General features: G+C 59.1%; 53 protein-coding genes and 3 pseudogenes (1 of these 56 only partly in view). 32 read left to right on the top strand and 24 right to left on the bottom strand.

Annotation, left to right across the window (positions count from 1 at the left end):
- Positions 1–77: 77 nt before the first annotated feature.
- The 3 genes from ALP40_RS20015 to ALP40_RS20025 all read right to left on the bottom strand — a co-directional run bounded on the left by ALP40_RS20015 (position 78) and on the right by ALP40_RS20025 (position 2,227).
- Positions 78–668 (bottom strand): HAD family hydrolase, encoded by a 591-nt coding sequence (locus ALP40_RS20015; RefSeq protein ID WP_122209923.1) that lies wholly within the window; start codon positions 666–668, stop codon positions 78–80.
- The gene (gene tesB, locus ALP40_RS20020) at positions 665–1,534 is read right to left on the bottom strand and encodes an acyl-CoA thioesterase II (protein WP_122209924.1); all 870 of its coding nucleotides are present in this window, start codon (positions 1,532–1,534) and stop codon (positions 665–667) included. The genes ALP40_RS20015 and tesB overlap by 4 nt, the downstream gene beginning before the upstream one ends.
- 123 nt (positions 1,535–1,657) lie before the next feature.
- Positions 1,658–2,227, bottom strand: a complete 570-nt coding sequence (locus ALP40_RS20025; RefSeq protein WP_122209925.1) for a GNAT family N-acetyltransferase — start codon at positions 2,225–2,227, stop codon at positions 1,658–1,660.
- A 127-nt stretch (positions 2,228–2,354) separates the two neighbouring features.
- Between ALP40_RS20025 and ALP40_RS20030 the strand changes: the two genes are divergently transcribed.
- Positions 2,355–3,272 (top strand): histone deacetylase, encoded by a 918-nt coding sequence (locus ALP40_RS20030; protein WP_122209926.1) that lies wholly within the window; start codon positions 2,355–2,357, stop codon positions 3,270–3,272.
- A 63-nt stretch (positions 3,273–3,335) separates the two neighbouring features.
- Entirely contained in the window at positions 3,336–4,580 is a 1,245-nt protein-coding gene (locus ALP40_RS20035; protein ID WP_259640739.1) for a TIGR03862 family flavoprotein, read from the top strand.
- A 292-nt stretch (positions 4,581–4,872) separates the two neighbouring features.
- Here the strand turns inward: ALP40_RS20035 and ALP40_RS20040 are convergent, their stop codons facing one another.
- Positions 4,873–6,201: a DEAD/DEAH box helicase gene (locus ALP40_RS20040; protein WP_122209928.1), complete on the bottom strand. Its 1,329-nt coding sequence runs from the start codon at positions 6,199–6,201 to the stop codon at positions 4,873–4,875.
- A 62-nt stretch (positions 6,202–6,263) separates the two neighbouring features.
- Entirely contained in the window at positions 6,264–7,178 is a 915-nt protein-coding gene (gene yedA / locus ALP40_RS20045) for a drug/metabolite exporter YedA (RefSeq protein WP_122209929.1), read from the bottom strand.
- 167 nt (positions 7,179–7,345) lie between these two features.
- Here yedA and ALP40_RS20050 point away from each other — a divergent pair, with 167 nt between their 5' ends.
- A complete protein-coding gene (locus tag ALP40_RS20050; RefSeq protein ID WP_122209930.1) occupies positions 7,346–7,828 on the top strand; it encodes an Lrp/AsnC family transcriptional regulator in 483 nt (160 codons plus the stop codon).
- Here ALP40_RS20050 and ALP40_RS20055 read toward each other — a convergent pair.
- The 3 genes from ALP40_RS20055 to ALP40_RS20065 all read right to left on the bottom strand — a co-directional run bounded on the left by ALP40_RS20055 (position 7,806) and on the right by ALP40_RS20065 (position 9,798).
- A complete protein-coding gene (locus ALP40_RS20055; RefSeq protein WP_181114045.1) occupies positions 7,806–8,417 on the bottom strand; it encodes a PolC-type DNA polymerase III in 612 nt (203 codons plus the stop codon). The genes ALP40_RS20050 and ALP40_RS20055 overlap by 23 nt on opposite strands.
- Positions 8,418–8,439: 22 nt before the next feature.
- On the bottom strand, positions 8,440–8,916 hold the full coding sequence (locus ALP40_RS20060) for an NYN domain-containing protein (RefSeq protein WP_004887906.1): 477 nt from the start codon (positions 8,914–8,916) through the stop codon (positions 8,440–8,442).
- 162 nt (positions 8,917–9,078) lie between these two features.
- Positions 9,079–9,798: a DUF2076 domain-containing protein gene (locus ALP40_RS20065; protein WP_122209932.1), complete on the bottom strand. Its 720-nt coding sequence runs from the start codon at positions 9,796–9,798 to the stop codon at positions 9,079–9,081.
- Positions 9,799–9,992: 194 nt separating this feature from the next.
- On the opposite strand from ALP40_RS20065, the gene ALP40_RS20070 reads away from it, so the two are divergent.
- From ALP40_RS20070 to ALP40_RS20085, 4 genes and pseudogenes are all read left to right on the top strand, one after another.
- On the top strand, positions 9,993–10,655 hold the full coding sequence (locus ALP40_RS20070) for a YciC family protein (protein WP_122209933.1): 663 nt from the start codon (positions 9,993–9,995) through the stop codon (positions 10,653–10,655).
- Positions 10,652–11,820: pseudogene (locus ALP40_RS20075) on the top strand (endonuclease/exonuclease/phosphatase family protein). Before ALP40_RS20070 ends, ALP40_RS20075 begins: the two are co-directional and overlap by 4 nt.
- Before the next feature lie 67 nt (positions 11,821–11,887).
- Positions 11,888–12,874, top strand: a complete 987-nt coding sequence (locus ALP40_RS20080) for a DUF6508 domain-containing protein (protein ID WP_183136070.1) — start codon at positions 11,888–11,890, stop codon at positions 12,872–12,874.
- 91 nt (positions 12,875–12,965) lie between these two features.
- Positions 12,966–13,397 carry a DUF2628 domain-containing protein gene (locus tag ALP40_RS20085; RefSeq protein WP_122209936.1) on the top strand — a complete coding sequence of 144 codons (432 nt, stop codon included), beginning with the start codon at positions 12,966–12,968 and terminating at the stop codon, positions 13,395–13,397.
- Positions 13,398–13,480: 83 nt separating this feature from the next.
- Here the strand turns inward: ALP40_RS20085 and ALP40_RS20090 are convergent, their stop codons facing one another.
- Positions 13,481–15,919 carry an alpha/beta fold hydrolase gene (locus tag ALP40_RS20090; RefSeq protein ID WP_122209937.1) on the bottom strand — a complete coding sequence of 813 codons (2,439 nt, stop codon included), beginning with the start codon at positions 15,917–15,919 and terminating at the stop codon, positions 13,481–13,483.
- Positions 15,912–16,382, bottom strand: coding sequence for a cell division protein (locus ALP40_RS20095; RefSeq protein ID WP_122209938.1), 471 nt, complete (start codon positions 16,380–16,382; stop codon positions 15,912–15,914). Before ALP40_RS20095 ends, ALP40_RS20090 begins: the two co-directional genes overlap by 8 nt.
- 157 nt (positions 16,383–16,539) lie before the next feature.
- On the opposite strand from ALP40_RS20095, the gene ALP40_RS20100 reads away from it, so the two are divergent.
- Positions 16,540–16,998, top strand: coding sequence for a GNAT family N-acetyltransferase (locus ALP40_RS20100; RefSeq protein ID WP_122209939.1), 459 nt, complete (start codon positions 16,540–16,542; stop codon positions 16,996–16,998).
- A 40-nt stretch (positions 16,999–17,038) separates the two neighbouring features.
- On the opposite strand, the gene ALP40_RS20105 is transcribed toward ALP40_RS20100, so the two are convergent.
- The 3 genes from ALP40_RS20105 to ALP40_RS20115 form a co-directional block, all read right to left on the bottom strand.
- Positions 17,039–17,200 (bottom strand): DUF2986 domain-containing protein, encoded by a 162-nt coding sequence (locus ALP40_RS20105; RefSeq protein ID WP_122209940.1) that lies wholly within the window; start codon positions 17,198–17,200, stop codon positions 17,039–17,041.
- 153 nt (positions 17,201–17,353) lie between these two features.
- Positions 17,354–17,806, bottom strand: a complete 453-nt coding sequence (locus ALP40_RS25450) for a hypothetical protein (RefSeq protein WP_147478346.1) — start codon at positions 17,804–17,806, stop codon at positions 17,354–17,356.
- Complete coding sequence (locus ALP40_RS20115; protein ID WP_122209942.1) at positions 17,793–18,071, bottom strand: hypothetical protein; 279 nt, start codon at positions 18,069–18,071, stop codon at positions 17,793–17,795. Before ALP40_RS20115 ends, ALP40_RS25450 begins: the two co-directional genes overlap by 14 nt.
- Before the next feature lie 426 nt (positions 18,072–18,497).
- On the opposite strand from ALP40_RS20115, the gene ALP40_RS20120 reads away from it, so the two are divergent.
- The 4 genes from ALP40_RS20120 to ALP40_RS20135 all read left to right on the top strand — a co-directional run bounded on the left by ALP40_RS20120 (position 18,498) and on the right by ALP40_RS20135 (position 23,377).
- Positions 18,498–18,746, top strand: coding sequence for a CsbD family protein (locus ALP40_RS20120; RefSeq protein WP_122209943.1), 249 nt, complete (start codon positions 18,498–18,500; stop codon positions 18,744–18,746).
- Positions 18,747–19,367: 621 nt separating this feature from the next.
- Entirely contained in the window at positions 19,368–20,888 is a 1,521-nt protein-coding gene (locus ALP40_RS20125) for an OmpA family protein (protein WP_221034599.1), read from the top strand.
- Positions 20,889–20,906: 18 nt separating this feature from the next.
- Positions 20,907–22,541 (top strand): hypothetical protein, encoded by a 1,635-nt coding sequence (locus tag ALP40_RS20130; protein WP_122209944.1) that lies wholly within the window; start codon positions 20,907–20,909, stop codon positions 22,539–22,541.
- The gene (locus ALP40_RS20135; RefSeq protein WP_122209945.1) at positions 22,541–23,377 is read left to right on the top strand and encodes a hypothetical protein; all 837 of its coding nucleotides are present in this window, start codon (positions 22,541–22,543) and stop codon (positions 23,375–23,377) included. The genes ALP40_RS20130 and ALP40_RS20135 overlap by 1 nt, the downstream gene beginning before the upstream one ends.
- Before the next feature lie 297 nt (positions 23,378–23,674).
- On the opposite strand, the gene hrpB is transcribed toward ALP40_RS20135, so the two are convergent.
- Positions 23,675–26,209, bottom strand: coding sequence for an ATP-dependent helicase HrpB (gene hrpB, locus ALP40_RS20140; RefSeq protein ID WP_122209946.1), 2,535 nt, complete (start codon positions 26,207–26,209; stop codon positions 23,675–23,677).
- Between the two features lie 503 nt (positions 26,210–26,712).
- Here hrpB and ALP40_RS20145 point away from each other — a divergent pair.
- The 3 genes from ALP40_RS20145 to ALP40_RS20155 all read left to right on the top strand — a co-directional run bounded on the left by ALP40_RS20145 (position 26,713) and on the right by ALP40_RS20155 (position 29,085).
- Positions 26,713–27,405, top strand: coding sequence for a DUF421 domain-containing protein (locus ALP40_RS20145; RefSeq protein ID WP_122209947.1), 693 nt, complete (start codon positions 26,713–26,715; stop codon positions 27,403–27,405).
- A 339-nt stretch (positions 27,406–27,744) separates the two neighbouring features.
- Entirely contained in the window at positions 27,745–28,164 is a 420-nt protein-coding gene (locus tag ALP40_RS20150; RefSeq protein WP_122209948.1) for a polyribonucleotide nucleotidyltransferase, read from the top strand.
- Positions 28,165–28,191: 27 nt separating this feature from the next.
- Positions 28,192–29,085: a cation diffusion facilitator family transporter gene (locus tag ALP40_RS20155; RefSeq protein ID WP_122209949.1), complete on the top strand. Its 894-nt coding sequence runs from the start codon at positions 28,192–28,194 to the stop codon at positions 29,083–29,085.
- Between the two features lie 6 nt (positions 29,086–29,091).
- Here the strand turns inward: ALP40_RS20155 and ALP40_RS25615 are convergent, their stop codons facing one another.
- Positions 29,092–29,808, bottom strand: coding sequence for a DUF6515 family protein (locus ALP40_RS25615; RefSeq protein ID WP_183136071.1), 717 nt, complete (start codon positions 29,806–29,808; stop codon positions 29,092–29,094).
- On the opposite strand from ALP40_RS25615, the pseudogene ALP40_RS25620 reads away from it, so the two are divergent.
- Positions 29,809–30,303: pseudogene (locus tag ALP40_RS25620) on the top strand (hypothetical protein); the annotation flags it as partial.
- A 350-nt stretch (positions 30,304–30,653) separates the two neighbouring features.
- Complete coding sequence (locus ALP40_RS20165; protein WP_004885037.1) at positions 30,654–31,133, top strand: Lrp/AsnC family transcriptional regulator; 480 nt, start codon at positions 30,654–30,656, stop codon at positions 31,131–31,133.
- 20 nt (positions 31,134–31,153) lie between these two features.
- Here ALP40_RS20165 and ALP40_RS20170 read toward each other — a convergent pair whose 3' ends face one another.
- The 4 genes from ALP40_RS20170 to ALP40_RS20185 form a co-directional block, all read right to left on the bottom strand.
- Positions 31,154–31,786, bottom strand: coding sequence for a pseudouridine synthase (locus ALP40_RS20170; RefSeq protein WP_122209951.1), 633 nt, complete (start codon positions 31,784–31,786; stop codon positions 31,154–31,156).
- A gap of 66 nt (positions 31,787–31,852) precedes the next feature.
- Positions 31,853–33,316 (bottom strand): AMP nucleosidase, encoded by a 1,464-nt coding sequence (gene amn, locus ALP40_RS20175; protein WP_122209952.1) that lies wholly within the window; start codon positions 33,314–33,316, stop codon positions 31,853–31,855.
- Positions 33,317–33,368: 52 nt separating this feature from the next.
- Positions 33,369–35,018: an acyl-CoA dehydrogenase family protein gene (locus tag ALP40_RS20180; RefSeq protein ID WP_122209953.1), complete on the bottom strand. Its 1,650-nt coding sequence runs from the start codon at positions 35,016–35,018 to the stop codon at positions 33,369–33,371.
- Between the two features lie 114 nt (positions 35,019–35,132).
- Entirely contained in the window at positions 35,133–37,127 is a 1,995-nt protein-coding gene (locus ALP40_RS20185; protein WP_122209954.1) for a sensor histidine kinase, read from the bottom strand.
- A 378-nt stretch (positions 37,128–37,505) separates the two neighbouring features.
- Here ALP40_RS20185 and ALP40_RS20190 point away from each other — a divergent pair, with 378 nt between their 5' ends.
- Together ALP40_RS20190 and thiE are read left to right on the top strand one after the other, a co-directional pair.
- Positions 37,506–38,303 (top strand): hydroxymethylpyrimidine/phosphomethylpyrimidine kinase, encoded by a 798-nt coding sequence (locus tag ALP40_RS20190; RefSeq protein WP_122209955.1) that lies wholly within the window; start codon positions 37,506–37,508, stop codon positions 38,301–38,303.
- A gap of 23 nt (positions 38,304–38,326) precedes the next feature.
- Positions 38,327–38,956: a thiamine phosphate synthase gene (gene thiE / locus ALP40_RS20195; RefSeq protein WP_122209956.1), complete on the top strand. Its 630-nt coding sequence runs from the start codon at positions 38,327–38,329 to the stop codon at positions 38,954–38,956.
- Between the two features lie 58 nt (positions 38,957–39,014).
- Here the strand turns inward: thiE and ALP40_RS20200 are convergent, their stop codons facing one another.
- Positions 39,015–39,536, bottom strand: coding sequence for a methylated-DNA--[protein]-cysteine S-methyltransferase (locus ALP40_RS20200; protein ID WP_122209957.1), 522 nt, complete (start codon positions 39,534–39,536; stop codon positions 39,015–39,017).
- Positions 39,533–40,978, bottom strand: coding sequence for a DNA-3-methyladenine glycosylase 2 family protein (locus ALP40_RS20205; protein WP_122210039.1), 1,446 nt, complete (start codon positions 40,976–40,978; stop codon positions 39,533–39,535). The genes ALP40_RS20200 and ALP40_RS20205 overlap by 4 nt, the downstream gene beginning before the upstream one ends.
- Positions 40,979–41,175: 197 nt before the next feature.
- Between ALP40_RS20205 and hemL the strand changes: the two genes are divergently transcribed.
- Together hemL and ALP40_RS20215 are read left to right on the top strand one after the other, a co-directional pair.
- The gene (hemL, locus tag ALP40_RS20210; protein ID WP_122209958.1) at positions 41,176–42,459 is read left to right on the top strand and encodes a glutamate-1-semialdehyde 2,1-aminomutase; all 1,284 of its coding nucleotides are present in this window, start codon (positions 41,176–41,178) and stop codon (positions 42,457–42,459) included.
- Positions 42,460–42,766: 307 nt separating this feature from the next.
- Positions 42,767–43,315: a tetratricopeptide repeat protein gene (locus ALP40_RS20215; protein WP_122209959.1), complete on the top strand. Its 549-nt coding sequence runs from the start codon at positions 42,767–42,769 to the stop codon at positions 43,313–43,315.
- 37 nt (positions 43,316–43,352) lie between these two features.
- Here ALP40_RS20215 and ALP40_RS20220 read toward each other — a convergent pair whose 3' ends face one another.
- Positions 43,353–43,679, bottom strand: coding sequence for a DUF1820 family protein (locus ALP40_RS20220; protein ID WP_122209960.1), 327 nt, complete (start codon positions 43,677–43,679; stop codon positions 43,353–43,355).
- 128 nt (positions 43,680–43,807) lie between these two features.
- On the opposite strand from ALP40_RS20220, the gene miaB reads away from it, so the two are divergent.
- From miaB to lnt, 5 genes are all read left to right on the top strand, one after another.
- Entirely contained in the window at positions 43,808–45,136 is a 1,329-nt protein-coding gene (miaB, locus tag ALP40_RS20225; protein WP_122209961.1) for a tRNA (N6-isopentenyl adenosine(37)-C2)-methylthiotransferase MiaB, read from the top strand.
- A gap of 168 nt (positions 45,137–45,304) precedes the next feature.
- On the top strand, positions 45,305–46,327 hold the full coding sequence (locus tag ALP40_RS20230; protein WP_122209962.1) for a PhoH family protein: 1,023 nt from the start codon (positions 45,305–45,307) through the stop codon (positions 46,325–46,327).
- Positions 46,320–46,823 carry an rRNA maturation RNase YbeY gene (gene ybeY, locus ALP40_RS20235; RefSeq protein WP_122209963.1) on the top strand — a complete coding sequence of 168 codons (504 nt, stop codon included), beginning with the start codon at positions 46,320–46,322 and terminating at the stop codon, positions 46,821–46,823. Before ALP40_RS20230 ends, ybeY begins: the two co-directional genes overlap by 8 nt.
- 5 nt (positions 46,824–46,828) lie before the next feature.
- On the top strand, positions 46,829–47,671 hold the full coding sequence (locus ALP40_RS20240; protein ID WP_122209964.1) for an HlyC/CorC family transporter: 843 nt from the start codon (positions 46,829–46,831) through the stop codon (positions 47,669–47,671).
- A 29-nt stretch (positions 47,672–47,700) separates the two neighbouring features.
- A complete protein-coding gene (lnt, locus tag ALP40_RS20245) occupies positions 47,701–49,221 on the top strand; it encodes an apolipoprotein N-acyltransferase (protein ID WP_122209965.1) in 1,521 nt (506 codons plus the stop codon).
- 48 nt (positions 49,222–49,269) lie between these two features.
- On the opposite strand, the gene ALP40_RS20250 is transcribed toward lnt, so the two are convergent.
- Together ALP40_RS20250 and ALP40_RS20255 are read right to left on the bottom strand one after the other, a co-directional pair.
- The gene (locus ALP40_RS20250; RefSeq protein WP_122209966.1) at positions 49,270–50,031 is read right to left on the bottom strand and encodes a YdcF family protein; all 762 of its coding nucleotides are present in this window, start codon (positions 50,029–50,031) and stop codon (positions 49,270–49,272) included.
- A gap of 102 nt (positions 50,032–50,133) precedes the next feature.
- Entirely contained in the window at positions 50,134–50,484 is a 351-nt protein-coding gene (locus ALP40_RS20255; RefSeq protein WP_122209967.1) for a hypothetical protein, read from the bottom strand.
- Between the two features lie 311 nt (positions 50,485–50,795).
- Here ALP40_RS20255 and leuS point away from each other — a divergent pair, with 311 nt between their 5' ends.
- The 6 genes and pseudogenes from leuS to ALP40_RS20285 all read left to right on the top strand — a co-directional run.
- Positions 50,796–53,402, top strand: coding sequence for a leucine--tRNA ligase (leuS, locus tag ALP40_RS20260; protein ID WP_122209968.1), 2,607 nt, complete (start codon positions 50,796–50,798; stop codon positions 53,400–53,402).
- 87 nt (positions 53,403–53,489) lie between these two features.
- Complete coding sequence (gene lptE / locus ALP40_RS20265) at positions 53,490–54,095, top strand: LPS assembly lipoprotein LptE (protein ID WP_122209969.1); 606 nt, start codon at positions 53,490–53,492, stop codon at positions 54,093–54,095.
- Between the two features lie 41 nt (positions 54,096–54,136).
- Positions 54,137–55,174, top strand: coding sequence for a DNA polymerase III subunit delta (gene holA, locus ALP40_RS20270; protein WP_122209970.1), 1,038 nt, complete (start codon positions 54,137–54,139; stop codon positions 55,172–55,174).
- Positions 55,175–55,178: 4 nt separating this feature from the next.
- Complete coding sequence (locus ALP40_RS20275) at positions 55,179–55,388, top strand: hypothetical protein (RefSeq protein ID WP_122209971.1); 210 nt, start codon at positions 55,179–55,181, stop codon at positions 55,386–55,388.
- A gap of 221 nt (positions 55,389–55,609) precedes the next feature.
- Positions 55,610–55,765: an alternative ribosome rescue factor ArfA gene (gene arfA, locus ALP40_RS20280; RefSeq protein WP_004885826.1), complete on the top strand. Its 156-nt coding sequence runs from the start codon at positions 55,610–55,612 to the stop codon at positions 55,763–55,765.
- Positions 55,766–55,848: 83 nt separating this feature from the next.
- Positions 55,849–56,626: pseudogene (locus ALP40_RS20285) on the top strand (lytic murein transglycosylase); it runs 535 nt beyond the window's last position.

Consider the following 56,626-nt stretch of genomic DNA (forward strand, 5'->3'; position numbering starts at 1 on the left):
CGCTGGCAAGCCGCCTCCCACAGGTTCTACGTTCATTCAGCAACACGTATTCAGCGTGGAGCAAGCAGGATCGCCTGTCACCCCAACATCCCGCGCAACGCTACGCAATCCACTGCGTGCCAGTCCGCCAGCTCTGGCCAGGGGTTTTCCGGCAAGTTGACCAGAATGGTCTTGGCCCCTGCCGCACGGCCGCAGTCCAAGTCGTGGCGGTAATCGCCGATCATGACCATCTTTTTCGGCTCTACGTCCCAGGCGCTTGCCAGTTTCAACAGGCCGGCCGGGTGCGGTTTGGGTGTTGCTTCGTCGCGTCCCAGTACATCGTCTACTGCGAAGCAATCGGCAATACCGATAGCCTCCAGCGTGATGTGCGCCAGCTCGCGGGCGTTGCGGGTAAGGATGCCCAAGCGATAACCTCGCCCCACCAGCTCACGAACCAACTCGACCGCGCCATCGGCAGGCAGCGAACCCAAGGCCAGTTCACGTTCGTGTTCCAGCAGCCACGCGTGCTTGGCGGCAGACTCGGCCGCAGGCAAGGCAGCAAGATGGCCGAGAATATCGGCATCCTGAGGAATGCCGAGTTCGCGCTTGATGGCCGGGAAGTCGTGTACCGGTATGGTCAGCGTGCCATCCATGTCGAACACCCAGTGCCGAATATCATTAAGCGTCATTCCCAATCCTTTCGATGGCGGATCAGCCCTTCTTGACTGACCGAAGCGACCAGTTGCCCGGCGCGATTAAAAATACTGCCGCGCGAAAAGCCACGGGAATTACCGGCCCACGGACTGTCCATCGCGTAAAGCAGCCAGTCATCGGCACGCAGATCGTTATGGAACCACAGGGAATGATCGAGGCTGGCCACCTGCATGTCGCGCTGCCAGACGGTCTTGGCGTGCGGTTTGAGCGAGGTGGTCAACAAATTGAAGTCAGAGGCGTAGGCCAGCATGTATTTATGCAGCGCGGGCGCGTCGTTGAGGGTGCCATCGGCGCGAAACCAGACGTACTTCACTGGCTCGCCGGGTTGCGGGTTATAAGGGTCTTCAGCGGTCACCGGGCGAAACTCGATCGGCTTTGGGCGTAGAAACTTGTCGTGCACGGCTTCAGGAATCAGGTGCGCACGCTGTGTCATCAGCTCCAGCTCGGATGGCAGGTTTTCCGGCCCGACGATGTCCGGCATTGTCGCTTGGTGTTCGAAGCCCTCTTCGTCGTACTGAAACGAAGCGCTGCATGTGAAGATCGGCTTACCCTTCTGAATCGCCGTCACGCGACGGGTGCTGAAGCTTCCGCCGTCACGCACACGGTCAACCTGATACACAACCGGCAGGCCTGCATCGCCAGGGCGCAGAAAATAGCCATGCAGCGAGTGAACGTGGCGGTCTTCTTCGACAGTCTGGCTTGCGGCAGACAACGACTGCCCCAACACTTGCCCGCCGAACAGCTGGCGAAATCCAAGGTCCTGACTGCGGCCGCGAAACAGGTTTTCTTCAATAGGCTCCAGCGTCAGCAGCTCAACCAGATCATCCAGCACTTGACTCATGTTCATCCCTCGCAAGAAACGTAACCGCACGCGCCTGGCAGCGGCGGTGGGCATGTTCGCGGCAGGCACGCAAGGCCTGCACCCATAAAGTGAAATGATACAGAAATAAGGCGGCGGGCTCAGTCAGGGTTTGAGCGTTGCGAGCCACTGGTCACGATTAATGCGATACAGCACGTGCGGCCGGAGCGGATGACCCTCTGGCAAATTGGGGTGTTCGAAGTCATCGGCGGTCTCATGCTGCATCCCGATGGCCTGCATCACTTTTTGCGAAGGCTCGTTGCTCACGGCGGTGAACGCTACGATTTCATCCAGATTCAAGCGCTCGAAGCCACAGCCCAGCACCGTCCAGGCTGCCTCGCTGGCAAAACCCAGCCCCCAATGCTCACGTGCCAGCCGCCAGCCGATTTCGACCGCAGGCGTGAAATGCGCATCGAACCCGACCACGCCCAGGCCGGTGAAACCAATGAACTCACCACTGTCCTTGCGCTCCAGCGCCCACAACCCGAAGCCCAGTTCAGCGAAATGCCCGCGCATGCGCCCGATGAGCGCTGCACTTTCAAGCCGGCTAAGCGTGTCGGGGAAGTAGCGCATCACCTGTGAATCAACACACATGGCGGCAAACGCAGGCAAATCGTCGTCGCGCCACTGCCGCATCAGCAATCGGGCGCTGTCCAGCTTGAGTATCGGCTCCATCGAACTCCCCTGTGACCTGCATGAACCAGCATGACTGGTGCCAGTGTAGTCGCTCGGTTCGGCACTTAACTGTGCGACCGGGCGCATAACTGGCACTATCGGATTTCGACCTTTGAATGAATGCAAAATGTCCCTGCCGCTTATCTACCATGACGACTACAGCCCGGAATTCCCGGCTGAGCATCGCTTTCCGATGGATAAATTCCGTCTGCTGCGGGACCATTTGATCGACAGCGGGCTCACCAGCGACGTTCAATTAATCCGTCCCGAATTATGCCCGACCGACATTCTGACCCTGGCCCATGACCCCGCGTATGTAAATCGCTACCTGAGCGGCGACCTGTCACGTGAGGATCAGCGCCGACTGGGCCTGCCCTGGAGTGAGGCTTTGGCCCGACGCACAATTCGAGCGGTGGGCGGGTCGCTGCTGACTGCGGAAAAGGCGCTCGAGCACGGTCTGGCCTGTCATCTGGCCGGGGGCACCCATCATGCGCACTACGATTACCCGGCAGGTTTTTGCATCTTCAATGACCTGGCGGTGATCAGCCATTACTTGCTGCAAAGCGGGCGCGTGGACAAGGTGCTGATCTTTGACTGCGACGTGCACCAGGGTGACGGTACAGCTCGAATCCTGGCGGACACCGAGGACGCCATCACCGTGTCGTTGCACTGCGAAAAGAATTTCCCGGCCCGCAAGGCACAGAGCGATTGGGATATCCCGCTGCCGATGGGCATGGGCGATGAGGATTACCTGAAGGTGGTCGATGACCTGCTCAATTACCTGCTGCCGATCTACAAACCGGATCTGGTGCTATACGACGCTGGCGTGGACGTGCATAAAGATGACGCGCTGGGTTACCTGAAGCTGACCGATCAGGGCCTGGCTGACCGTGATGAAGCCGTGTTACGCCATTGTCTGGGACGCGATATTCCAGTGATGGGCGTGATTGGCGGGGGCTACAGCAAGGACCGTGAAGCCCTGGCTCGACGTCACGGCATCCTGCATCACAGCGCACAACGGGTGTGGCATGACGTAGGCCTATGACCGGCTGCACGGCAGATCTGGGGTAGAATGCCCCTCCTTTCCGCTATCGATACTCCGTTGATCATGACCGACCAGACTCTCTGCGCCCCTCAATCCGTCGTCGTTATCGGAGGCGGGCCTGCGGGTTTGATGGCGGCTGAAGTGCTGAGTCAGGCCGGATTCAAGGTCGACCTGTATGACGGCATGCCCTCGGTTGGTCGCAAGTTTCTGCTGGCCGGGGTAGGCGGCATGAATATCACCCACGCTGAGCCCTATCCTGCTTTCGTCGCTCGTTATGCCGAACGTTCACCGATGATCGCGCCTTTTTTGCGTTCATTCGATGCAGATGCCTTGTGCAAGTGGATTCATGAGCTCGGTATCGAGACGTTTGTAGGCAGTTCAGGCCGGGTGTTCCCTGCCGATATGAAGGCCGCACCGCTGCTACGCGTCTGGCTCAAACGACTGCGCGAGGCTGGCGTGGTGATTCACACTCGCCATCGCTGGCTGGGCTGGACCACTGACGGCAACCTGCGCATCGCCCATCCCGAAGGTGAGCTGGCGCTCAAACCCGCCGCGACACTACTGGCGCTGGGCGGCGCGAGCTGGGCGCGATTGGGTTCCGATGGCGCATGGGTGCCTTGGCTTGAGGCGCAACACGTCAGCGTCGCACCGTTGCAGGCAGCCAATTGCGGTTTTGAGGTCACGGCCTGGAGCGAACTGCTGCGCAGCAAGTTTGCCGGTGCGCCGTTGAAGAACATAGCGATGGGTTTGCAAGGGCAGGTGCTGCGCCTTGGCGAATGCGTGCTGACCGAAAACGGCGTGGAAGGCAGTCTGGTGTATGCCCTGTCGGCGCAGATACGCGAACAGATCAACCGAAGCGGTTCGGCGAACGTGCACATCGATCTGCTGCCGGGCAAGCGCCTGGACGATGTGCAAAAAGCCCTGAGCAAACCTCGCGGCTCGCGCTCGATGGCCAAGCACCTGCACAGCCAACTGGGGTTGGACGGCGTCAAAGCCGCACTGCTGCGGGAGCTGACGCCACGTGAGGCGTTCGACGCTCCTGCTTTACTGGGTCAGGCGATCAAGGCACTGCCATTGAGCTTGATCAAGGCACGGCCCCTTGATGAAGCGATCAGCACAGCAGGCGGCGTGACCTTCGAAGCAATGGACGAGCGTTTGATGCTCAAGCAACTGCCGGGGGTGTTCTGTGCTGGTGAAATGATCGATTGGGAAGCGCCCACCGGTGGCTACCTGCTCACCGCCTGTTTCGCCAGCGGACGGGCCGCGGGGCTTGGGATGGTCGAGTGGTTGCACGGGCGGGTCCGATGAAGATGCAGCGTCTGAAAACCAGTATTCGCGGACAAGTCCGCTCCCACATTCAGGCATCGCATTCCTTCATGAAGACTTGTGTATCACGATGAGCGCGGGGCATGAGAACGATCAACACAAGGAGGGTAACCGGGCGCATACCCGTGGGAGTGAGCGTGCTCACGAAAACCCTGGTCCAAACGCCCTTACCTTCGGAGCCTGACCGGCCTATTCGCGAGCAAGCTCGCTCCCACGGGTTATCCAGCAAGACTTATGTAGAAGGACGGGCGTCCCGGCACTGGGTTGTGACAGCTCAAGGCTTCTTCTTGCGTGGCCCGGTGTTGAAGACCGGGACCTTGCGCACCGGCTTCACAACGGGTGTCGGGTCGGAATCTCCGCTGTCGACCCACTTGCCCAGGTTGCGCTTGCTGCCTGACACCTTGGGCTTTTTCGGTTTCTTGGGTTTCTTGAGGATCTGTCCGCTGGCGTCCGTGCTGGGCACGCGGTGCTCTGGCTCGAAATCCTGTTCTTCACGACGCTCAAGCGTCTGACGCGTCAGCACTTCGATGGCCGACAGCAGCTCGACCTCATCGGCGCACACCAGCGATATCGCTTCACCGGTCAAACCTGCGCGGCCGGTGCGGCCAATCCGGTGGATGTAATCTTCGGCCACAATCGGCAAATCCAGGTTGACCACGGTGGGCAGGTCATCAATGTCCAGCCCTCGCGCCGCAACATCGGTGGCCACCAGAATCTTCACTTCGTTGCTCTTGAAGCGATCCAGCGCACGCTGACGGGTCGCCTGAGGTTTGTCGCCATGAATGCCGTCTGCGTTCAAGCCCAACGCCTGCAAGCGATCCACCAGTTGATCGACGCCCACGCGAGTCTTGGCGAACACCAGTACCTGACCCCAGCGGTGCTTTTTCATCAAATGGATGAACAGATCAGCCTTGCGCTTCTTGTCGACCGTCACGACCCACTGCTTGACCGACGCCGCCGCCACGTTACGCGGGCTGACTTCGATGGTCAGCGGATCGTCCAGCATCTGCGAGGCCAACAGGCGGATCGGGTCGGAAAAGGTCGCGGAGAACAGCAAGGTCTGACGACGCTTGGGCAGCGCTGCGTAAATACCACGCAGTTCCTCTGCAAAGCCCAGATCCAGCATACGGTCGGCTTCGTCGAGAATCAGGGTCTGCAACTGCGAGAACTTGACCGCGTTCTGCCGATGCAGATCGAGCAAGCGACCGGGCGTGGCCACCAGCACGTCCACGCCTTTGCGCAGCTTCATCATCTGCGGGTTGATGCTCACCCCGCCGTATACCGCATACGTGCTCAGCGGCAGGTGTTCGGCGTACTGACGAATGCTCTCGTGCACCTGCTCGGCCAACTCGCGGGTCGGGGCCAGCACCAGGGCGCGAATGGTATTGGGGGCGACTTTCGGCCCTTCCATCGTCAGGCGCTGCAACAGCGGCAACGCGAAACCTGCGGTTTTGCCCGTGCCCGTCTGGGCCGCAGCCATCAAGTCACGGCCAGCCAACACCGGTGGAATCGCCTGTGCCTGCACAGGGGTCGGAGTCTGGTAGCCAAGCGCATCGAGGGCGCGCAGCAAGGGTTCGATCAGGCCGAGAGAGGCGAATGTCATGGGGATACCGTAGGAAAAATTCAGCGCAAGGTGCGCAGTTTACCCTGTCCAGCCTGCCTCGGTTAGCTTGTGCGCGCGGATACGGCCCCTTGAGGTTGCGGTTTGCGCCATTGGGGCAGGCCAATGAGCACCACGCCACTGATGATGACCACCATCGCCAGGCACTCGGCCAGACCGATCGTCTCGCCCGCGAACACCACGCCCAGCAGCACCGCCACCGCCGGGTTGACGTAGGCATAACTGGTCGCTGCCGCAGGACGCACGTTCTTGAGCAGGTACATGTAGGCGCTGAACGCAACGATAGAGCCGAACACCACCAGGTACAGCAGCGCGCCCCAGCCCGCAGCGGTCGGCATCTGCTCCAGCCGTTCGCCACTCAGCACACTGCCGATCAGCAGCGTCGCACCCGCCACGAGCATTTCCGCGCCGCTGGCCATCGGCCCTTTGGGTAAGGTCAGGTGCTTGCTCAACACCGAGCCGAACGCCCATGACGCAGCGGCAAAAATAACCAGCGCGGCGCCGTAAGGACTGGCCTGAAGATTCGAACCCATGTTCAGCAGGCCAATGCCGATCAGGCCCAGAATGATCCCGGCCCACTCCAGGTTGGTGGTTCGATTGCCCCAGAACAGGCCAAACAGCAAGGTGAACAGCGGCATGGTCGCGACCGACAGTGCAGCGATGCCCGAGGCAACGCCCGCATGCTCGGCCAACGTCACCCCGCCATTACCGCAGGTGAGCAACATAAAGCCCACAACGGCCGCGCCCTTCCATTCAGCCCAGGTCGGTGCGGGCACACCGCGATAGCGCAGAAACCCATACATCAGGCACCCGGCGATCAGAAAACGGCTGCCAGCCATCATCAAGGGTGGCCATGACTCGACGCCGATACGAATGACCAGATAGGTAGAACCCCAGATCAGGTAAAGCGCCAGAAAGGCACCGATGAGCAGCGGAGTGACGCGAACGGACTGAGGCATGGTCAGGCTCTGGGAACAGTGTCAGGATGAGCCTATTGTATGAAGGCAAACATCTGATATTAAGCAGACAAGCCTTTTTAAACGCGCCTGCGACTTTCGATTCAACGGTTGTTCAGTCGGTTTTCCTTGGCTTTCAAAATACTCAAGCCACAGACGGACGGTGTGCGATGACGCTGGATAAATACGACCGGATTTTGCTCGATGCGCTGCTGCAGAACGGCCGTGCTTCGTTCGCTCAATTGGCGAAACTGGTCAATCTCTCTGCGCCTGCGGTTGCCGAACGCGTCGCCAAACTGGAAGCTGGCGGCGTGATCACCGGGTACGAAGCCAAGGTCGACCTGTCAAAAGTCGGCCTGCCGATTCAATGCATCATCGAGTTGCGCATGGCGAGCCACGGCAAGCAACAAGCGTATGACGATCTGTGGAAGGTACCGGAACTGATTCAGTGCCACCGGGTGACCGGCGACCCGTGCGTGATCATGCGTGCCGCCGTGGATTCGATGCCGCACCTTGAAGACCTGATCAACCGCATCGCGCAGTTCGGCTTCAGCAAGACCTCCATCGTGCTTTCCACGGCGGTGGAGCGAAGCCTGCCGTCAGGGCATCTGGTGCCTCAGGGCAAGCCGGTCAAAGCCCGCGCTGACGCTTGAGGGCCTCGCCCATCTTGGCTGCGGGGACTTTCTGCAGCGAGCACAGCAACTGGTGGGAAACGCCCGCCAGACCGTGTTTCTGGCGCAGCTCATTGGTCAGATAGGCCGTCAGGTTGGCCGCCATCTCGGCATCGGCCATTGCCCGGTGAGCCCTGCCGGTGTTCGGCAGGCGAGCGTACTGGGTCAGCGTGCCAAGCTTGTGATTGGGCGCGCCCGGCATGAGACGCCGGGCCAGCAGCATCGAACAGGCAAAGCTCTGTTCGCGCGTGCGCTTGATTTGCGACAGTTCGTAATCCCAGAACTTCTGGTCGAACGAGGCGTTGTGCGCGACCAATGGGGTCGTACCCACGAAGTCGCAGACATCGCCCATGACCCGCTCGGCACTGGGCGCGGTGCGAATCATGTTATTGCTGATGCCGGTCAGCCCTTCGATGAACGCCGGAATCCGCACACCCGCGTTCATCAGGCTCTGGTAGCGATCGACGATACGCCCCTGCTCCATGATGACCACGGCAATCTCGGTCGCTCGGCAACCCTGGCCTGGCGAGATTCCGGTGGTTTCAAAGTCGATGACTGCGATACGTTCCAACACGTTGGTCCAACCCTTGAATTCATTTCAACAACAACGCGCCTTCGATGGGCACGTAACGACTGGCGGCGCGGATCAGCGAATTGGCCGTCAGCCCCGGTACACCGTAGGCCACGGCTTCGACGCCATGCTTGCTGATGATGCGTTCGAGCAGCATGTCGAAATCACCATCGCCTGAGGCCAGCACCACTTCATCCACCTGCGGCGCGAAGTCCATGATATCGATGGTGATGCCGACATCCCAGTCCCCTTTGGCGGAACCGTCGCTGCGCTGGATATAAGGCTTGAGCCGAACGGTAAACCCCAGGTTGCGAAGGATCTGCTGAAACTGCTGTTGCTTACTGTCACCCCGGTCGATGGCGTACGCGAACGCATGGACAATCTCGCCACGCTTGCTGATGTCCGCCCACAACGCGGCGTAATTGAAATGACAGCCGTGCGCCTGGCGCACGGTGTAGTAGAGGTTCTGCACATCGGCGAACACAGCGATCTTCTTCACCGCAATTCCTCATGACGCAGGCTGGCGACCCACGGATTGCTCGACCCGGAATGTGGATCGGCCTTCAGTATGCCAGCTTGAGACCGGAATTGAGGGATGGATTGGTCTGTCGGCCCACACAGAGCATGGGCCCGATCAGATCACCGGATTGACCGCCCGCCCTCAGACAAACGAATCATCGTCATCCGAGAACATCCCGCCATCATCGTTGTAGTTATCGTCGGCCGTGTATTGCGAGTCCGGCTGCCCCCAGTTGCTCTGGTCATTGTTCGAGGTCTGGTCATGGTTCGCGAACTGATCCTGAGCGGGCGCATCGTGAATAACTTCAACAATCTCCTGCGGCTGGTTGTGATGACTGAACAGGCTGCTAATGCCCTCTGCCAGCATCACGCCGCCCGCCACGCCAGCGGCCGTTTTCAGGGCACCGCCCAAAAAGCCGCTGCCCACGGGCGCAGCCGGTGCCGCGCCATAGCCAGCCTGTTGGGCGGGTGCCGGGTTATTGAAACCGGACCCGTCACGCCAGCCGCCCGTTGCCGCCGGTTGCGCCTGAGGCTGCGGCGCTCGCGGTGCGCTGCTGCCAAAGATATTCGACAGAAAGCCGCCGCTGGCAGGTGCCGAAGAGCTCTGCGCCTTGGCCTGTTGGAGTTCGGCCTGCAATTGCTGGATCTGCTCGTCACGCTGCTTGATCTGCGAATTCAGCTGATTGACGGCAGCCTCCTGCACCAGGATCGCTTGCGTCATGTAATAAGGCGCAGCAGGCTGGCGGTTCAAATGCTCCTTGATCACCGCCTCGGCCCCCGCGTCTCGCGGAGCAGACGTTGTCTCAGCGGTTTTCAGTTTCGAGAAAAGACCATCGATCAGGGTTTGCTCTTCATTGTTCATGGCGACCTCGCGGATTGCCGTTGTCAGTCTTCGCCCGGTCCAATACCGGGGCCTGATTCAGTAATGGGGCTGGATGGGCGCTGTTCAATGACATGAAAAAAAAGATAAGTAAGCCTTGCCGCGGCGGCTACTGCGCTTGGATCGGCACAGGCCTTGGGCTAAAGTGGCGGCCTGCTTTTTGCCTGCGATCTACTATGAACCCGTTGACCGTCATCCAGGATTCGCTTTATTTCTTCCGGCGCAATCTGGGCAGCATCCTGGTGCTCTGCCTGCCGCTGGTGGTGGTGGAAGCGCTGGCCAAGCACGCCTTGGCAAGTACCATGTCCGCCGATGCATCACCCGCCTACAGCCTGGTGATCGGGCTATTTTTCTATCCGCTTTACACCGCTGCCCTGATTCTTTTTCTCGATGCACGCACCCGAGGCGAAGAGCCACCCACGCGCGATCTCCTGGCAATGGCGCTGCGCCTGTGGCCGACATTCGCCGTGCTGTCGGCCATGAGCACGCTGCTGATCATGTTTGGCCTTTCGCTGCTGGTGGTTCCCGGCATCTGGGTGATGATCAAACTGGCCTTCAGCGAATACCTGCTGGTGCTGCGCCGGCTGACGCCATTCATGGCCATGCGCGAAAGCATGCTGATGACCACCGGGCACTTCGCGCGGATTTTGGTCTGCATCCTGTGTGTGTACGTTCCGTTGTGGCTGCTTGAAGGGGTTGGTCTGTACCTGTTGCCAGAACCGCAGAGTGCGCTGGTGTCGTTGACACTCGACAGCATCGGCAGTTTTCTGAATCTGTTCACCAGTATCGTGATGTTCCGACTGTTCATGCTGATCAGCGAGCCTGCGCACTCCGCCTGAACCCGAACACGCCTCTCACCGAGCGCCAGACGCCGAGGTCGAGCCGATGAACCGTTTCCTGATCCGCCTGACACTCTATGGCCTGCTACTGGTCGCCCTGTTGCTGGTGCTGATCCTGCAAATGACGTGGCGTCCAGCCGCACGCGAATCGGCCGTAACGAGCTGTAATGCTGAGGTGGCAACAAAGCCGCTGGTGCCGGGCCAGGCGCTGAAAGTGATGACCTGGAACATTCAATACCTGGCGGGTAAACGCTACGTGTTCTGGTACGACACGGCCGACGGCAGCGGCCCGGACGAACGCCCCACACCCGAGGACCTGGCTTATAACCTGGACGAAGTGGCACGCGTTATCCGCGACGAACAGCCCGATATCATTCTGCTGCAGGAAGTGAACGACAACGCCAAGAACACCGATTACCAGGACCAACTGGCACTGCTTCAGGAGCGTGTGGTGGACCTTTATCCTTGCAGCGCTCAAGCCTTTTACTGGCGCGCCGAGTTCGTGCCCAGTCCTCATATCTGGGGTGGCGTCGGCACCAAACTCGCGACCCTCAGCCGCTTCAAGATCGACCGCGCTGAGCGTGTGCAGTTGCCGATTCCCGATGCCAACATCATCAGCCGCCAGTTTCGACCGAAGAATGCGCTGCTGGTCAGCTATCTTCCGCTACGTGACGGCGGGCAACTGGCGATTATCAACACTCACCTGACGGCAGCGAGAACCCCCACCGATACTGCGCAAAAACAGATCGCGGCAACCAGTGCGCTGTTGGACACATTCGAAGGCAGCGGTACGCCGTGGCTGATCGGTGGCGACTTCAATCTGTTGCCGCTGGGGCAATACCGACGCTTGCCTGACCCCTTGCGCGCGGGTTACTCGGCCGACAGCGAGCTGCATGTGCTCTGGGACAAATACCCGATGATCCCGAACAATGCCGAAGCCAGCGGCATCGACCGCAACCAATGGCTGACTTACTTCCCTAACGATCCACGTGTGAGCGGGCCTGATCGCACCGTCGACTATTTGTTTTACAGCCCAAGCCTGAAACGGGTCAGCGCCCGCGTACGCCGTGACGATACGTTGCTGATCTCGGATCACTTGCCGGTCATCGGGCGGTTTCTGTTGCCGATGGGTGCCTTCAACACGCCTCCCAAGGTGACAGACTGACGGCTTCAACATACTCATAGCCCCCGGCTTGAAGTAATCCTGCCGAGAAAATCATGGATGTTTTTCAGTGATGAAACTTCTGCATCAATTGAAATCCTGGCTCGGCCAAAAGACGCTGACTCAACAGCCAAATGACGTTACGGAGCCTCGCCCCGTAGGCGATGACAAAACATTGCCACGGGGCGAGCAACATCCAGACTTGATGCCTGCCCTTCAAGAACAAAAACCGCTTTTGGTTTCTCCACCGAGCTGCCCGCCCCTGACCGATAAAGAAGCGCCGTTACTTGCGCGCTATCACGCCTATATCGCAGAGGTGGAGCACGCGGATACAGCCGAACGGCTGGAGCAGACCGAGTCGCAGCGCGAGGAAGGACGCACGTTGGCAAGCGCATTGTTTTCCAGAGCATTGGATCTGGCCACGTCCAAGGCGGGCGAACCATCGCCTGACATCTATTGGCTCATGCAGTCTGCGGCCATTGCGTCGTTATTTGCGGACGGTGTGCACTGCGAAGCGTTCCTGAAGTACCAAAAGGAGGTGCATCATTACAAGCATCGACTGCTGACCGAACGCCAGGTCTGGGCATTTGATATATATGTCTCACACCGTTTTCCAAAAAAGCCTCTTCCGCTTCTGTTCCACCCTTCCCGCGAGACACGTCTGCCTTACGAACCTGTTCCAGGCCCCGAAGAAATAGACGAGTTGCTGTCTTACCTGCCCAGGCTCTATCCTGACGGCGCTGCGATCGAGACACACATCTACAAAGAGGGCGAGTATTGGCCCACCTACTTCGAGGTCGTAAACGACTTTTTCAAAGCGGTGGCCAAGGCCTGCTGGTGCGACCTCAACTATCCCAACCATCGCCCTTACGACAAACTTGCCAGCCCTGAATACATCGCGCAAGCGAACATGGCGGACATTCAGACACTGCTGACGTATTGCATCCGAGGCGAACGCTTTGGCGATGGTCATCACGCCCAGATGATTAAAGAAGGCTACATACTGCGCATATTAACCAGGTTGGCCCAATTGCGTGCGGGTGAGGCTCAACAGTGAAGCTGAGCTCACCCCTGCGACCGTTTTACAACACCGCAATTCAAACCGGTACATCGAACCGACACCCTTCAGGATCACACGGAGCTCAGGCATGAACACGACAGTCCCATTACCGACAAAACGAAAATACAGCGCCAAATGGCAGGAACGCTTCGACTTCTTTGAAGCACACGGCGCACCGAAGGATCCGAGTTTCAATACCGCTTTCAAAGCGCTGCCGGGCTTCGGTAAAAAGATGTTGATGCAGATGAACTTCATCGCGTTTTTCTTCGGGCCGATCTACCTCTTTGTCCTCGGTCTGTGGAAGAAAAATCTCGCTCTGCTGGGCATTCTGATCGGCATTAATATTGTATTGAGCGTGATCCTGGCCCTGTTGGGAATGGAGCTGTCTCAGGCGATGGGCACCGGTATGAATGTCGCAGGCTCACTGATGTATGCGCTCACCACCAACTATTCTTACTACCTGAAAGAAGTCAAAGGTGAGCAAGGCTGGAACCCGTTCAAAGGCTTTCGCCTGGTCTGATCGAACGGTTTGACGGCACGAAAAAGCCCGCACATTTCCCTCGAATGTGCGGGCTTTCTCGTTTTGGAGGCATCTCAGAGTGCTTACTCGATCAGTGTCAGCTCACCATCGGCATACCGCACTTCACGTCCAAGCCATTCAGGATCGACATGAGGCAGCACTGCGGAAGGCTTGCGCAGCTCACGCAGCAACGTAGAACCATGAGACAGCCGTCCGCCCATGCGCGCAATGACTGCGCGGGCACTTTGGTAGTGCGCATGACGACCAGGGTCCAGTGTGTCCTCAAGCAAAATGTCATCACCCAGAATGCCCTGCACTTGCCCCGGATAGATCATGAAGCCCGCCGCCTGCTCGGTGCCTTCACGGCCGTCCTGCCAGAAACTGCCTGTACGGGTACGAACATCGGGATGGGGTGCGAACCAGTAGGCCCGGTCTACCTGCGGCATGGCGTGATGCAGACGGAAGAACACCCGCATCAGGTTATCGCGATACCACTCACGCACTTGCAGGTAATAGCCGCGCATACCGGGCAGACCTGCCGCGTGCGCCAGACGAATCGCCTTCGGCCAGGCCGGAAACGGCTGCAATGGCAGATTGCTCAACGTCGGGCGCGGCGTCGCAGGATCGGTCTCCCAGGGGAGCCGATGCGGGCAGTGCTCAAGGTCGTCATAGGCGGTGGGCGGACGCCCGAGCAGATCGCCGCCACTGCTGGCCAACGCTGTGGCAATGCACAGGTTGCCCTGCACGACGAAGACATAGAAGCGAGTGAACCAGTCAGCGAGCCTCTGGCCGTCCGCGCCTTGTGCGATCAATGAATCAAGTTCCTGATCAAAACGGATCAAGCGTTTTTCCAGCGTCAACAGGTGCCCGCGGGCGATGCGCTGCATGCGCAGGAACAGAGGCACTGAACGCAACAGACGCAATGGCCGCCAAGGGAGGTGCGGCGTCGCGCCGCCCACCTCCCCCGCGTAGCTGCTGGAGGCAACGCCCCAATCCGCGAGCCGTGCCAGAAACAGGTCATTGTTAATGTAAGACGCTGCGCCGAACAGCGCAGTAAACGGCTCGTTGTCCTGAAAGACACGCGAATCCCAACGCCCCATGATCGCCGGGATACTGCTGGCAGCGCGCCGCTGAGTGTATTCCACCAGCCGACTGGGTTGCGGCGGCAGGATTTCAGCGATATTGGCCGCCGTCAGATGCCGTCGCCAGCCGTAGTCGCTGATGGGTCGGTACTGCAGTAACCACAATTGCTGGCCGTCCCAGGCCCACTCGACATCGCCGGGCACGTAGTGGAACGTCTTCAGAACGCCCTGCAGAAATTGCCACAACAGCGCCTGCGTCAGGCCATCTGCGGTATCGAACGAATGACTGCTCCAGGATTCACCGAGCCGGGAAATAACGGCCCGCCGGGGCGTGGCCAGCCCGTCCGCCAGCGACTCAAGGTGGCCCTCGACCCATTCCAGCTCAACGGAAAGATGGCGTACAAATGCAATCCCGGACAGCACGGGCGTGACGAAGCGCTGAACCACGACCTCTTCAACGCCTTCCTCATGCAACTGCGCAACGCGGGCAGGCACGTTGTGCGCCGGCTCACGCAAAAAGGTGGTGCTCAGCCCCGCATTCGCGGCATCGGCCTGATCCTCACCGAAACTCGATGAACGCACCGCCCAGATGGCCTCTGGCTGGGCTGCAAGAAATGCGGAAATATCCGCGCCATCACCTTGCACGACCGATAACGCCTCAGGCACCGGCTGCCCGGCGGATGCCGCCAGGCGCAGGCGTCCACCCTTGGTATGAGCAATGAAACCGCGTTCGCCCGACTCCAGCCAGTGCGCGAACTCGGCGGGCGAATCAATCCACGGATAGTGACCCCAACCGGGCTTCAGCGTGATGGTCAGGTCGGCGCGAGCCAGAATCGCGGACCAGGCAGCCGCTTGCTCGATGCCCAGCAACCTGTCCTGATCCCCCCAGACCAGCTCGACCGGATCTTCGACCCACTCCAGCAGCGGTAACGCAGTGTCCGCCCGCAGCAAATCCCAATATGGCACAAACGCCCGGCATCGCGCATAACCGGCCCCCATGCGCTGGTAGTGCTCAGCAGGCCACGTGTGCCTGGAGAATTTGTGAGCAAACAGTGCAGGCTTGTTCGACAGCAGCCAATGGATGGTCTTGCGGATCGGCATCGGCGACATCAGCGCAGGCAGACGCCGCTGCCACAGAAACGCCCCCACCGGTGACAGCAGCACACTTCTGCAGAAATGCCCCGGCTGACGCTGCAACGCGTGCAAGACCAGCAAGGCATTAACGCCCACAGCGACGATGGCACTGCCCCGCTGGGTCATGTTCAGCAAGGCCTCGGCATAAGCGGCAAGGTCGTCACAGGGCGGCTGCGGGTTGCTGCCAAAGCCCGGCAACTCCAACGGCACTACGTCGTACGCCTTGAAGTACGGCACCGCATCGTCCCACCACTCGGCACTGCTGCCATTGCCTGCCAGCAGATACAGCCGGGTACGATCAGACATTGCACGCATCCTTGAGCCTGAGGGATCGATCATGGCCATACAGCCAGAACAGCGGCGGCAGCAACGCCAGTAGCGCGGTCCCGTCCAGCCACACGTGCGACCACATGTCGGCACGCAGTGAAATGGCGATGTCCTGAGGCGCCCAGAGCAACAGCCCGGCGATCAACCACCCCCACGGCATGTGGCTTTTCAGGCGATTGCCCACATGCACGAGCGCCAGCATATAGAGCGAATAGGTTTGCAGCGTCGCGCCAAACAAAGCCGCCCACCAGGTCTGCTGTGCCCGCGCCGCAGCTGGAGCGGCTTGCGTCCAGAAGGCCTGTTCGATCGTGAGCAGATAGCCGTCGAGCCACCCGGCAAACCCCACCCATGTGAACACGATGGCACCGACCACGTGCGTCAGTGCAGCGGCGTATAACCAGGTCACGAGCAGGCGCCGGAGGGGCCAGGCAGAGAGCGGCATCACAGATCCTTACAGCCTTGAGAGGTGCCGAGTGTAGCGATTTTCCGAACCGCATCATACGCAATGCACCGGCCACTCGGTTGCCACGGCAGGCACCTGTACTGAACGCGGATTGCGATAGGCTACGCTTTGGCTCTCAACGCATAAGGCTCCCACTATGGCGTGTCAGGTTCGCCCTGCAGTAGACGACGACACAGCAGCGATCAGCCGCGTCGTGATCGCTGCTCTGCGCAGGTCAAATTCACAGGATTACTCGCCTGACATCATCGCTCGAATCGAGTGCAGCTTCGCCCCTGAAGCCATTGGCGTACTGCTCGGCAAGCGCAAGGTGTTCGTCGCCGTGCTCGGCACGACCGTCATCGGTACGGCAAGCCTGGACGATGAGGTCGTCAGAAGCGTTTTCGTTGATCCTGAGTATCAGGGAGGCGGTGTGGGCCGGCAGTTGATGGACGTCATTCACGCTACGGCTGCCCGCGACGGTGTGCAAGCGTTGCGGGTGCCGTCGTCAATGACGGCAGAGGCGTTCTACGCCGCATTGGGTTATCGGAAAATCCGCGACGCGTTTCATGGGGCCGAGCGCACCATCGTGATGGAGAAACAGCTTGAGGAGCAGTGAGGGCATTCCCCTACTCTTCGAATTCAGCCAGTTCAGTGAATCAGCCCTCAGAAGAGACGACCGGCTCCAGACCCACCTCAGCCGAGAGCTTCGCCCGGTCCGCCTTGCTGACGTAAGTAGACTTCTTGCGCGGAGCCAGTTTGGCGCTGGCCTTTTTGGCGTTGGCTTTCAATAGCTGATTGATCTTTTTGCGACGGTTCATGGTGTTTGGCTCTGGAAAACTTAAAAGTAGACGTTTAGGTGATAAGGGAGGGACTACCAACATTGATAAATCGTTGAGCATAAAAGCACGCGTTAATCTGTGCCCAAGTCCTGCCTACCGTCTATTTTGTCGACGTAGGCCTCAAAGAACCAGTCAGGGATGTCCATAGGTGCGGTATCCACGATGTCTGGCCTCTTGCATGATGTCTACTTTGCTTCTATGGGACATCACCGTTTCAAAGGTAAAACTTACGCCCTTATCGATGAGGCGCTGACGAATAAGATCAGCCATAACGGATGCGAAATACGAGTTGACCTCAACACGCCTGTAATCGACTTTCAAACCTTCAATACCAAGACGCGCAGCTGCCTCGACCAGTCCTTTTTTGAGGATCAGGTGATGCTCAGCATGGAACGCCAGCAAATCCGGCAATGCGACATCAATGTCAAAAATCGACAAATCGATGAATCCCGTCGCTTCCGCTTCTTTTTCGAGTTCATCCGCATTGACGTAAGTTTTGATCGACGCTGGGGACAGCTCATCTTTGATGGTGCTCTTGCCTGAGCCGTTAGGCCCAGCAAAAATGCGCAGTCTAGGCCCAACCACCCGCCGTTTGACCGTGAACGCGACGAACAGTGATCACCTCTCCAACCTTGACCTTGCGCTTGGGTTTAGCCTTGGCGACAACTGTTTTAGTCCCATCACTCGCGACCCTAACCAGATCGCCAGCATCTGTGCGCAAAACACCCGCTTGTGTCACAGACACTGCGCGCAAGTAAGCAGACAACGTAGCCTGCTTGGCCTTGCCAGGAACCAGACGCTCCAAGTCATCGACTTCAGTCTCCGAAACGGACTTCACATTTTTGCTCATGAGCCCCTCCGGCAAGCATGGGCTGGCACATCAGTTGAGTTGAATCATAGCCCTATCGCTGGACTTTCAAAAGTAAGCCGTAGCCCTCTGCGGACAATTCACTGCACGAAGGTTGACCGGACGCTACGATAAAAATCGGGCGCCCAATGCTTCTCACCGCCTCCTTGGCTCGACCTTCACCGTTACCACACGAGAGGATGATGCGCCCAACAGGACGGCCTGGCTGCAACGACACGGTCTGACAACGCTTACCGAAGGACGCTCAGCACCTCGAAACGCTCGGGACTCTTGCTGAGTAACGCATGGGCTCACAACCGTTGAACTAATCATTCGTGCCGCCCACCTAACGCTGTGCAAATAACCTCTCGCCACCAGCTTGGGTTGGTTCTGAGTTTCCCCACTTAAAACACGAAGGTGTGATGAATCATGAAAAGTGAACAGGTAGAAGGTGTTGCAGAGAAGCTCGTCGGCAAGGCGCAGAGCGCGGTCGGGAGACTGCTGGGTGATTCGCAGCTGGAAGCAGAAGGCACTGGCCGTCAGGCGTCGGGCCAACTGACCAAGACCTACGGCGATGCGCTGGACAACGTGTCTACGTTCGTTCGAGAAAAACCTGTCGCAGCACTCGCCATCGGTGCCGTCGCGGCGCTGGTGATCAGCCGTCTCTTTCGTCGCTGATTCTGCAAGTAAAGGACTGTCCACAGCGACAGTCCTTTACCGGGTGGCAAACACGACAGACTTAATATTTTCAGGGACAATTAAGCACTCAGTTATCCATTCAACATCGGCCTAACGGTCGAAAATTTAAATGCCGACCTGACACCTATCACACTCAACCTCGGTTGTTATTCAGCATTGATGCAATGTTTGAAATAGTGACAATTGATTGATAGACCATAAAAATATTCACATGCCTCATGTATGAAACCCTCACACAAAAGAGGCAACTATCAGCCTCTGTATCGCAGCATTCCCACTTCGCTATGTTCTTAGCACGCTGCTATTCCCTAAAATGCGAAAATGGGATTCACGCGATAAAATCCATCCTTTAAATTCGAAGCAACTGCCTTTTTGACCCTCCTCCCAAATCCGTTAGCCCTCATTGTTTATTTCCAATAACCCTTACTCTGGCTGATCTTGGGCAACGATCCATAGGTGATTGACAAATAGTAGCATTTTGCAATAATCCCGCGCCTCATTGGGGCTGTCTTCTCTGGTTGCCAGCGCCAACAAACAAGGGATTGAAACGACCTGAAGTGCTGTTCATTTCGCGCATCGGCCCATCACAAGGAATTGAAAATGAACGCCAGAATGAATCGCCTGACGGTATTGGCGGTAGCGATCACTGCGATCAGCGGCTGCCAGAGTCTAAATACCGGCCTCGACAGTGTGTCCCAAACGGTGCGTGAGGCCGGGGCCAAACACGGAATGCTGATCCTCTGCGGAGTGGGTGCCGTTGGCGGGGCAATCATCGGGGCTAAAGTCGGCGGCAAAAAGGGTGCCCTTATAGGTGGCGGGCTAGGAACAGCGGCAGGCTGTTATGCCGGGTCTATATGGGAAGCCAAGATGAAGGCTCTCGAACAGATCGCCCACGACGAAAACATGTCCATTCAGGTTCAGTCGTTGAGCCTTGAAGCGCCTGCTGCCAATACGGCAGGGACTGATGGCGGTCTCGTCGCGCTGGTGCAAGATGAAAGCATGTTTACCTCCGGATCTGCTCAACTGACCCCGTCGGGTAAACGCCAGGCACAGAAATTGGCACAGGCTTTTGCACAACGACCCGGCGATGGCAAGGAGATCGATCAACGTCGCTTCTTGGTCGTCGGTCATACCGATGCTACAGGCAGTGCAGGTTTCAATCAGAAGCTATCCGAACAACGCGCACGCACTGTGGGTAAAGTTTTTCAAGACGCCGGCGTCAAGTCTGATCGCATTTACTACCAAGGCGCCGGTTCCTCGCGACCTGTCGCAAATAACGAGACGGTAGAGGGGCGAAGCAGCAACCGCCGGGTCGAAATCAGCGAAATGAAATCCGAAGACATATTGGTCAAACGGGTTCAGGCCGAATCGTCCAACGCCAAATACGCCGTTTACAGTGCCGGAACGCAAAAAAAGGCCGAGACGGCCGTTAAAGCACCTGCCAAGGCGAAACGTGCGGATGCTGCCACAGCGTCCACACCTCCCCATATCTCGACTAAGTCATCGCGTACAGCGTCTGCTCCTGTATCAGAATCACCCGAGTCCTCTGCACGGGTTAACTTTGGCGGTGTACTCGCGAGTAACGAACGGAGCGTCACCGCCTCAATCAAGCCTAAGTCAGGTGGGTTCGCATTTATATCATCGGCACACGCCAGTGACCTTCCAATCCAAAGTTGTGAAGAAGATGCCCCACGCGAAACCGGTCAGGTATTGAGTCTTTCCACTGACAAGCCTTTGATTGATCACAAGACCTACGAGTACATGGCTGGCTACAACAACCGTGTGTGGGCCGAGCGCGTTAACGGCAACCTGCTCACGATCACTCCTGTCTCGATCCTCAAAGAAAACGCAGCCGTAGACCGCCAGCCCATTCTTGAAATCGTCAAAGACTACGATGCGGGCAATCGTAAAAGCCTCAAGGCGATCCAGGGTATTGCCAACACCTACGAAGGCGAAACTCAGGTGCTTTATCGAGTTTTCGCAAAAGACCCAAACGCAGCAGTTTCCTGCATCGACGTCGTGTTTGAGAAGAACGCTGCGCAGGCCACCAAAGGGCAGGTCTTTTACCCACGTGGACAGTCGGCCTATGTGGCCAAATTCGTTCCGATCAAAGCGTCCTAATTCCTGAGAGAACAGATCATGCAAGATTTCTCACCTACCTCGATGCTCGCATTGATGCTGGCGAATCAGTTGGCGACGGTGTCGCTGATCGCCTTGGTAGTCGCGATCATCGTCGCTGCACTGAACTGGGATAAGGTTGGCTATTTTGTCCGGCGCGCCTGGCACTGTACCCCGCTGATCGGCACCGTCGCCCGGTTGGCCCGTCAGGCAAAACGGGAGCGTGGCACCCCTGACAGCTCGGGCTGGAGCGACGGTGAGCTCCGGTTGTGCCAGGAATATTACACACGCTATAAAAAGGTTGATAAAGACCCGGCTTATTACACCAAGTGCCGAGACTATCTGTCGAAGGTGTGTGAAACCGGCCGGCGTACCAGCCCTTTTTGGGTGATTCCTTTAATGGCAGGACTGCTGATCCTGGAAGCGGTCGGTTTTGCTTATGTTATTGGGCCTTTCGTCAATCGCGAAATATCTGCGAACAACCTTCAATACCTCACGTGGTCTGTGGCCACGTTCCTGGCGCTCATCTCTGGTTTCTTTGCCCACATCGCAGGTCACGAAATTCATCACAACTCGCTTATCAAAAAAGCGCGTCACTGGTGGCGAGGGACACCGACACATCAACGTGACAACCAGATCGGGAAAGACATCTCTCAGATTTCCATTGATGACACTCACAATGATGATACGGCTCATGGCTATAACAAGATTCTGGCCCGTATCAAGACCAACGAAACTGTTACCGTCAAGCATTTCTGGGTAGCGATGTTTGGCGTCACCATCGTCATTATCGCGATTGCTGCCTTTTGGGTTCGTACCGAACAGCTCAATGCAATGGAGACAGAACTGGTCGCTGGCTATCAAATCAACGAGTCAGCGAAGTCCGCGAGCAGTCCGTTCGACCTGCCTGCCGCCTCAGCCGATGTTGAGAAGCAGAGTCAGGAAAAAACCTTCGACGACAAGATTGGCGCCGAGCATCGTGCGTCGATGGTGACCTTTGGCGTTTTGTCAGTAGTATTCGTGGCCATCCAGTTCATCGCACTGTGGCTTTCAATGGTCTACGGCTTTGCCGGTCTGGCATCTCGCGATGCCTACGAGACGATCAGCAAGTTCAAGACTGCAGACGAGATGATTCGCTGGATGGATCGTCAACGCGCTGCTATTCGTGACCACGCAAACCACAAACTTTCGCTTCTTCGAGACAACGTTTCAAGTTACGACATGACCAGTAATGACGGGGTGAACAGCACGTCAACGTCGCAAGGGCGGAGCTTTGAGGCGTTTTTGAAGCTTGAAAAAGGTAAGGAAGATGACAGGGCTATCGCGGAACATCGGGCAGCGCTGGAGTTAAAAAAACGTAAAGATGGCGTTTCTGCCGAGTACCAATCTGACACACCGCTTAAGCAGGAAGCACCCAAGCCTCAGAGTGCGGCCCCCAAGCAAGCTGAACTCACTGTCGTGCCGACGGATACCGTTGCCGCGAACACAGTGAAGCCCGCCGAGTTTGACGACCTTCGCGAGTTGTCCGATGAGGAGCTTGAGCTGGTGGTCGACGTTTACCTGCTTTCGCTCGAGCAACTCAAGCGCATTCGTGCAACCCAGGTTGTCCTTGCCAAAACGGGCAAATTCCCAGCGCAACAAGGGGTCACTGTCTAATGAAAAACATGCTGCGAAATGTTTTGGTCGCAGCCATGCTTCTTCCTGCCGCCGCTATGGCGGCTGAGCGGAATGACATGGCGAGCTGCTATGAAGCGTCCAGATTGACTGAGTTTAAGCCGGCACCGAGCGGTCGTCAGTTGGTGATCATTGTCGACCAGACCATCAAGATGCCCGAAGACATTCAGCGATCAGCGTGGGAAAAGATTGACCGGTTTGTTCAGCCTGGCGACCAGGTGAAGCTCTACACTTTCTCCGCCTTCGTGCCGGGTGAGTATATGCGCCTGCAAGCGGATGTGACGCTTGAAGTGCCCCCGGCAGATGCCGTGCGTAACGACATGGGTATGAGCAAACTGCGTCAGCTTGACGCCTGCATGAAAACCCAAAAAGCGAGTTTCGTTCGTGGCGTCGGGGGATTGTTTGTGAAGGCCATGCGTGACGCCAACAACGACAATCCCAAAAGCGAAATCCTGCACGCGCTTCGGGAAGTGGGCTCCGACATGAGCCAGCAAAGTGCTAAGGATCGAGTGGTCTTTCTGATTAGCGATATGCTGGAAAATAGCGATTACGCATCGTTCTACGCCAACAACGCCATTCAGAATCTCAACGTTGCCCAGGAAATCAAGAAAGCCTCTGACAAGGACCTGTTCTCTGATCTTGCAGGCGCTCGGATTTATGTAGCAGGAGCAGGCTTGCTGACCGACAGCATCAAGCAGAAGTATCGCTCGGGCAAGACAATGGATCTTTTGAACGAGTTCTGGCTTTCCTACTTTGAAAAATCCAATGGCAAACTGGAAGCGTTTGGCACGCCAATGCTCAATGTAGACTTGAAATAAACGACGCTACCTAAAGATGGCTACGTTCTGTTGGGACAACGTGTCTACGTTCGTTCGAGAAAAACCTGTCGCAGCATTCACCATCGGTGCCGTCGCGGCGCTGGTGGTCAGCCGTCTCTTTCATCGCTGATCAAACCAGAGGGAATGCCCGTTGAGGACACTCCCTCTTTTATTGCGTCCTCTCGTTCTCTCCGGCGCTCTTTCAGGGAGTGTTACGGCCAGCACATGCGCCACGCTGCGAAATCCGCGCCCTGAAATCAGAGGTAGCGATCAGGCGATGCTCATCATCCTGGCTCCTCACGTCCCCCTCGGCTTGACCCGCGCTGTCGCCTCCGCGACCAGCGGATCATCCGGCCAATAGTGCTTCGGATACCTGCCTTTCAAGTCCTTCTTTACCTCTGCATAGGTACTTCGCCAGAAGTTGGCCAGGTCCTGCGTCACCTGCACCGGGCGACGTGCCGGTGACAAGAGGTGCAGCTTGATCACTTGTCTGCCATTGGCGATACGCGGGGTGTCGGCCAGGCCGAACAGCTCTTGCAGGCGCACGGCGAGGATGGGCGGGTGTTCGCTGTAATCCAGGCGCACCGATGAACCGGACGGGACACTGAGGTGATGGGGGGCGAGTTCGTCGAGGCGCTGCGGCAGCGGCCAGGGCAGCAGGTTGCGCAGGATCGAGGACAGGTCAAGATTGCCGAAATGGCTGAGCCGCGTGACTTTACCCAGATACGGCTGCAGCCAGGACTCCAGCGTATCGAGCAGGCTTGTGTCGCTCACATCCGGCCATTCGCTGGAGGGCTGTTTTTTCAGGTCAAGCTGACGCAACAAGGCGACTCGTGCCTGCCATTGACGCAACTCCGGCGTCCAGGGCAGCAGTTCCAGCCCTCTGCGCCGCACCAGCGCGAGCAACGCGCGGCTGCGGGTGGCTTCGTCGAGTCCGGTGAGGGGTTCGCGGCTTAGAATCAGCTCGCCCACCTTGCGCTGCCGTTCAGCACGGAACACGCCTTCGCGTTCGTCCCAGTCGATCTGATCGAGTAACGTAACCTGCTCGGCCAGCACCGAATCGAACAGCGCAGGATCGAACTCGGCGGCCAGGTAGATCCGTTCTTCGCGCTGCCCCTGACGACTGCCCAGATCCGCTACGACGATCCATGCCTGTTTCATGAGCGCATCGGCGTCGGCAAACAATGCCGCACGACCGTTGGCCAATCGATATTCGGCACCACCTGCCCGACGCTGCTGCGCGACGCGATCCGGGTAAGCCAGCGCCAGCAATGCACCGAGCCAGCGCGGGTGATCGGGGTCACTGACCGGGCTGTCAGCCTTGCCGCGCAGGTAGCCACGGTACTGACGCGCCAGCTGTTTCGCCCGCTGTACGCCCCCCTGAGCACCGCGCGTTGCACGCTCGGTGCCGGCCAGCAAGGTCAGGCGGCTGTGCAAGTCGGCACCCGCACCGCGCAGAATATCCCGCTCGCCCAGCAGCGCCGCAACATCACTGGCCAGATCGCCAAGCCCCAGTGCATGCCCGCGCAGCAACAAATGCGCGATACGAGGATGAGCAGGCAATTCAGCCATCGCCTGGCCGTGGGGCGTCAGACTGCGCGCCTGGCCGGGTTGGTGAGTTAGCGCGTCCAGACGGACCAGCAGGTCTTGCGCCTGTGCATACGCTGCCGCAGGCGGAACATCCAGCCAGACCAACTGAGTCGACGTTACACCCCAGCGCGCCAGTTGCAGCGCCAGTCCGGCAAGATCGGCTTGCAGGATCTCCGCCGTGCCGTAGGCCGCCAACTGTTCGTGCTGCGCCTCGGACCACAGTCGATAACACACACCTGGCTCCAGACGTCCCGCCCGACCTGCCCGTTGAGTGGCGCTGGCGCGGGAGATGCGCTGGGTTTCCAGACGCGTCATACCGCTGCCCGGATCGAATCTCGGCACACGCGCCAGCCCTGCATCGATCACGACACGAACGCCGTCGATCGTCAGGCTGGTTTCCGCGATATTGGTCGCCAGCACCACCTTGCGCGTGCCTGTGGGCGCAGGCTCGATGGCCGCACGCTGAGCGCTCAGGTCCAGCTCGCCGTGCAAGGGGCACAGCAAAATGTCGGCCCGCTCGCCCAGCGCATCGGCCAGTTGCTGGTTAACCCGACGAATTTCGGCCTGCCCCGGCAGGAACACCAGCAGGCTGCCGGACTCGCTGCCCAGCGCATCCAGCACGGTCTGCACTACACGGGGTTCGACATACTCACCGGGCTGGAAAGGACGTCCCCACTGCATCGTCACCGGGAACATACGCCCATCGCTGCGCACGACCGGCGCATCATCCAGCAGCGCCGCCAGACGCTCGCCCTCCAGTGTCGCCGACATCAGCAGAATCTTCAGCGGCTGATCGTCACGAAACAACTCTCGACCGTTGAGGCTCAGCGCCAAGGCCAGGTCGGCATCCAGACTGCGTTCGTGGAATTCATCGAAGATCAACAACCCGACGCCTTCCAGGGCAGGATCGTCCTGCAAACGCCGCGTCAGAATGCCCTCGGTGACAACTTCAATACGGGTCCTGGGGCCGACTTTGCTTTCCAGCCGGATGCGATAACCCACGGTTTCGCCCACCTTTTCACCCAACTCGCTGGCCAGCCGCTCGGCAGCGGCACGCGCAGCCAGACGGCGCGGCTCCAGCATCAGGATGGTTTGCCCAGCGAGCCAGGCTTCCTCCAGCAAGGCGAGCGGCACGCGAGTGGTCTTGCCCGCACCGGGCGGCGCTTCGAGCACGGCCTCGTGGCGGCCGGACAACGCCTGACGCAGGGCGGGGATAACGGCATCGATGGGCAGGGAAATCATGGCAGCTCCAGAACAGGCGGCTGATTATACGGGTGTGGGGTGAGCTTCACATGATGACTGAGTACGAGGGCTTCCTGACGGGCGTCCCGACATTAATGAGCGGACGAGCGATAGAGCCTTGAAGGGCCTCTTCATGAAAACCCCAACACGTTCGACCCGTTCAATGCTGCTGATCTGCCTCCTGGGTCTGATAACGGCCTGCGGTGACGATGAAAAAGGAGCAACCTCCCAAAGCGCTGAACACGACCACGCCTACCAGTAACACTCGACAAAACAAAACCGCAAGGCTCATTCCACAACAGCGCGGGTAGCTGTCCGGCCAGTGAAACCGATGCAGATTTAAATAAGCAGCGTTTGGCCGATCAAGGTTACGATTTGAGCGTGGAGATTCATTCCATGATCGGCAATTGCTCTGCGCCACCCAGAGTCCCGGAAGAGGCGACGCACTGGCAGAAACGAATGAAGCACTGTTGTGGGCATTTTAAAAAACGAAAGAGGTCATAATGTCACCGTTTGATATTCAACGAATGTTGATAGATGAATTTCCATTCTCATTCCTGCTAGAAGTAGGCTTTCGAACAACCTTTGCTTTTCTTGCCGTTTTTTTATTTTTAAAATCGAGTGGTCGCAGAGGGATAAGACAGCTCTCACTTTTCGAGCTGGTCGTCATTCTCACATTGGGTTCTGCTGCGGGAGATGTCACCTTCTACCACGATGTCCCTTTGTTACCTGTCGCCGTGGTTTTTCTCACCCTTCTATTTCTTTATCGCGCTATCGTGCTGATCATGACGAAAAGCAAGAAATTCGAAGCACTGATTGATGGCCTCCCCGTCACGGTCATACACCGTGGATTATACGAGCTTGAGTCCCTGGGAAAACTAAACATGTCCCCCAGCGAACTACTGATGGAACTTCGACAGCAAGGCGTTGAACACTTGGGCCAAGTGAGACTGGGCATCATGGAAACGGATGGCGACATAAGTCTTTATTTCTATGACAATGAGGACGTACAACCTGGCCTGTCAGTCCTGCCCCCTGAACACCGCAAGGAATTTAAAAAAGCCCCCGCCTCAGCACTTTATTGCTGCATTAACTGCGGCGCGCCACAATCCATCCATGAGGAACAAGAGTCGCGGTGCTCACGATGTGACCATGACATTTGGTCTACGGCATTGAGCACCAGGCGCTGTAGGTGATGGTTGCAGGAAACAGCCCCATCGAGCAGCGGTCCAATCGACGAACGCAGCATTCCAAGGCGCAATAAATAGAGAGCGAGAAACTCCACTTTTGCCCTGTGGCGTGGGCGCTTTCGCAGGTTACGACGGCTGCGATGGGCTGCGATGGGCTGCGCAGCAGACCTTGACTGCATCTGATCCACCACATGTGCTGGATTGGCTGCCGGTTCCCGGCAGATCGCCGGCAAGCCGCCTCCCATACCCCATCAACTGTGCTACCAGAACCACCCCCTGACGCAATAGTCTTAGCCTTGCAGCTTTAGCCTTGTATAGTTGCCCTCTTCATCTCAGGAGTTCTCCATGCGCATTCCTTCCCGTTTGATTGGTGGCGTTGTGGTCGCCACGTTGCTGACTCAACTGACTGCCTGCGGCAGCATTTTCTACCCCGAGCGCCGTGGCCAGATTGACGGCAAGATCGATCCGGCCATTGCAGCGCTGGATGCGTTCGGCTTGCTGTTCTATATCATTCCCGGCGTGATTGCCTTTGCGGTGGACTTCGCGTCCGGCGCGATTTACTACGGGCCGGGCGAGCATGCGCAGATCGATCCGCAGAAGCTGCAGCCTGCCATCAAGGCCGATGGCAGCGTCGACAACATCAAGCTGCAAGCCATCCTTGAAACCGAACTGGGCCGCTCGCTGCCGTTGAACGATCCGCGCCTGATTCAGCATAAAGGCAGCGTCGAGCAACTGGCGTCGCTGGGCCTGATTCCAGCTGCGTAATCTTTTTCCAGGTTTGAAGGACGCGTCATGAGCACCAGTGCCGAACACACCCGACTGTTGCGTCTCGCGACGCGGGCTTCCCTTGGCGTGGCGATTACGCTGATCCTGGCCAAAAGCGTGGCGTGGTGGATCAGTGGGTCGGTCAGTCTTCTGGCAGGCTTGACCGATTCGCTGCTCGATGGCGCGGCGTCCTTTCTCAACCTGCTGGCGGTTCATTACGCGCTGCGCCCTGCCGACGATGATCATCGGTATGGCCACGGCAAGGCGGAAGCGTTGTCAGGCATGGCGCAGGCGCTGTTCATCGGCGTCAGTGGCGTGCTGATTGCGTTCCAGGCCGTGGAGCGTATTCAGAACCCTGAACCATTGGGCGCTCCGTTGCTAGGCATGATCGTGATGGTGGTGTCCATCGCACTGACCCTGGCACTGCTGACCCTGCAAAGCAGGGTGATCAAGGCCACCGGCTCTGCTGCGATTCGTGCGGACTCGCTGCACTATCGTTCTGACCTGCTGCTCAACGCCAGTATCTTGCTGGCGTTGACCCTGGCATATTTCGGCTGGCAGCAACTGGATGCATATTTCGGGCTCGGGATCGCGGTATACATCCTCTGGAGCGCCTTCCAGATTGCCAAAGAAACCGTTTCCGTGCTGATGGATGAGGAGCTGCCCAGCGATGTCAGTACGCACATGCTTGAACTGGCGTGTAGCGTACCGGGCGTGCTGGGCGCGCATGACCTGCGCACGCGGATATCGGGCAATCACTGGTTCGTGCAACTGCACCTGGAGTTGCCGGGCGCGCTGACACTGTCCGTCGCCCATGCCCTGTGCGATCAAGTGGCCGACGCCATCCATGCGCAATACCCGAAGGCCGAAGTGCTGGTACACGCCGACCCTCAGGAAGTGGTGAAGCAGGCTCGCGCCTGATCGTCTTTAATTGACGCTGTAGCCGCGCCCCGCCAGACAGGCACCCATTGAGCGTCGATACAGGTCTACGACTTCCGGCTGGGGCTGAGCGGTAATGTTCGCCGGATCGAAACCGCTCTGCTCTGCGGCCCAGCGGTAGCATTGATAACGATCCAGTTCGACCTGCTGCTGACTCTGACCGTTGAGCGGATACGCGACAGGGTCATAACCGTTGCCCTGGTGCTGTGCAGGCGCCGAATACACGGTTTCGTTTTGCGGAGGATTGACCACCACGTACTCCTGAGTATCAGGTTGATACGTGTAATAGGCCCCGGCAGCGAGAAACAGCAGGCTGCTGCCAATCCAGACTTCTTGGGAATATGACGGCAAACTGCGCACGCGAGCGCCGTAAGGCGGGTTCACAACCACATAGCGTGGGCCCTGCGGCCGATACCAGTAGCCTTCGGAATAGAAGTAATCCTGCCCTCGATACGGAATGCGCGAATAGCCGCCGGGGACGCGGTCGATGGCGTAGCCCGGGCGGTAGCGCGGTCCTGGGCCCCAGCCATTGCCATGCCCGTCGGGCCGGCCGTCCCAGCGATTGTCAGGCCGGCCGTTGCCTGCTGACCAATTGCGGTTGTTGCCACGCGGAATGTCCTGGTAATAGCCCTCGCGAGGCTGCTGGGTTTGCCAGGCTTCACGCGAGCCACCCTGAATCGGCAGATTGTCTTGGGTCTGTCTCAACTGTTGCTGCTGCTGGCGCTGTTGATTCTGCTGTTGCTGGATCTGGCGCTGCTGTTCACGTTGCTGCTGCTGAATCTGTTGCTGTTGCTGACGCTCGACATTGCGCTGCTGCAGTTCCTGCTGCTGGATCTGCTGTTGTTGCTGACGTTCGACCTGACGCTGCTGATTCTGCTGTTCCTGAATCTGGCGTTGCTGGTTGTTCTGCTGTTGATAGATTTGCTGCTGTTGTTCGCGCTGAACGTTGCGCTGCTGGTTCTGTTGCTGCTGTTGCTGCTGTTGCTGAATCTGGCGTTGCTGCTGCTGTTGCTGATTCTGCTGAAAAAGCTGCTGCTGGTTCTGCCGTTGCTGACTGTCGCCTCGGGGAGAATCATCGCGTTCGTCCGCCAGCGCGTGGGCACTTATGCTCAGGCACAACAGACTCAAACCCGCGAACTGCCAGATGCCAGATTTCATGCTTTCCTCACTAGAGCGCGGATGGACGTTATTGAGACTGTGATAGCGATGCGCCGTTCTGCGCACTTTATCAGGACGCAAAGAAAAGGGGACCCTTTGGCCCCCTTGGGATACTTCGTCCTGCGCGACGCTTGTGGCATCGGCTCACTTCATGCCGTCTTGTGGACAGTATGTAGCCCGGGGGCCTGGCGCACCCGGTGGGGTGGGAGGCCGCGACTGGCCTGATTCGGCGGGTCGCGCTGGACGCTGTGTCCGGGCAGTGATTCTGGTTAAAAGAATAGGCCTGTGGCATTGGCACGGGATTGCTAATGTTGCTTGATAAAACATTACTTGCGCAATTTTTGACTTCAGATGAATAATCCAGCGCAATCGAAATCATAAAGGGGTACATCGTGAGCAAGCTCGACAGATATGACTTGAGCATTTTGGCCGAATTGCAAAAGGACGCGCGCATCTCCAACCAGGAATTGGCGGAACGCATTGGTCTATCGCCGTCGCCGTGCTCACGCAGGGTCAAGCAGCTGGAAGACGACGGCTATATCGTGCGACAGGTAGCGTTGCTGGACCGCAAGAAGCTGGGCTTGAACCTGACTGCCTACGTGCTGATCGGCATGGACCGTCACACGCCGGAGCGTTTCGAAAACTTTGAGCAGCAGATCCGCAACCTGCCTCAGGTACTGGAATGCAGCCTGGTGACCGGCATGGAAGCGGACTATCAACTCAAGGTCGTGGTGCCTGATATGGACCACTATCAGAAACTGCTGCTGGGGCACCTGACCCGCATCGAAGGCGTGACCAGCGTACGTTCAAGCTTTGTGCTCAATCAGGTACTGGCCAGCACTGAAATGCCGCTGGTTCATCTGCGCAACTGATGCCCTGACCCTTAGCACGGTCACAGCCTGGCGGGCACCTCGCGATACTCACCCTGATCAAGCCCGTCGAGCGTCCAGTCGCCAATCCTGACGCGCACCAGCCTCAGGGTCGGCAGGCCCACGGCAGCGGTCATGCGCCGCACCTGTCGATTTCGGCCTTCCTTGATCACCAGTTCCAGCCAGTGAGTCGGGACGCTTTTACGAAAGCGAACCGGCGGGTTGCGTGGCCAGAGATCCGGCTCTTCGATCTGCCGGGCCTCGGCAGGCAAGGTCGGGCCGTCGTTGAGCTGCACGCCGTCACGCAACTGCTGCAACTGCTCCTCGGTTGGCTCGCCTTCGACCTGAACCCAATAAGTCTTGGCCAGCTTGTGCCTGGGATCGGCAATGCGCGCCTGTAATTGCCCGTCGTTGGTCAGTAGCAACAGACCTTCGCTGTCGCGATCCAGTCGGCCTGCCGGGTAGATGCCCGGGATCTTGATGAAATCCTTGAGCGTCGCCCGCCCCTGCTCATCGTTGAACTGGGTCAACACGTCGAACGGCTTGTTGAACAGGACCAGCTTCGGCTCGGCAGGCGGCGCCTTTGCAACGCGCCGTGGGGCGTTTGTCGGACTGGATGAGGGGCGGCGTGATGCAGGACGCTGGATGCGGGACATGAGAGTTGGGTAATCAAAAACAGAAAGGGCCACTTTAGTGGCCCTTTTTGCAAATACCAACCTCAATCAGCGGAATGGCGGCTCGTCGAAGCTGCGCAATTTGCGTGAGTGCAGCGAGTTGAGTTCGGTACGCAGCAGGTCCAGCGCCGCGATGCCGATCTTCAAATGCTGACTGACGGCACGTTCGTAGAACGCGTTGGCAGAGCCCGGCAGCTTGATTTCACTGTGCAACGGTTTGTCGGATACACACAGCAAGGTCCCGTAAGGCACACGCAGGCGATAACCCTGAGCGGCAATGGTGCCGCTTTCCATGTCCACGGCCACGGCGCGGGACAGGTTGATCAGCGGACGCTCCTGCGCCCAGCGCAGCTCCCAGTTGCGGTCGTCGTAGGTCAGCACGGTGCCGGTACGCAGGCGCTTCTTGAGTTCTTCGCCCCGTTCACCGGTGATCTGCGCAGCCGATTCCTGCAACGCCAATTGCACCTCGGCCAAAGCCGGAATCGGGATGTGCGGTGGCAACACACGGTCCAGAATACCGTCACGACGCATGTAGGCGTGGGCCAGCACGTAATCGCCGATGGTCTGCGACTGACGCAGGCCGCCGCAGTGACCGATCATCAGCCAGCAATGCGGACGCAAGACCGCCAGGTGGTCGGTGATGTTCTTGGCGTTGGACGGGCCGACACCAATGTTGACCAGCGTCACGCCGTGACCGTCTTCAGCGATCAGGTGATAGGCCGGCATCTGGTAGCGATGCCAGACCACGCTGGCGACGATGGCCTGGGCCTCGTCCTGACTCATGCTTTTGTCGACCACCACGTTGCCAGGCAGAACCATGCGCACGAAACGCGGGTCTTCACGCAGTTTTTCCAGGCCATGCAGGATGAACTGGTCGACATAGCGATGGTAGTTGGTCAGCAGAATCCACGGCTGGACGTGCCGCCAGTCGCTACCGGTGTAATGCACCAGGCGACGCAACGAAAAATCCACACGTGCAGCATCGAACAGCGCCAGTGGCAGCGGATCGACGTTGGCCCAGTCGTAAAGGCCATCGGCAATGCCATCGGTTGCAGCCGACAGGTCGGTACTGGGGAACACACGCGCCAGCGCAGCGGCCGTCACGCCGGAACCGGCCAGCTCATCGCCCTGCTCCACCACGTACGGATAAGGGATGTTCTGTTCACTCAGGCCGACTTCCACCGTCACAGTGAAATCGCTCATCAACGGGCCAAGTTGCTCCAGCAGGTATTTGCGAAATGCCTTGGGCTGCGTGACGGTGACGCTGTAAGCGCCCGGCAACTGGACCTTGGCGTAGGCGCGGGTGGTGAGCGGTACTTCACCGTGGCACTCGTAATGGAGGCGCAATTCAGGATAGCGGAACTGCGCTCGTTCTTCGGCGCTGGGCTCGACGCGGTCTTTCAGGTAACGCTTGAGTGCCTGGCTCAGCGCGCTGGTCGCCCGCTCGTGCAGCTCAGCGAGGCGCTCAACCGCTTGCTCGGCAGTGTCTACAACAACAAAGGCTTGGGTCACGTTTCATGTCCTGTCTGAACTTGCAGACCTGCATCGTAACGGGTTCGCGTGCTCATGCCACCTGCGGCGACGCTCTGGCCAGCAATGTTTCGACATTCACACCGCGCGGCAATGCGCCATACACACGCCCACCCGCAGCAATCCGGCTGGCAATGAACCCGTCGCTGACCGCAGCATTACCCGCTTCCAGCAACAGCTTGGCCTGCAAGGCCACGGCGATGTCTTCGGTCAGTTGCCGGGCGCGGTACTGAATGTCGCTCAAATCGGTGAAAGCCTCTTTCAGCGTGGCGATATGCGCCGCCAGACGATGATCGACATGCCCATCGCCCAGCTCATCGAATAACGCATCCAGTACGCCCGGTTCTTTGGACAGCGCTCTCAGCACATCCAGGCACTGCACGTTCCCGGAGCCTTCCCAGGTCGAGTTGACCGGTGCTTCCCGGTACAGGCGCGGCAGAATGCTGTCTTCGACATAACCTGCACCGCCGAGGCATTCCGCCGCTTCGTTGATCATTGCCGGGGCGCGTTTACAGATCCAATACTTGCCCACGGCAGTCACCAGCCGGACGAAGCGCGCTTCATGGCAATCATCCGGATGGTCCAGCGCACGCCCCATGCGCAGGGTCAGCGCCAGCGCCGCTTCGCTTTCCAGCGCCAGGTCGGCCAGCACGTTCTGCATCAGCGGCTGCTCTGCCAACAACCGGCCGCTGACCGAGCGATGCGCACAATGATGCGTGGCCTGGGTCAGCGCCTGACGCATTAGCGCGCTGGAGCCGATCATGCAGTCGAAGCGGGTCATGGCGACCATTTCGAGGATGGTCGCCACACCCCGCCCCTCTTCGCCGATCATCCAGGCCAGCGCGCCCCGGAACTCGACTTCGCAGGACGCGTTGGACCAGTTGCCCAGCTTGTTTTTCAGGCGCTGGATATAGAATTCGTTGCGCGTGTCGTCCGGCCGATGGCGCGGCAGCAGGAAACAGCTCAGCCCCTTGTCAGTCTGCGCCAGTGTCAGGAACGCATCGCACATGGGCGCCGAGCAGAACCATTTGTGTCCGACCAGTTCGTAGGCCTGCCCCGGCCCACCCGCGCCGACTGGCCAGGCTCGCGTGGTGTTGCTGCGCACATCGGAGCCGCCCTGTTTTTCGGTCATGGCCATGCCAATGGTGGCGCCAGTCTTGTGGGCAATGCCGACGTTGCGGGGGTCGTACTGAGTGGACAGGACTTTGGGCAGCCAGATGTCGGCAAGGTCCGGTTGCAGGCGCAAGGCCGGGACGCTGGCAAACGTCATCGTCAGCGGGCAGCCGCTGCCGGGGTCGGCCTGAGTGTGCAAATAGCTCATTGCCGCTCGTGCTACATGAGCACCAGGCTGCGGATCGGTCCAAGGCAATGAAGGGATGCCATGCTTGATGGCTGTGCTCATCAACTGGTGATAAGCCGGATGAAATTCGATCAGGTCGATGCGATGGCCGTATCGGTCGTGGCTGGCGAACACCGGCTTGTTCTGGTTGGCGAGAAATCCGGCTTCCATCAACGGGCCGCCTGCCAGCGCACCGTAGGCATCCACGCGAGGCACGGCCCAGCCTGCGCCGTATCGACGGGACCACTGTTGCAACGGCAGGTCAATGCGGTAGAGATTCGCGCCGTCGAGCGGCGGCGGCTGGTTGGTGACGTCGTGGGTTTCGGCGAATTGATTCAGCTTCATGAGGCATGGCTCCCTGCATGTTTCATAGGAAGACGTGAATCATGCGCTCGGATCACGGCCTTTAAAAAGTGCCGTACACGCCGAATTATCGGCGTATTTGCCCTGCCTTCGGACTCAAATGCCCCAGTGGGCCTTCAGCTCGGGGGCTTTGCGAACGGCACCCGGGATGGCCATCAACATGGGCAGGTTCAAGGTGAAGCAACTGCCCTGACCCGGCTCGGAGCGATGGCTCAATTCGCCACCCTGCAACTCGACCAGCTTGCGACAAATCGCCAGGCCAATGCCCAGCCCGCCGTATTGACGAGTCATCGAGCCATCCACCTGAAAGAAATGCTGATACAGATTCACTTCATCCAGTTGGTTGAAACCGATACCCGAGTCCATCACCTCCACCCGCAGACGCAAGCGCTCCAGGTCCTGCGGCAAACCGCTGACCCGAACCTTGATCGCGCCTTCGCGTGTGAACTTGATGGCGTTATCCAGCAGGCACTCGACACATTGATACAGCTTGCCCGCATCGCCGCGAACGGTGGGTGGCAGCTTTTCGTCGAGTTCGAACGTCAAGGTCAACAATTTAGACTGCGCCGAACCGTTAAAGCGCTCCTGCAACTGATTGAACAGGTCGTCAATGCTGAAGGCATCGCACTGGGCATACAACACGCCCGCCTGAAGCTCGGTGAGCGTCAGGATGCCATTGATCATGCTCATCATGTCCTGCGCAGAACTGGCAGCGGTCTGTTGATACATCTCCAGTTCGTCACCCAGGTTCATCGTTTGCATCAGTTCCAGCGATCCGATGACACCGTTCATGGGCGTGCGCAATTCGTGAGTGACCGTGGCCAGGAACTCGTCCTTTAGCCGGTTGCTGGTCGCCAACTGCTGATTGAGGCGCTCCAGGTCCTTACCTGTGGCGAGCAGGGTCTGTTCCTGCTGACGTCGGGCATGGTTGATGCGGTCTGCGAGCGCCATCGACAGCAAGGCCATTTCCAGGACCGTACCAATGTGGCAGGCGTACATCGTCATGAAGGTATTGGGTAATTTGCCTAGCAGCATCAGGCCGAATATCAGCCCGCCGACCATGAACACGGACCAGGCGGTTACGAAGTGGCGCCCCACACGCTCGCCTTTCACGACGGCGATGATGCCCGCCAGATAGATGACAAGCGCACCCGCCACCACCAGATAGGTCGCTGAACGCAGGGCGGGGCCGTAGCCCAGAAACAAGGCAATGCCCATGACGACGGCGGCAGCACTGACCATCGCCAGGAGCAGCTTGTCGAGCCAGGGTGCCAAGCGCCGGGTCACCAGAAAACTGCGGGAGAACTGGCAGGCGAACAGCGTTGCGGTCGCCATCAGGAACGGCGTCGAGGCGTTCGCCCACCAAGGGTTGTCAGGCCACAGGTACTCGATGGCAACCCCGTTGATGGACATCTGATACAGCCCGAATGACGCGACGTAGAGGATGTAATAGAGGTAGTCCGGGTCGCGCACGCTGACGAAAATAAACAGGTTGTAGACCAGCATGCCCAGCAGCACGCCGTATATCAGGCCGAATACGTAGATCCGCGCAGGCTGAGCTTCGATGTAGGCGTGGGTCGACCAAAGATTGAGCGGCCCCTGAACCGATCCTTCACTTTTGAGGCGCAGGTAAACGGTGCGAGGCTGACCGGGGGGCATGTCGAGCTGAAAAAGGAAGTTGTTCTGTTTGAACTGGCGACTGGCGAACGGCAGCATGTCGCCGGTCTGCCAGATCAGCGTGGGGCGACCCACGGCATCCGGAGCATAGAAATCGACATGGTCCATCGGCGGGTACGCCAGCTCCAGCAGCCAGTCCGTGTGCTGGTCAGTGGTACGCGGGCGATACAGCAGGTCGACTTTCAACCAGAAGGCCGAATGCGAGTAACCCGCGTTGAAGGTCTTGGTCTGCAAGGGGCGAAATTCATGCTTGCCCGCCTCGGAGCTCACGCTTTCGATCGTCGCTTCGCCAGTCGGGTCTTCAAACACCTGAATTGCCCGCCCTAACGGCAGAAATTGGGTGTTCTCATCAAACTCGACGGCATGAGCGAGCAAGGGTAGCCAGACAGCCAGCATGATCAGCAAATAGCGCATTAAAGCCCCAAGGTCGGTCGTCGCGGCCATTCCATCCATTGATGGCGACGCCCTTCAAATGTCTATCCTTGAAACAGGCTAATGAGTCAAAACAGGGGTAAAGGTGTGACCGTTATCCAACTGACCGCCTGCGGGCACCCCACAGCGGGCTTGGCCGTCAGCAGTCTCTCATAACCATGAAGCATAGCCGTTAATGGCGCTCAGGCACTATCGCTTTAAAAAGCCAAGTGATGGCTCTATTTCGACTCTTGTGCGCCAAACATGAATTTTTCTCCTGCTGTTCTTGAAGAATCACAGCCCGATCGCTTGCTCACGGCGATAAGAAAAACCGGTATCGACAGGCGGAGCTGGAAAGGTTTAGTGATAAGCTCGCGCACCATGAATATCTATAGCTCCCGCCCCGTTGTCCTCTGCCTCTCCGGCCACGACCCTAGTGGCGGCGCTGGCATGCAGGCCGATATTGAAGCCCTGCTCGCCCAAGGCTGCCACGCCGCTCCGGTCATTACTGCGCTGACTGTGCAAGACACCGTCAATGTCAGTGATTTTCGTGTGCTGGATCGAGACTGGGTAATGGCCCAGGCTCATGCAGTCCTCAACGATTCATGCGTCGCCGCCGTTAAGCTGGGGATGCTCGGCTCGCTGGAAATGGTCGCGACCGTTGTCGAACTGCTGCAAGCCAACCCTCATTTGCCGATGGTCTGCGATCCTGTGTTGCGGGCTGGCGGTGGAGGAAGGCTGGGCAAGGACGAAGTCGGTTACGCCATGCGCGAACACCTGCTGCCGCTCTCGACCATCGCCACGCCCAATCTGCCGGAGGCTCGCATTCTCGCCGAGCTGCCCGAAGGTACGGCGGACGAATGCGCCGAAAAGCTGCTGCCCTACTGCCAGTACCTGCTGATTACCGGCGGGCATGGCGATGAGCAGCAGATTCACAACCGTCTTTACGTTCGTGGCGGCGATACCCACACGTTCATCTGCGAGCGCCTGCCCGGCAGCTACCACGGTTCCGGCTGCACATTGGCCAGCGCCCTGGCGGGAAGACTGGCGCAAGGCGAGGAAACGGTCAGCGCGGTGAAGTCTGCCCTCGATTACACGTGGAGAACGCTGCGTGACGCCGAGCAACTGGGCAAAGGGCAATTCGTGCCCCGCCGTCTGCCGCTGGATTTCTGCTCGTAACACATCGCCATGAGGGTCGATTCATGAAACTACGTGGCCTGTATGCCATTACCGACAGCCAGCTGTTGTCTGGCAGATTCCTGGCTTACGTCGAAGCCGCCCTTGATGGCGGCGTGACCCTGCTGCAATACCGGGACAAGACTGAAGACGAATCGCGCCGCCTGCGCGAAGCGACCGAGCTGCTGAAGTTGTGCGAGCGTTACAAGACCCGACTGATCATCAATGATGACGCGGAGCTGGCGGCTCGCCTGGGTGTCGGCGTACACCTGGGGCAGGCCGACGGTTCACTGCCCGACGCGCGTGCGTTGCTGGGGCACAAGGCAATTGTCGGCGCGACCTGTCATGGCAAGCTTGAACTGGCCGCACGCGCCAAGGCGGACGGGGCGACGTACGTGGCATTCGGTCGCTTCTTCAATTCGCAGACCAAACCGAACGCGCCTGCCGTGCCATTGGACCTGATCGCTCAGGTTCGGGCCAACGTGCATCTGCCTATCGCGGTGATCGGCGGCATCACCCTGGAAAATGCCCCGCAACTGGTGGAGCACGGTGCCGACCTGCTGGCCGTCGTACACGGCCTGTTTGGCGCCGAAACCGCCCAGGAAGTCACCCGCCGGGCCAAGGCCTTCAACACCCTGCTGGCAAACGGGCGCTAAGCATAAGCATGCAGCCCGTAACGCTCTGCGTCACACACCGGCGTGAGCGCGATCAGGGCTAAACCTTCTCCACCAGTTTGAACTCGAAATCCGGCATGCCGGTTGCGTTTTCCAGCGCCAGCAATGCGCGTTTACGCTCGACGCCCCCGGCATAGCCTGTCAGGTCGCCGCCTGCGCCAATCACGCGATGGCACGGCACGATGATGGAAATCGGATTCTTGCCGTTGGCCGTTCCTACCGCTCGGGAATGACCTGGGCTCAAGCCCATTTTTTTCGCCATCGCACCGTAGGAAATCATCTCACCGTAGGGAATGCGCGCCAGCTCAGCCCAGACCTGCTCCTGAAACGGTGTACCACGCATGCGCAGCGGCACATCGAAAAACCGGCGCTCGCCGCGAAAGAACTCAGTCAGTTGTTCCTGCGCCAGTCGCACGACCCGTGGCACATGCTGATCGTCCGGCATCATCACCAGACCGGGATAATGTTTCTGGCCGATGAAGTACACGCCCGTCAGCGCGTCGTCCTCGGTACGCAGTGCGATGTCGCCCAAGGGGCTTGTCAGCAGGTAGCCGGGAATCATGATGACGTCTCCTCACGTTGATGCCAGACATGCACAGTCGCGTACGCTCGCCACGGTGCCCACCGGCTTGCATGCGCGTTGAGCTGCGCAGCCGTCGTGCAACCCAGTCGTTTTTTAAGCACCGCGTCCCCCTCGGGGAATGCATTGGGCCAGCCCAAGGCGCGCATGGCAATGTATTGAACGGTCCACTCGCCGATGCCGCGAATGTGCCGCAACGCCGCCAGCGTTTCCTCAAGCGGCACCAGCGGCTCAAGCAGAATGCGCCCCGCCGCCACTTCTTTAGCAACCGTAATGATCGCCTCGGCCCGAATACGGATCAGGCCGGTGGCGATCAGGTCTTCATGATGCAGCGTGGCAATGACCTGTGCAGTCGGGAACGCAGGGTGCAGGCCGAACGGCGCGTCGCTCACCGGCTCGCCGAATCGTTCGGCAATACGGCTCAGAATCGCTCGGGCATTGGGCACCGATATCTGCTGCCCGACGACCGCCCGCACGGCGATTTCGAAGCCATCGAACGCTCCCGGCACACGCATGCCGCGCAGATCGCCAATCAGCGGCCCGAGATGCTCATCCACTAGATCAGGGCGGCACCCCGTGTCAAACACCCGCCGTAAACGCCCAAGCACCACCGCCACCGCCGACTGCAACGAGGCAGACATGGTCACCACCAGCGCATGCCGTTGGGGTGCGTCGGTGACAGTGATCCAGCCGCAGACCCTGCGCCCCGCATGCTCGACCTCGATGACCCGCGCATACACTTCACCCTCCACATGCTCGACGCCTGCAATACGGCGATGCGCGAGAAAAGCCAGCACACCGGCCCATGAAAACGGGGGCCGATAGGACAGCTCAAAGCGCAGTTCGGCATCATCGGCTCTGTACACCGACTTCCTCAGCCGCGTCGGATTCAGGCCATAGCGCGCCTGAAATACATCGTTGAATCGCCGCACGCTGCCAAACCCTGCGGCCAGCGCCACCTCGGTCATAGATATTCCGGTATCGGTCAACAGGCGCTTGGCGACCAACAAACGCTGCGTCTGGGCGAACTCGATCATCGAGACGCCGAACTCGGTTTCGAAAATCCGCCGCAAGTGCCGCGCCGTGACGCCCACTCGCTTCGCCAGCGCATCCAGTGTCCGGCCACTCAGAAATCCCTCTTCGATCAGCCGGGCGGCGGCCTGCGCCAATCGGCTCGACATGTCCAACAGACTTTGTCCGGGCGCCAGTTCCGGGCGGCAACGCAAGCATGGGCGAAACCCGGCCTGCTCGGCAGACGCCGCCGTCTTGTAAAAGCTGCAATTTTTGGCCTGTGGCGCACGCACCGGGCACATGGGCCGACAGTAAATGCCGGTGGATGACACGCCCATGAAAAACCAACCGTCAAACCGGCGGTCCCTGGCGATAAACGCGGCGTAGCAGATGGCGGGGTCGAGAATGTTCATGGAGCAGACTCTATTCCAGCCTTCAGCAAAAGTCTGGCTGAATTCGGACATGTGCATCCGGCAGGCAGCCATCATTTGTTATAGTGCCGACTCCTGCGCTCTACTTGGCTCACGCCACCCTAATAAAGCAGTCACTGCTCGCCTCGGCTGACCCCAGCGTAGACCCGACTTCCTCGTTTCAAAGCAGAGACCCGATCATGTCCCGTTCCGAAACACTGTTCGCCAATGCCCAAAAACATATCCCCGGTGGCGTGAATTCGCCGGTTCGCGCGTTCAAGAGCGTGGGCGGCACGCCGCTGTTCTTCAAGCACGCGGCGGGCGCCTACGTGACTGACGAAGACGACAAACGCTACGTTGACTACGTCGGCTCGTGGGGCCCGATGATTCTGGGCCACAGCCACCCGGAGGTGCTCGACGCCGTGCGCAACCAACTGGAGCACGGTCTGTCATACGGTGCGCCGACCGCGATGGAAACCGAGATGGCCGATCTGGTCTGCTCGCTGGTGCCATCGATGGAAATGGTGCGCATGGTCAGCTCCGGCACCGAAGCCACCATGAGCGCCATCCGCCTGGCCCGTGGCTACACTGGCCGCGACAGCATCATCAAATTCGAAGGCTGCTACCACGGTCACTCCGACAGCCTGCTGGTCAAGGCCGGTTCCGGCGCGCTGACCCTGGGTGTTCCAAGCTCGCCCGGCGTACCCGCAGCCTTCGCCAAACACACCCTGACCGTGCCGTTCAACGACCTGGAAGCGGTGCGAGACATGCTGGCGCAAGTGGGCCAGGAAGTCGCCTGCATCATCGTCGAGCCTGTGGCTGGCAACATGAACTGCGTGCCGCCTGCGCCGGGCTATCTGCAAGGCTTGCGCGACCTCTGCGACGAGCACGGCGTGGTGCTGATTTTCGATGAAGTCATGACCGGTTTCCGCGTGGCCCTCGGCGGCGCTCAGGCTCACTACGGCGTGACGCCGGACCTGAGCACGTTCGGCAAGATCATCGGTGGCGGCATGCCGGTTGGCTGCTTCGGCGGTAAACGCGAAATCATGTCGCACATCGCCCCGCTGGGCCCGGTGTATCAAGCGGGCACGCTGTCCGGCAATCCGTTGGCAATGGCCGCCGGTCTGACCACGCTGCGCCTGATCAGCCGTCCCGGCTTCCATGATGAGCTGAGCGATTACACACGTCGCCTGCTCGAAGGCCTGCAACAACGTGCCGACGCCGCAGGCATTGCGTTCGTGACCACCCAGGCGGGCGGCATGTTTGGTCTGTACTTCAGCGACGCCAAGGAAATCGTCACCTTCCAGGATGTGATGACCAGCGACGCCGACCGCTTCAAGCGCTTCTTCCACCTGATGCTTGAAGGCGGCGTTTACCTGGCGCCCAGCGCGTTCGAAGCCGGTTTCACCTCCATCGCGCACGGCGATGCCGAGTTGCAACTGACCCTGGACGCTGCCGAAAAAGCTTTCGCTGCGCTTAAATAACACGCCCCGGATCGTACGTGCAGGCGGAGTTTCGCCTGCACGTACGATATCGATGAATGAAACTGAACGTTGTTGCAGCAATTAGCTTCTACACTGCAAGGCGATCAACCTGACCCGTTGATACGCACATGGGAAGCGACTGTCTGGCTTGAGGGTCTTTACCTGGTAAACAGGGGCCTTTTAAGGCCATGCAGCAGAAAATCCGTAAAGACTTTGTAAGGTTGGCTCTGCTTATTTCATAATGCGCAGCCAGCACGTTTAGCTGGTCGGGTACGCCCGCACCTTTTTCAGAGGTAAGTCGACTTCCATGAACCGCACCGGCCGCACCCTTGCATTGGGCTGCCTGTTGCTTGTCTACCCTCTGCTGGCTACTGCCGGCAGCAACTCGTTGTTAATCCCAGCGGTGGGTCGCTGCACCCTCAATACTCAGCCAGAGAACCTGCCCGCTGCGCTTTCCGCCTGCCAGCAGGCTGCTCAGTCAGGGGATGCGCAGGCGCAATACGAGTTGGGTGAGTTCTACTACGAAGGCAAGAATGCGCCTCGCGATCTGCCACAGGCCCTCAGCTATTTCGAGCAGGCTTCGTTGCAGGGTCACGCCCAGGCGCAATATCAGTTGGGCCTGATGTTCAGTCGTGGCGAAGGTGTGCAGGCTAATAACATTCAGGCCTATATCGTGCTGAAGATGGCAGCGGTCAACGGTTCGGAAGAAGCGCTGGACGCGGCGGACGAAGTGTCTGCCAACATGAAGCGCGACGAACTGGAAGTGGCCACTCAGGTGCTGGGCCAGATTTTCCGCAAATACCTCATGGAACTGCAAACGGCCGAAGGTCGCAGCCCGTTCTCTCCATTGCCCTGATCGATTCGTTTCAGGGCAACCGTCTTGATTTTCGCGCTTACTTTTCCGGCATCGGCATGGGAAACGGCATCACGTTGCTGCTGCCACGTGCTTCGCTGATCTTCGGTGTGCCCATGCGCTCGACTTCATCGATACGCACGATCGAATGCATCGGCACGAAACTGCGCACCACGCCTTCGAACTGGGCCTTGAGCTTTTCTTCGCTCGTGTCTACCACGACGGTCGTGCGCTCGCCGAAGACGAATTCTTCCACTTCCAGAAAACCCCACAGATCGCTCTGATAGATCTGTTTGGCGTACATCTCGAACACCTGGCCCTGGTTGAGGAAAATCACCTTGTAGATTGGAGCTTCGCGTTTGGTCATGGTTGGCGGATAACGATTCGGGGATGAAAAAGGGGCACGCACTATAGCATGCCCATCGGATCGCCCCTAGGAACCCAAGCACTTCACCCCTATAATGCGCGGTTCTTTGAACCAGCTGATGATCACGAATGGCCAAGAAGCTTTATATCGAAACCCACGGTTGCCAGATGAACGAGTACGACAGCTCGCGCATGGTCGATCTGCTGGGTGAACATCAGGCCCTGGAAGTCACCGCGCGCGCGGAAGACGCCGACGTGATCCTCCTCAACACCTGCTCGATTCGCGAACGCGCCCAGGACCGGGTGTACTCGCAATTGGGTCGCTGGCGAGAGCTGAAGCTGGCCAACCCTGAAATGGTGATCGCCGTCGGCGGTTGTGTGGCCAGTCAGGAAGGCGCGGCTATCCGTGATCGCGCACCCTATGTAGACGTGGTCTTTGGTCCCCAGACCTTGCACCGCCTGCCGGAAATGATCGACGCCGCACGCATCACCCGCCTGCCGCAGGTCGACGTCTCGTTCCCGGAAATCGAAAAATTCGACCACCTGCCCGAGCCTCGTGTCGACGGCCCGAGCGCATACGTGTCGGTCATGGAAGGCTGCAGCAAATACTGCACGTTCTGTGTCGTCCCCTACACGCGTGGCGAAGAGGTCAGCCGACCGTTCGATGACGTGCTGACCGAAGTCATCCACCTGGCAGAGAACGGCGTGCGCGAAGTCACGTTGCTGGGCCAGAACGTCAACGGCTACCGCGGTGCCATGCACGACGGGCGTGTCGCGGACCTGGCCGATCTGATCCGCGTGGTCGCCGCTGTCGACGGCATTGACCGCATTCGCTATACCACCTCGCATCCGCTGGAGTTCTCGGACAGCCTGATTCAGGCCCACGCCGAAGTCCCGGAACTGGTGAAGCACTTGCATTTGCCGGTTCAGTCGGGTTCGGACCGCATCCTGGCGGCCATGAAGCGCAACCACACGACGCTCGAATACAAGTCCAAGCTGCGCAAGCTCAAGGCCGCCGTGCCGGGTATCTGCATCAGCTCCGACTTCATCGTCGGGTTCCCGGGTGAAACCGAGAAGGACTTCGAGAACACCATGAAGCTGATCGAAGACGTCGGGTTCGATTTCTCGTTCTCCTTCGTCTACAGCCCGCGCCCCGGTACGCCGGCAGCCGACCTGAAAGATGAAACGCCGGAAGCCTTGAAGAAAGAGCGCCTGGCCGCCCTGCAACACCGCCTCAATCAGCAGGGCTTCGAGATCAGCCGACAAATGGTCGGCAGCACCCAGCGTATTCTGGTGACCGACTACTCCAAGAAAGACCCCGGCGAGCTGCAGGGCCGTACCGAGAACAACCGGATCGTCAATTTCCGTTGCGATAACCCCAAGCTGATCGGCCAGTTCGCCGATGTGCACATCGATGATGCACAGCCCCACTCCCTGCGCGGATCTCTGCTTCAATAACCTTTGCGCCCCGCCGCGGAAACGAATGGCCGAATGAATTCGTTTCCGTGCGGTCCCTACCATTGAGCACGGTGAATCCTCCACGCAGAAGGCAAGGCTTTCGCCTGACCACCGCTAGGGGTATTCTTCAATACATCTCAATTGCCGCCGGACGGCCATTAAAAGACCTTGAACGCACCCATAGAACCTCATCGCTTCACCCTCGAACCTTTCGAGGCCCATCGTTTCGCCAACCTGTGCGGGCAACTCGACGAGCATCTGCGCTTGATCGAACAACGCCTCGACATCGAGATCCGCAATCGCGGCAATCAGTTCGAGCTGATTGGCGACTCCAAACAAACCCACTCGGCTGAAAATCTGCTGCGCCGCCTGTACCGGGAAACCAAAGGTACTGACCTGACGCCGGATATGGTTCACCTGTTCCTCCAGGAATCTGGCGTCGAAGGGCTGGACAATCACCCAGCCGCCGAAGTCGGCGTTGCGCTGCGCACCAAGAAGGGCATGATTCGCCCGCGCGGCATCAATCAGCAGCGGTACGTTAAAGAAATCCTTGGCAACGACATCAACTTCGGCATTGGCCCTGCAGGTACTGGCAAGACGTACCTGGCGGTTGCCTGCGCAGTGGATGCGCTGGAGCGCGAGCAGATTCGTCGCATCCTGCTGGTTCGCCCGGCGGTTGAAGCGGGTGAAAAACTCGGCTTCCTGCCTGGCGACCTGGCGCAGAAGATCGACCCGTACCTGCGACCGCTCTACGACGCGCTGTACGAGATGCTCGGTTTCGAAGTCGTCGCCAAGCTGATCGAGAAGCAAGTCATTGAAGTGGCACCGCTGGCGTACATGCGCGGACGCACCCTTAATAACAGCTTCATCATTCTCGACGAAAGTCAGAACACCACCGTCGAGCAGATGAAGATGTTCCTGACCCGTATCGGCTTCGGCTCAACGGCCGTGATCACCGGCGACATCACCCAGGTCGACCTGCCCAAGGGCACCAAGTCGGGCCTGACGCATGTCATCGATGTGCTCAAAGACGTACCGGGCATCAGCTTCACGCACTTCAAGCCCAAAGACGTGGTCCGCCACCCGTTGGTGCAACGCATCGTGGAAGCCTATGAGCGCTTCGATGATCGTTTCAGCGATGGCTCGTCGAGCAACAACAGTTACTCACGGGACAAAAACCGCGATGCTTGAGCTGGACCTGCAAGTTGCAAGCGAAACCGCCGCGCCGAGCGAAGCCCAGTTCCGCCTCTGGTGTGAAATGGGCCTGCGCCCGCGCAGTGCGGATTCGGAGTTGACCATCAGACTGGTCGACGAAGCCGAAGGACGCGAGCTTAATCACACGTGGCGGCACAAGGATTACGCCACCAACGTGTTGTCCTTTCCAGCGGATGTGCCAGACGACATGCTGGACATTCCGTTGCTAGGCGATCTGGTCATTTGCGTGCCGGTGGTGAACCGCGAAGCGGGTGAGCAAAACAAGGCCGTGGACGCCCACTGGGCGCACATGGTGATTCATGGCTGCCTTCATCTGCTCGGTTACGACCATATCGATGATGAAGAAGCCGAAGAAATGGAAGCGCTGGAACGAACGTTGCTTGAGGAGTTGGGCTACCCCGACCCGTATGCCGACGACGACAGCGATACCGACGTTCAACATTCAGACACACTAAGCAAGGACCACGAGTAAGGGCTATGAGCGAAGACCGATCGAGCAACGGACAAAAGTCATGGCTGGGTAAACTGACCCAGGCTTTTGTCCATGAGCCGAAAAACCGCCAGGAGCTATTGGAGCTGCTGCGCGAAGCCCACCAGAACAAACTGCTGGACAGCGAAGCGCTGGCCATCGTCGAGGGCGCCATCCAGGTTGCCGACCTGCAAGTACGCGACATCATGGTGCCGCGCTCGCAGATGATCAGCATCAAGGGCACCCAGACACCTCGCGAATTCCTTCCTGCCGTCATCGATGCTGCCCACTCGCGCTACCCGGTGATCGGCGAGAGCCACGACGACGTGCTAGGCGTACTGCTGGCCAAGGATCTGCTGCCGCTGATTCTCAAGCCCGACGGCGACAGCGACGACATCAAGAAGCTGCTGCGCCCGGCGACGTTCGTCCCCGAGTCAAAGCGCCTGAACGTGCTGCTGCGTGAATTTCGCGCCAACCACAACCACATGGCCATCGTCATCGACGAATACGGCGGCGTGGCGGGTCTGGTGACGATTGAAGACGTACTGGAGCAGATCGTCGGCGACATCGAGGACGAGCACGATGTCGAAGAAGACAGCTTCATCAAGCCGCTGCCCAGCGGCGACTTTCTAGTCAAGGCCCTCACGCCGATCGAAAACTTCAACGAGTTCTTCGACAGCGAGTTCTCCGACGAGGAGTTCGACACCGTTGGCGGCCTTGTGATGAACGCGTTCGGCCATCTGCCCAAGCGCAACGAAATCACCGAAATCGGTGCATATCGTTTCCGCATCCTGAGCGCAGACAGTCGTCGCATTCACTTGCTGCGCCTGAGCCCGATCTCACGCCCGTAACCACTCCGATGTCGTTTTAAGGAATCTACATGCGCTGGATTAAGCGTCCCGGCTGGCCCGGCAACCTGCTGGCCGTGGCCGCTGGCGGACTCACGACCCTGGCACTGGCCCCGTTCGACATCTGGCCGCTGGTGCTGGTGGCGGTCGCGGTCTTTTACCTGGGCCTGCGCGAGCTGAATCCACGCCAGGCACTGGCTCGCGGCTGGTGCTACGGCTTCGGCCTGTTCGGCGCGGGCACCAGTTGGATCTACGTCAGCATTCATACCTACGGCGGCGCTTCGGTGCTGCTGGCGGGGCTGCTGATGCTGGCGTTCATCGCCGCCATCGCCCTGTTTTTTGCCCTCCCCGCCTGGGTGTGGGCGCGCTGGCTAAGGCGCAACGAAGCGCCACTGGCCGACGCGCTGGCGTTTGCGGCGTTGTGGCTGGGTCAGGAGGCATTTCGCGGCTGGTTCCTCACCGGCTTTCCGTGGCTTTACTCCGGTTACAGCCAACTGGATGGGCCGCTGGCAGGCCTTGCTCCCGTGGGCGGTGTGTGGCTGATTTCCTTTGCGCTGGGCCTGACCGCTGCATTGTTGTGCAACCTGCACCGCTTGCGGGCGCGTCCTTCGTTTCTGGCGATTGGCGTACTGCTGTTGCTCGCACCCTGGGTGGCGGGGCTTGCTCTCAAGGGTTACGCCTGGACCTCACCGTCCGGCAAGCCGCTGAAAGTGGTCACCATGCAGGGCAACATCGAACAAAGCATGAAGTGGGACCCACAGAAGCTGAACGACCAGTTGGCCCTGTACCGCGACATGACGTTCCGATCGCAGCAGGCCGACCTGATCGTCTGGCCGGAAACCGCTGTACCGGTCCTCAAGGAAAGCGCAGAAGGCTACCTGTCGATGATGGGTAAATTCGCCTCCGAACGAGGTTCGGCGCTGATCACCGGCGTACCGGTACGTGAGTTGACCGGGCGTGGCGAATACCGCTACTACAACGGCATCACGGTGGTGGGCCAGGGCGACGGCACCTACTACAAGCAAAAACTGGTGCCATTCGGTGAGTACGTGCCGTTGCAAGACGTGCTGCGTGGTCTTATCGCGTTCTTCGATCTGCCAATGTCCGACTTCGCTCGCGGACCGAACGACCAGGCGCTGCTACAAGCCAAGGGTTATCACATCGCCCCGTTCATCTGCTACGAAGTGGTGTACCCCGAATTCGCCGCTGGCCTTTCGGCGCAGAGTGACCTGCTGCTCACAGTCAGCAACGACACCTGGTTCGGCACCTCGATCGGTCCATTGCAGCATCTGCAGATGGCCCAGATGCGTGCGCTTGAAGCAGGGCGCTGGATGATTCGTGCCACCAACAACGGGGTCACAGGGTTGATCGACCCGTTCGGCAAGATCACCGTGCAGATTCCGCAGTTCGAGCGTGGCGTGCTGTACGGCGACGTGGTGCCGATGCAGGGTCTGACGCCCTACCTGCACTGGCGCTCGTGGCCACTGGCAATTGTCTGTCTGCTGCTGTTTGGCTGGGCCTTGCTGGCAGCGCGTATCGCCAAGACCGTCTGATCGGCTTTTCAAGGTGATCCCGGCCTACGGGATTGCCTTGATAAACGCCTAGCGGTATATCCAGCGGTACGCCAGCGAGCCTATCGCTTCGTTCAGCAAGACCCCGCTCTGTGTGAACACCCGACTCTCCGGAAGCCAGCCGCCAAACGGGCGCGCGTTGTCCACCCCGATAAATCCCACAGGCGCGGCCACGACCGTGAAACCTGCCTTTTCAAAACTCCAGCGCGCCCTTGGCATATGCCAGGCCTGCGTCACCAACACGATCCGTTTGATGCCTTGGGGCTGCAAGACTGCGGCGCTCAGCGTGGCGTTTTCCCAAGTGGTTCGGCTCTGCCCTTCCTGCCAGCGAACACTGACGCCGAAGTCGTCCTGCAGCGACTGCGCCATGATGGCCGCTTCACTGGGAGGCTCATCGAAATGCAGACCGCCCGAGGTCAGTATCGGCAAGCCGGAGGCCTTCGACAGCCGCGCCGCAAGACGTAATCGTTCCAGGCCAATGCCTGTCGGGGCATCTGCACCCCATGTGGGTGAATTGCGCTCGCGTCCGTTACCCAGCACCACAATGGCATCGGCTTGCTGCGCCAGGGCCGCCCACTGCGCGTGCGCCAAGGGCTCGACCTGCTCCAGTCTGCGGGCGGCCCACTCCACGACGACCGGAAGACTCATCAACCACAGCCCGCCCAGCCCCGTCACGAAAAGCACAACGGCCAGACGCGGACGTGAGCGGCGCAGCCACCAGGCCAGAATCAGCAACAGGAAAAGAATACCGGGAGGCAGCAGAAGGGTCTTGAACAGGTAACGCAAAGGCATCGGACACCTCCAGAGATGCCCGAAGCCTAGAATGTTTAACGCTAAGCAACAATGCTTATAGAGCAGGCCCGAAGCCTGCCGGGGGAAAGCCTGATCGTCGTATCAGTTGTGACGGCCCGACCGCATGGAAGACCTGCCGCGCTTTCTGTCTTTCAGCCAGATAATAGTGGCCGATTGTTTAGGCGCCCTGGTAGAACCGTTCTGCTCCCGAGATACCGTGAAACTGCCCGTTGAACAACCCTTAACAGCCCCGTTTGCCACCATCACGCCTTTTTCAAGGTAGGCCTCGATCCACTCGAACTCCGCGCTGCTCAACCCTTTGAGCTCAAGTACCACAGGCGACTCATTTCGGAGCCGAACCGCCGTACTTGCCACTTCAAGTGCAAGCCCAAGACGATCGATCAAACGTTCATACAGCTCATAAGTGCTCACCGTGTGCTGCAACTCTGTCATCCGCTCACCTCACAGAAGATAAAACATACCCTCAAAATTGAGCTTAGCGTTGTTGTCAAAACCGGCAGAAAACTGCGACCAACGGGCAGAGACGGCGATTGGACGGGGCTGTGGCTGCGCGGCATAGCAATCAGGACTCCCTCGATAGACGGCGCTCATGTATGCTACGACGCTTCCTGCCATTCCACTTCCGCTCTCTTGAGCCTGTACGCACCGCGCAGACAGTTGCAATTGTCCGGCAAGCGGCGCAGACCTGACTCGGCGAAGCAATGAAGAGGTCAAGGGTCACTAATCTTTAGTCAAAAGTAGCCATGCACGAACTCTATCAGCCCCGCGAAATCGAAGCCGCCGCCCAGACCTTCTGGGAAGAGCAAAAGTCTTTTGAAGTCAGTGAACAGCCAGGCAAGGAAACCTACTACTGCCTGTCGATGTTCCCTTACCCCAGCGGCAAGCTGCACATGGGCCATGTGCGCAACTACACCATCGGTGATGTGATCTCCCGCTACCAGCGCATGCTGGGCAAGAACGTCCTGCAGCCACTGGGCTGGGACGCGTTCGGCATGCCGGCGGAAAACGCCGCCATCGACAACAACGTCGCGCCGGCCAAGTGGACTTACGAAAACATCGATTACATGAAGACCCAGCTCAAGAGCCTGGGCCTGGCCATCGACTGGTCGCGTGAAATCACCACCTGCAAGCCTGACTACTATCGTTGGGAGCAGTGGTTGTTCACCCGCCTGTTCGAGAAAGGCGTGATCTACCGCAAGAACGGCACCGTGAACTGGGACCCTGTTGACCAGACCGTTCTGGCCAACGAGCAGGTCATTGACGGCCGTGGCTGGCGTTCGGGCGCGCTGATCGAGAAGCGCGAAATCCCGATGTACTACTTCAAGATCACGGCCTACGCCGATGAGCTGCTGGAAAGCCTTGATGAATTGCCGGGCTGGCCTGAACAGGTCAAGACCATGCAGCGCAACTGGATCGGCAAATCCCGTGGTATGGAAGTGCAGTTTCCGTATGACCAGACCAGCATCGGCGAAGCCGGCGCGCTGAAAGTCTTCACCACCCGTCCAGACACCCTGATGGGTGCTACCTACGTGGCCGTGGCTGCCGAGCATCCACTCGCGACCCTGGCGGCGAAGGAAGACGCCCAGCTGCAAGCTTTCATCGACGAATGCAAAGGCGGCAGCGTCGCGGAGGCGGATGTCGCCACTCAGGAAAAGAAAGGCCTGCCGACCTCGCTGTTCGTCGAGCACCCGTTGACCGGCGAGAAGCTACCCGTCTGGGTCGCCAACTACGTGCTGATGCATTACGGCGACGGCGCGGTCATGGCCGTACCGGCCCACGACGAGCGCGATTTCGAGTTCGCCACCAAGTACCACCTGCCGATCAAGCCTGTCGTACGCACCAGCGCGGGCGACGAAAGCCCTGCGCCGTGGCAGGAAGCTTATGGCGAGCACGGCCCGCTGATCAATTCCGGCGAATTCGATGGCCTGGACTTCACCGCCGCGTTCGACGCGATGGAAGCAGCCCTGACCCAAAAAGGCCTGGGCCAGTCACGCACCCAGTTCCGCCTTCGGGATTGGGGCATCAGCCGCCAGCGCTACTGGGGCTGCCCGATTCCGATCGTGCATTGCGACACCTGCGGTGACGTGCCGGTCCCTGAAGATCAACTGCCTGTCGTGCTGCCGGAAGACGTTGTTCCCGACGGCGCCGGTTCGCCATTGGCCCGCATGCCCGAGTTTTACGAGTGCAGCTGCCCGAAATGCGGCGCACCGGCCAAGCGTGAAACCGACACGATGGACACCTTCGTTGAGTCGTCCTGGTACTACGCCCGCTACGCATCCCCGCATTACGAAGGTGGGCTGGTCGAGCCGAACGCAGCCAACCACTGGCTGCCGGTGGATCAGTACATCGGCGGTATCGAACACGCCATCCTGCACCTGCTGTACGCGCGCTTCTTCCACAAGCTGATGCGCGACGAAGGCCTGGTCACGTCCAACGAGCCGTTCAAGAACCTGCTGACTCAGGGCATGGTCAACGCTGAAACCTACTTCCGCATGGAAGCCAGCGGCAAGAAGACCTGGATCAACCCGGCCGACGTCACGCTTGAGCGCGACGCCAAGGCCAAGGTGATCAGTGCCAAACTGACCAGCGATGGCCTGCCGGTTGAAATCGGCGGCACCGAGAAGATGTCGAAGTCGAAGAAGAACGGCATCGACCCGCAGACCATGATCGATCAGTACGGCGCAGACACCTGCCGCCTGTTCATGATGTTCGCCTCGCCACCTGACATGAGCCTGGAATGGTCCGATTCCGGCGTTGAAGGCTCAAGCCGCTTCCTGCGTCGCGTATGGCGTCTGGCACAGGCCCATGTGGGTCAGGGCGCGTCCGGCAAGCTGGACATCGCCGCCTTGAGCGACGAGCAAAAAGCCATCCGCCGCTCGATCCATCAGGCGATCAGGCAGGCGAGCCAGGATATTGGTCAGAACCAGAAATTCAACACCGCCATTGCGCAGGTGATGACCTTGATGAACGTGCTGGAAAAGGTCCCACAGGCAACGTCACAGGACCGCGCGCTGCTTCAGGAAGGGCTGGAAACCGTCACCCTGCTGCTCGCTCCGATCACGCCGCACATCAGCCACGAACTGTGGAAGGAACTGGGCCACACCACGCCAGTCATTGATGCCGGATGGCCTGCGCTGGATGAAAGCGCCCTGGTGCAGGACAGCCTGCAGCTGGTGATTCAGGTCAACGGCAAGTTGCGCGGCCACCTTGAAATGCCGGCCAGCGCCAGTCGTGAAGAAGTCGAAGCGGCCGCTCGGGTCAACGAGAACGTGCTGCGCTTCATTGATGGCTTGACGATCCGCAAGGTCATCGTCGTGCCAGGAAAACTGGTCAATATCGTCGCAAGCTGATGAGATCGGGCACCCGGCAGACCGGGTGCCGAACATATTTCCAAGGGACGCGAAGTCGGCCCACAAGGATTCAAGGGGAGCATCAAGATGATCAAACGCAATTTGCTGGTGATGGGCCTTGCCGTTTTGCTGAGTGCCTGCGGCTTTCATCTGCGCGGCACCGGTACGACCGAACTGGCCATCAAGGAACTGGATGTCAGCGCACGTAATGCATACGGCGAAACCGTCACTCAGCTCAATCGTGTACTGACCAGCTCCGGCGTCAAGGTCTACACCGGCGCGCCTTACAAACTGATTCTGGTCAACGAAACCGAGACTCAGCGAAACGCAAGCTTCAGCGGCTCGGGCCGTTCTGCCGAGTATCAACTGACTACCACGCTCAACTATGAAGTGCGCGGTGAGCGGGATCGCTTCCTGCTCGGTGACAAGGTCAGCGTGGACCGCTCCTACGTACATGACGGCAACAACCTGACAGGCTCCGACCAGGAAGCGGCTCAGGTTCGTGTTGAAATGCGCAACGAGCTGATTCAACGAATGATGGCGCGCCTGCAACAACTGACGCCTTCGCGTCTGGACGAACTGCAGGCCAAGGCCGACGCAGTTGCCAAGGCTGAGGCCGACGCGGAGCAAGCGGCTCAACGCATTCGTGACGCAACACCTCAGCAGTCGCCTGTTGAAGTCCCTAACAGGTAAGTGTCCGGGGCCGGTTCGCCGGCCCCGGCATTCTCTGACAGATGAAACTCGCCCCCGCCCAACTCGGCAAACACCTGCAAGGCACGCTCGCACCGGTCTATGTGATCAGCGGCGACGATCCGCTGCTGTGTCAGGAAGCTGCTGACGCTATTCGCGCCGCCGCTCGCCAGCAGGGTTTCGACGAACGCCAGGTGTTCAGCGCCGACGCCAGCTTTGACTGGGGCACGTTGCTGCAGGCCGGTGCCAGCATGTCGCTGTTCGCTGAACGTCGTCTTCTGGAACTGCGTCTGCCATCGGGTAAACCCGGTGACAAAGGCGCGGCTGCGCTGATGGAATACTGCGCACGGCCTGCCGAAGACACGTTACTGCTGATCAGCCTGCCCAAGCTCGACGGCAGCGCGCAGAAAACCAAATGGGGCAAGGCGCTGGTCGAAGGCGCTCAGACTCAGTTCGTACAAATCTGGCCGGTTGACATTGGCCAGTTGCCACAATGGATTCGTCAGCGCCTTTCTCAGGCAGGCCTGGCCGCGACTCAGGATGCAGTCGAGCTGATTGCCGCCCGCGTCGAAGGCAACTTGCTGGCCGCTGCCCAGGAAATCGAAAAGCTCAAGCTGATGGCTGAAGACGGGCAGATCACTGTCGAGACCGTGCAGGCTGCTGTGGCCGATAGCGCACGTTTCGATGTATTCGGCCTGACTGACGCCGTGCTCAATGGCGAAGCGGCGCATGCCCTGCGCATGCTGGAAGGGCTTCGCGGCGAAGGGGTCGAAACGCCTGTGATTCTGTGGGCACTGACCCGCGAGTTGCGTGCGCTGGCCAACATGTCCCTGCAATTCAGCCAGGGTGTACCTATGGACAAGATCTTCAGCTCGGCTCGTCCGCCCGTATGGGACAAACGCAAGCCGTTAATGAGCAAAGCCCTGCAACGTCACTCGGCAAAGCGCTGGAGCCAGTTGCTCATGGATGCGCAACGCATCGATGCGCAGATCAAAGGCCAGGCCGCAGGTTCGCCGTGGAGCAGCCTGAGCAGGCTCGCGCTGCTGATGGCCGGACAACGGTTGCCTTTACCCGCGGAGTGAGTGCATGTCGGACATATTCTTTCAGCTCTTTTTTGAAATACCGCTTCGCTACATCTGTTACCCCATTGGCTGGCCGATCGTGCGCCTCGTCACGTGGGGGAAATACCCCAAGAAAGGCGCCTGGCTCAAAGATAACTGGCAAGCTGGATGGGCCAGTGCCACCGGCTTCGTGGTCCTGGTGTTTTCCCTTGTTGCACTGTTCGTTTTGAGCTGATGGGTAACGCCAGTTAGTTGCCCGCAAACGCGGCAATGCAGTCGTTGCATCTTTGTTGGATGTACCGGCTTTTTCGCAGACAGGCCCACTCCCACAAACCCTCCCTAACGTTTCTGTTTACTGCGCAGATGCAGCCATAGCACGGCTCTATTGGACAGACGCCCTACCCTGTCCGATCATTCGCGACACACCAAAACACCCCTAACCTGGAGCACCCAGCCATGAGCAAGCCAAAGCGGCCGAACAAGGCCAAATCCATCATTGCCCAACCCTTGTTCCGTAGCCGACAGGAACAGCCCGCCAAGGGCAAAGGCAGCTACCGCCGCGAAGCCTTCCAGTCTAAAAGCTGGGAGGCTTCTTCCGTTATAGCTGCCTGATATCAAGCAACATCTCTGATGCGCTTTTGAATGCTTGGCCGTGTTATGGTCTGCACCTAACGGTAATACCCTTGGACTCAAGCATGCCTTCTTGTTTTACCCATCGCCCGCAGTTGCGCCAACTCATCGCCGCCTCCAGCCTCATTGCATTGGTAGCTTGCGCAGAAAAACCCACTGCAGCCGATGCCACGCCTCTCCAAGCCGCCAAAGCCCAGACCGCTGCTCCGGCCGTGGCGCCAACGCCGGCACTGGTTGTCGATGACTCCCTCACTATTCAGCCGGCCGTCAGCTTCGCCGAATGGCAAGCCGGTTTCCGCGCCCAAGCGCTGAAGGCCGGAATCCGCGCCGATGTGTTCGACCAAGCCTTCGCCGGAGTCACCCCGGACATGAGCGTGGTCAAGGCAGACCGCAGCCAGCCAGAGTTCAGCCGCCCGGTGTGGGAATACCTGGATGGCGCCATCTCCGCCGCTCGCGTGCGCAAGGGTCAGGCCCTGCTTTCGCAATACGCTGATGACTTGCAGAAGATCGAACAGCAATACGGCGTGGATCGTCAGACTCTGGTGGCGGTATGGGGCATGGAGAGCAATTTCGGCCAGCTCCAGGGTTCTCAGTCGGTGATTCGTTCGCTGGCAACGTTGGCCTACGAAGGTCGCCGTCCGGGCTTTGCACAAAGCCAACTGCTCGCTGCGCTGGAAATTATCCAGCATGGCGACATTACGCCCGACAAAATGCTCGGCTCCTGGGCCGGTGCAATGGGGCAAACGCAGTTCATCCCCACGACCTATAACACCCACGCGGTCGACTTCGACGGCGACGGCCGCCGCGATATCTGGAATACCCCCGCCGATGCTTTGGCCTCTA

Origin of the sequence: Pseudomonas viridiflava (genome assembly GCF_003702045.1) — a bacterium.
In the GTDB taxonomy this organism is placed as follows: domain Bacteria; phylum Pseudomonadota; class Gammaproteobacteria; order Pseudomonadales; family Pseudomonadaceae; genus Aquipseudomonas; species Aquipseudomonas viridiflava_C.

What these genes read in the sequence shown, in the direction of transcription:
- ALP40_RS20015 (WP_122209923.1), bottom strand. Translation starts at nt 668, where the DNA reads ATGACGCTTAATGATATTCGGCACTGGGTGTTCGACATGGATGGCACG.
- tesB (WP_122209924.1), bottom strand. Translation starts at nt 1,534, where the DNA reads ATGAGTCAAGTGCTGGATGATCTGGTTGAGCTGCTGACGCTGGAGCCT.
- ALP40_RS20025 (WP_122209925.1), bottom strand. Translation starts at nt 2,227, where the DNA reads ATGGAGCCGATACTCAAGCTGGACAGCGCCCGATTGCTGATGCGGCAG.
- ALP40_RS20030 (WP_122209926.1), top strand. Translation starts at nt 2,355, where the DNA reads ATGTCCCTGCCGCTTATCTACCATGACGACTACAGCCCGGAATTCCCG.
- ALP40_RS20035 (WP_259640739.1), top strand. Translation starts at nt 3,336, where the DNA reads ATGACCGACCAGACTCTCTGCGCCCCTCAATCCGTCGTCGTTATCGGA.
- ALP40_RS20040 (WP_122209928.1), bottom strand. Translation starts at nt 6,201, where the DNA reads ATGACATTCGCCTCTCTCGGCCTGATCGAACCCTTGCTGCGCGCCCTC.
- yedA (WP_122209929.1), bottom strand. Translation starts at nt 7,178, where the DNA reads ATGCCTCAGTCCGTTCGCGTCACTCCGCTGCTCATCGGTGCCTTTCTG.
- ALP40_RS20050 (WP_122209930.1), top strand. Translation starts at nt 7,346, where the DNA reads ATGACGCTGGATAAATACGACCGGATTTTGCTCGATGCGCTGCTGCAG.
- ALP40_RS20065 (WP_122209932.1), bottom strand. Translation starts at nt 9,798, where the DNA reads ATGAACAATGAAGAGCAAACCCTGATCGATGGTCTTTTCTCGAAACTG.
- ALP40_RS20070 (WP_122209933.1), top strand. Translation starts at nt 9,993, where the DNA reads ATGAACCCGTTGACCGTCATCCAGGATTCGCTTTATTTCTTCCGGCGC.
- ALP40_RS20085 (WP_122209936.1), top strand. Translation starts at nt 12,966, where the DNA reads ATGAACACGACAGTCCCATTACCGACAAAACGAAAATACAGCGCCAAA.
- ALP40_RS20090 (WP_122209937.1), bottom strand. Translation starts at nt 15,919, where the DNA reads ATGTCTGATCGTACCCGGCTGTATCTGCTGGCAGGCAATGGCAGCAGT.
- ALP40_RS20095 (WP_122209938.1), bottom strand. Translation starts at nt 16,382, where the DNA reads ATGCCGCTCTCTGCCTGGCCCCTCCGGCGCCTGCTCGTGACCTGGTTA.
- ALP40_RS20100 (WP_122209939.1), top strand. Translation starts at nt 16,540, where the DNA reads ATGGCGTGTCAGGTTCGCCCTGCAGTAGACGACGACACAGCAGCGATC.
- ALP40_RS20105 (WP_122209940.1), bottom strand. Translation starts at nt 17,200, where the DNA reads ATGAACCGTCGCAAAAAGATCAATCAGCTATTGAAAGCCAACGCCAAA.
- ALP40_RS20115 (WP_122209942.1), bottom strand. Translation starts at nt 18,071, where the DNA reads ATGAGCAAAAATGTGAAGTCCGTTTCGGAGACTGAAGTCGATGACTTG.
- ALP40_RS20120 (WP_122209943.1), top strand. Translation starts at nt 18,498, where the DNA reads ATGAAAAGTGAACAGGTAGAAGGTGTTGCAGAGAAGCTCGTCGGCAAG.
- ALP40_RS20125 (WP_221034599.1), top strand. Translation starts at nt 19,368, where the DNA reads ATGAACGCCAGAATGAATCGCCTGACGGTATTGGCGGTAGCGATCACT.
- ALP40_RS20130 (WP_122209944.1), top strand. Translation starts at nt 20,907, where the DNA reads ATGCAAGATTTCTCACCTACCTCGATGCTCGCATTGATGCTGGCGAAT.
- ALP40_RS20135 (WP_122209945.1), top strand. Translation starts at nt 22,541, where the DNA reads ATGAAAAACATGCTGCGAAATGTTTTGGTCGCAGCCATGCTTCTTCCT.
- hrpB (WP_122209946.1), bottom strand. Translation starts at nt 26,209, where the DNA reads ATGATTTCCCTGCCCATCGATGCCGTTATCCCCGCCCTGCGTCAGGCG.
- ALP40_RS20145 (WP_122209947.1), top strand. Translation starts at nt 26,713, where the DNA reads ATGTCACCGTTTGATATTCAACGAATGTTGATAGATGAATTTCCATTC.
- ALP40_RS20150 (WP_122209948.1), top strand. Translation starts at nt 27,745, where the DNA reads ATGCGCATTCCTTCCCGTTTGATTGGTGGCGTTGTGGTCGCCACGTTG.
- ALP40_RS20155 (WP_122209949.1), top strand. Translation starts at nt 28,192, where the DNA reads ATGAGCACCAGTGCCGAACACACCCGACTGTTGCGTCTCGCGACGCGG.
- ALP40_RS20170 (WP_122209951.1), bottom strand. Translation starts at nt 31,786, where the DNA reads ATGTCCCGCATCCAGCGTCCTGCATCACGCCGCCCCTCATCCAGTCCG.
- ALP40_RS20180 (WP_122209953.1), bottom strand. Translation starts at nt 35,018, where the DNA reads ATGAAGCTGAATCAATTCGCCGAAACCCACGACGTCACCAACCAGCCG.
- ALP40_RS20185 (WP_122209954.1), bottom strand. Translation starts at nt 37,127, where the DNA reads ATGCGCTATTTGCTGATCATGCTGGCTGTCTGGCTACCCTTGCTCGCT.
- ALP40_RS20190 (WP_122209955.1), top strand. Translation starts at nt 37,506, where the DNA reads ATGAATATCTATAGCTCCCGCCCCGTTGTCCTCTGCCTCTCCGGCCAC.
- thiE (WP_122209956.1), top strand. Translation starts at nt 38,327, where the DNA reads ATGAAACTACGTGGCCTGTATGCCATTACCGACAGCCAGCTGTTGTCT.
- ALP40_RS20200 (WP_122209957.1), bottom strand. Translation starts at nt 39,536, where the DNA reads ATGATTCCCGGCTACCTGCTGACAAGCCCCTTGGGCGACATCGCACTG.
- ALP40_RS20205 (WP_122210039.1), bottom strand. Translation starts at nt 40,978, where the DNA reads ATGAACATTCTCGACCCCGCCATCTGCTACGCCGCGTTTATCGCCAGG.
- hemL (WP_122209958.1), top strand. Translation starts at nt 41,176, where the DNA reads ATGTCCCGTTCCGAAACACTGTTCGCCAATGCCCAAAAACATATCCCC.
- ALP40_RS20215 (WP_122209959.1), top strand. Translation starts at nt 42,767, where the DNA reads ATGAACCGCACCGGCCGCACCCTTGCATTGGGCTGCCTGTTGCTTGTC.
- ALP40_RS20220 (WP_122209960.1), bottom strand. Translation starts at nt 43,679, where the DNA reads ATGACCAAACGCGAAGCTCCAATCTACAAGGTGATTTTCCTCAACCAG.
- miaB (WP_122209961.1), top strand. Translation starts at nt 43,808, where the DNA reads ATGGCCAAGAAGCTTTATATCGAAACCCACGGTTGCCAGATGAACGAG.
- ybeY (WP_122209963.1), top strand. Translation starts at nt 46,320, where the DNA reads ATGCTTGAGCTGGACCTGCAAGTTGCAAGCGAAACCGCCGCGCCGAGC.
- ALP40_RS20240 (WP_122209964.1), top strand. Translation starts at nt 46,829, where the DNA reads ATGAGCGAAGACCGATCGAGCAACGGACAAAAGTCATGGCTGGGTAAA.
- lnt (WP_122209965.1), top strand. Translation starts at nt 47,701, where the DNA reads ATGCGCTGGATTAAGCGTCCCGGCTGGCCCGGCAACCTGCTGGCCGTG.
- ALP40_RS20250 (WP_122209966.1), bottom strand. Translation starts at nt 50,031, where the DNA reads ATGCCTTTGCGTTACCTGTTCAAGACCCTTCTGCTGCCTCCCGGTATT.
- ALP40_RS20255 (WP_122209967.1), bottom strand. Translation starts at nt 50,484, where the DNA reads ATGACAGAGTTGCAGCACACGGTGAGCACTTATGAGCTGTATGAACGT.
- leuS (WP_122209968.1), top strand. Translation starts at nt 50,796, where the DNA reads ATGCACGAACTCTATCAGCCCCGCGAAATCGAAGCCGCCGCCCAGACC.
- lptE (WP_122209969.1), top strand. Translation starts at nt 53,490, where the DNA reads ATGATCAAACGCAATTTGCTGGTGATGGGCCTTGCCGTTTTGCTGAGT.
- holA (WP_122209970.1), top strand. Translation starts at nt 54,137, where the DNA reads ATGAAACTCGCCCCCGCCCAACTCGGCAAACACCTGCAAGGCACGCTC.
- ALP40_RS20275 (WP_122209971.1), top strand. Translation starts at nt 55,179, where the DNA reads ATGTCGGACATATTCTTTCAGCTCTTTTTTGAAATACCGCTTCGCTAC.
- arfA (WP_004885826.1), top strand. Translation starts at nt 55,610, where the DNA reads ATGAGCAAGCCAAAGCGGCCGAACAAGGCCAAATCCATCATTGCCCAA.